At 48.3% G+C, this 57,671-nt stretch carries 38 protein-coding genes, 5 pseudogenes and 1 other annotated feature (2 of these 44 only partly in view); of the genes and pseudogenes, 25 read left to right on the top strand and 18 right to left on the bottom strand.

Annotated elements, in window-relative coordinates; all coding sequences use genetic code 11:
* Both C1H71_RS02335 and C1H71_RS02330 read right to left on the bottom strand, forming a co-directional pair.
* A protein-coding gene (locus C1H71_RS02335) for a PilT/PilU family type 4a pilus ATPase (RefSeq protein WP_130105135.1) crosses the window boundary here: on the bottom strand, positions 1-1,106 show its 5' portion. 34 nt of this gene lie to the left of the window's left edge; 1,106 of the gene's 1,140 nt are visible here — the first part of the coding sequence; it begins with the start codon at positions 1,104-1,106; the stop codon falls past the left edge of the window.
* 11 nt (positions 1,107-1,117) lie between these two features.
* A complete protein-coding gene (locus tag C1H71_RS02330; RefSeq protein WP_130105134.1) occupies positions 1,118-2,779 on the bottom strand; it encodes an AMP-binding protein in 1,662 nt (553 codons plus the stop codon).
* 266 nt (positions 2,780-3,045) lie between these two features.
* Between C1H71_RS02330 and rimP the strand changes: the two genes are divergently transcribed.
* The 7 genes from rimP (at position 3,046) to pnp (ending at position 12,051) form a co-directional block, all read left to right on the top strand.
* Positions 3,046-3,480 (top strand): ribosome maturation factor RimP, encoded by a 435-nt coding sequence (gene rimP, locus C1H71_RS02325; protein WP_130105133.1) that lies wholly within the window; start codon positions 3,046-3,048, stop codon positions 3,478-3,480.
* Positions 3,481-3,529: 49 nt separating this feature from the next.
* Positions 3,530-5,002 carry a transcription termination factor NusA gene (nusA, locus tag C1H71_RS02320; protein ID WP_130105132.1) on the top strand — a complete coding sequence of 491 codons (1,473 nt, stop codon included), beginning with the start codon at positions 3,530-3,532 and terminating at the stop codon, positions 5,000-5,002.
* A gap of 18 nt (positions 5,003-5,020) precedes the next feature.
* Positions 5,021-7,861, top strand: coding sequence for a translation initiation factor IF-2 (gene infB / locus C1H71_RS02315; protein ID WP_130105131.1), 2,841 nt, complete (start codon positions 5,021-5,023; stop codon positions 7,859-7,861).
* 77 nt (positions 7,862-7,938) lie between these two features.
* On the top strand, positions 7,939-8,346 hold the full coding sequence (rbfA, locus tag C1H71_RS02310) for a 30S ribosome-binding factor RbfA (protein WP_130105130.1): 408 nt from the start codon (positions 7,939-7,941) through the stop codon (positions 8,344-8,346).
* The gene (gene truB / locus C1H71_RS02305) at positions 8,339-9,256 is read left to right on the top strand and encodes a tRNA pseudouridine(55) synthase TruB (protein ID WP_130105129.1); all 918 of its coding nucleotides are present in this window, start codon (positions 8,339-8,341) and stop codon (positions 9,254-9,256) included. The genes rbfA and truB overlap by 8 nt, the downstream gene beginning before the upstream one ends.
* A 115-nt stretch (positions 9,257-9,371) precedes the next feature.
* Positions 9,372-9,641: a 30S ribosomal protein S15 gene (rpsO, locus tag C1H71_RS02300; protein ID WP_046349858.1), complete on the top strand. Its 270-nt coding sequence runs from the start codon at positions 9,372-9,374 to the stop codon at positions 9,639-9,641.
* A gap of 259 nt (positions 9,642-9,900) precedes the next feature.
* Positions 9,901-12,051, top strand: a complete 2,151-nt coding sequence (gene pnp / locus C1H71_RS02295) for a polyribonucleotide nucleotidyltransferase (protein ID WP_130105128.1) — start codon at positions 9,901-9,903, stop codon at positions 12,049-12,051.
* Between the two features lie 372 nt (positions 12,052-12,423).
* On the opposite strand, the gene C1H71_RS02285 is transcribed toward pnp, so the two are convergent.
* On the bottom strand, positions 12,424-13,065 hold the full coding sequence (locus tag C1H71_RS02285) for a ParA family protein (RefSeq protein WP_188053533.1): 642 nt from the start codon (positions 13,063-13,065) through the stop codon (positions 12,424-12,426).
* A 298-nt stretch (positions 13,066-13,363) separates the two neighbouring features.
* Here C1H71_RS02285 and C1H71_RS21885 point away from each other — a divergent pair.
* Both C1H71_RS21885 and C1H71_RS02280 read left to right on the top strand, forming a co-directional pair.
* Positions 13,364-13,459 (top strand): annotated as a pseudogene (locus C1H71_RS21885) (IS5/IS1182 family transposase); the annotation flags it as partial.
* Between the two features lie 77 nt (positions 13,460-13,536).
* A pseudogene (locus C1H71_RS02280) lies at positions 13,537-14,044 on the top strand (IS5 family transposase); the annotation flags it as partial.
* A gap of 128 nt (positions 14,045-14,172) precedes the next feature.
* Here the strand turns inward: C1H71_RS02280 and C1H71_RS02275 are convergent.
* The gene (locus C1H71_RS02275; RefSeq protein WP_130105125.1) at positions 14,173-14,586 is read right to left on the bottom strand and encodes a hypothetical protein; all 414 of its coding nucleotides are present in this window, start codon (positions 14,584-14,586) and stop codon (positions 14,173-14,175) included.
* Positions 14,583-15,029, bottom strand: a complete 447-nt coding sequence (locus tag C1H71_RS02270; protein ID WP_130105124.1) for an acyl-CoA thioesterase — start codon at positions 15,027-15,029, stop codon at positions 14,583-14,585. The genes C1H71_RS02275 and C1H71_RS02270 overlap by 4 nt, the downstream gene beginning before the upstream one ends.
* Before the next feature lie 118 nt (positions 15,030-15,147).
* On the opposite strand from C1H71_RS02270, the gene C1H71_RS02265 reads away from it, so the two are divergent.
* Both C1H71_RS02265 and C1H71_RS02260 read left to right on the top strand, forming a co-directional pair.
* A complete protein-coding gene (locus C1H71_RS02265) occupies positions 15,148-15,603 on the top strand; it encodes a universal stress protein (protein WP_130105123.1) in 456 nt (151 codons plus the stop codon).
* Between the two features lie 68 nt (positions 15,604-15,671).
* Positions 15,672-16,505 (top strand): radical SAM protein, encoded by an 834-nt coding sequence (locus C1H71_RS02260; protein ID WP_223145968.1) that lies wholly within the window; start codon positions 15,672-15,674, stop codon positions 16,503-16,505.
* On the opposite strand, the gene C1H71_RS02255 is transcribed toward C1H71_RS02260, so the two are convergent.
* Positions 16,494-16,823 carry a helix-turn-helix domain-containing protein gene (locus C1H71_RS02255; protein WP_130105121.1) on the bottom strand — a complete coding sequence of 110 codons (330 nt, stop codon included), beginning with the start codon at positions 16,821-16,823 and terminating at the stop codon, positions 16,494-16,496. The two genes, C1H71_RS02260 and C1H71_RS02255, sit on opposite strands and share 12 nt — an antisense overlap.
* A 326-nt stretch (positions 16,824-17,149) precedes the next feature.
* Here C1H71_RS02255 and C1H71_RS02250 point away from each other — a divergent pair, with 326 nt between their 5' ends.
* Complete coding sequence (locus C1H71_RS02250; protein WP_130105120.1) at positions 17,150-18,967, top strand: zinc ribbon domain-containing protein; 1,818 nt, start codon at positions 17,150-17,152, stop codon at positions 18,965-18,967.
* Between the two features lie 173 nt (positions 18,968-19,140).
* On the opposite strand, the gene C1H71_RS02245 is transcribed toward C1H71_RS02250, so the two are convergent.
* Entirely contained in the window at positions 19,141-19,827 is a 687-nt protein-coding gene (locus tag C1H71_RS02245) for a ComF family protein (RefSeq protein ID WP_188053531.1), read from the bottom strand.
* Positions 19,828-19,920: 93 nt separating this feature from the next.
* Here C1H71_RS02245 and bioB point away from each other — a divergent pair, with 93 nt between their 5' ends.
* Both bioB and C1H71_RS02235 read left to right on the top strand, forming a co-directional pair.
* Positions 19,921-20,904: a biotin synthase BioB gene (bioB, locus tag C1H71_RS02240; RefSeq protein ID WP_130105118.1), complete on the top strand. Its 984-nt coding sequence runs from the start codon at positions 19,921-19,923 to the stop codon at positions 20,902-20,904.
* Positions 20,905-21,009: 105 nt separating this feature from the next.
* Positions 21,010-21,524 (top strand): annotated as a pseudogene (locus C1H71_RS02235) (IS630 family transposase); the annotation flags it as partial.
* A gap of 144 nt (positions 21,525-21,668) precedes the next feature.
* Here C1H71_RS02235 and C1H71_RS02230 read toward each other — a convergent pair.
* The 3 genes from C1H71_RS02230 to C1H71_RS02220 all read right to left on the bottom strand — a co-directional run bounded on the left by C1H71_RS02230 (position 21,669) and on the right by C1H71_RS02220 (position 23,664).
* Positions 21,669-22,073 carry a hypothetical protein gene (locus tag C1H71_RS02230; protein ID WP_130105116.1) on the bottom strand — a complete coding sequence of 135 codons (405 nt, stop codon included), beginning with the start codon at positions 22,071-22,073 and terminating at the stop codon, positions 21,669-21,671.
* A gap of 343 nt (positions 22,074-22,416) precedes the next feature.
* A complete protein-coding gene (locus C1H71_RS02225) occupies positions 22,417-22,914 on the bottom strand; it encodes an AAA family ATPase (protein WP_130105115.1) in 498 nt (165 codons plus the stop codon).
* A gap of 294 nt (positions 22,915-23,208) precedes the next feature.
* Positions 23,209-23,664: a hypothetical protein gene (locus tag C1H71_RS02220; protein WP_130105114.1), complete on the bottom strand. Its 456-nt coding sequence runs from the start codon at positions 23,662-23,664 to the stop codon at positions 23,209-23,211.
* A gap of 442 nt (positions 23,665-24,106) precedes the next feature.
* Here C1H71_RS02220 and C1H71_RS02215 point away from each other — a divergent pair, with 442 nt between their 5' ends.
* Complete coding sequence (locus C1H71_RS02215) at positions 24,107-24,919, top strand: arylamine N-acetyltransferase family protein (protein WP_130105113.1); 813 nt, start codon at positions 24,107-24,109, stop codon at positions 24,917-24,919.
* A 155-nt stretch (positions 24,920-25,074) separates the two neighbouring features.
* Here the strand turns inward: C1H71_RS02215 and C1H71_RS02210 are convergent.
* The 3 genes and pseudogenes from C1H71_RS02210 to C1H71_RS02200 form a co-directional block, all read right to left on the bottom strand.
* Positions 25,075-25,586 (bottom strand): annotated as a pseudogene (locus C1H71_RS02210) (REP-associated tyrosine transposase).
* Between the two features lie 125 nt (positions 25,587-25,711).
* The gene (locus C1H71_RS02205) at positions 25,712-25,966 is read right to left on the bottom strand and encodes a hypothetical protein (RefSeq protein WP_130105112.1); all 255 of its coding nucleotides are present in this window, start codon (positions 25,964-25,966) and stop codon (positions 25,712-25,714) included.
* Positions 25,967-26,334: 368 nt separating this feature from the next.
* Positions 26,335-26,553: a hypothetical protein gene (locus tag C1H71_RS02200; RefSeq protein WP_130105111.1), complete on the bottom strand. Its 219-nt coding sequence runs from the start codon at positions 26,551-26,553 to the stop codon at positions 26,335-26,337.
* A 401-nt stretch (positions 26,554-26,954) separates the two neighbouring features.
* Between C1H71_RS02200 and C1H71_RS02195 the strand changes: the two genes are divergently transcribed.
* The 9 genes and pseudogenes from C1H71_RS02195 to C1H71_RS02160 all read left to right on the top strand — a co-directional run bounded on the left by C1H71_RS02195 (position 26,955) and on the right by C1H71_RS02160 (position 51,938).
* Complete coding sequence (locus C1H71_RS02195) at positions 26,955-28,706, top strand: ShlB/FhaC/HecB family hemolysin secretion/activation protein (RefSeq protein WP_130105110.1); 1,752 nt, start codon at positions 26,955-26,957, stop codon at positions 28,704-28,706.
* Positions 28,707-28,804: 98 nt separating this feature from the next.
* Positions 28,805-39,643, top strand: a complete 10,839-nt coding sequence (locus C1H71_RS02190; protein ID WP_130105109.1) for a two-partner secretion domain-containing protein — start codon at positions 28,805-28,807, stop codon at positions 39,641-39,643.
* Positions 39,643-45,954, top strand: a complete 6,312-nt coding sequence (locus C1H71_RS02185; RefSeq protein WP_130105108.1) for a hemagglutinin repeat-containing protein — start codon at positions 39,643-39,645, stop codon at positions 45,952-45,954. Before C1H71_RS02190 ends, C1H71_RS02185 begins: the two co-directional genes overlap by 1 nt.
* A 10-nt stretch (positions 45,955-45,964) precedes the next feature.
* The gene (locus C1H71_RS02180) at positions 45,965-46,735 is read left to right on the top strand and encodes a hypothetical protein (protein ID WP_130105107.1); all 771 of its coding nucleotides are present in this window, start codon (positions 45,965-45,967) and stop codon (positions 46,733-46,735) included.
* 42 nt (positions 46,736-46,777) lie between these two features.
* Positions 46,778-47,407: pseudogene (locus C1H71_RS21755) on the top strand (hemagglutinin repeat-containing protein); the annotation flags it as partial.
* 75 nt (positions 47,408-47,482) lie between these two features.
* Positions 47,483-49,711 (top strand): HNH endonuclease, encoded by a 2,229-nt coding sequence (locus C1H71_RS02175; protein WP_308418307.1) that lies wholly within the window; start codon positions 47,483-47,485, stop codon positions 49,709-49,711.
* Positions 49,712-49,714: 3 nt separating this feature from the next.
* Positions 49,715-50,089 (top strand): hypothetical protein, encoded by a 375-nt coding sequence (locus C1H71_RS02170; protein WP_130105105.1) that lies wholly within the window; start codon positions 49,715-49,717, stop codon positions 50,087-50,089.
* Between the two features lie 85 nt (positions 50,090-50,174).
* Positions 50,175-51,394 (top strand): IS3 family transposase gene (locus C1H71_RS02165; protein WP_374704445.1). Its coding sequence is split into 2 segments (ribosomal slippage): positions 50,175-50,454 and positions 50,454-51,394, totalling 1,221 coding nucleotides; the frame shifts between segments, so codons are not numbered across the junction.
* Positions 50,450-50,566: a sequence feature (AL1L pseudoknot), on the top strand. It overlaps the preceding gene by 117 nt.
* A gap of 118 nt (positions 51,395-51,512) precedes the next feature.
* Positions 51,513-51,938 (top strand): hypothetical protein, encoded by a 426-nt coding sequence (locus C1H71_RS02160; RefSeq protein ID WP_130105104.1) that lies wholly within the window; start codon positions 51,513-51,515, stop codon positions 51,936-51,938.
* Between the two features lie 307 nt (positions 51,939-52,245).
* On the opposite strand, the gene glmS is transcribed toward C1H71_RS02160, so the two are convergent.
* Positions 52,246-54,063 carry a glutamine--fructose-6-phosphate transaminase (isomerizing) gene (gene glmS, locus C1H71_RS02155; protein WP_130105103.1) on the bottom strand — a complete coding sequence of 606 codons (1,818 nt, stop codon included), beginning with the start codon at positions 54,061-54,063 and terminating at the stop codon, positions 52,246-52,248.
* Between the two features lie 152 nt (positions 54,064-54,215).
* Between glmS and C1H71_RS02150 the strand changes: the two genes are divergently transcribed.
* A complete protein-coding gene (locus tag C1H71_RS02150; RefSeq protein WP_130105102.1) occupies positions 54,216-54,686 on the top strand; it encodes an Lrp/AsnC family transcriptional regulator in 471 nt (156 codons plus the stop codon).
* 252 nt (positions 54,687-54,938) lie between these two features.
* Here C1H71_RS02150 and C1H71_RS02145 read toward each other — a convergent pair whose 3' ends face one another.
* The 4 genes in view from C1H71_RS02145 to C1H71_RS20885 are tightly spaced (at most 41 nt apart) and all read right to left on the bottom strand, a layout consistent with a single transcriptional unit that may run on beyond the window.
* Positions 54,939-55,238 (bottom strand): hypothetical protein, encoded by a 300-nt coding sequence (locus C1H71_RS02145; protein ID WP_130105101.1) that lies wholly within the window; start codon positions 55,236-55,238, stop codon positions 54,939-54,941.
* The gene (locus C1H71_RS02140) at positions 55,196-56,317 is read right to left on the bottom strand and encodes a hypothetical protein (protein ID WP_130105100.1); all 1,122 of its coding nucleotides are present in this window, start codon (positions 56,315-56,317) and stop codon (positions 55,196-55,198) included. The genes C1H71_RS02145 and C1H71_RS02140 overlap by 43 nt, the downstream gene beginning before the upstream one ends.
* A 9-nt stretch (positions 56,318-56,326) precedes the next feature.
* Positions 56,327-57,307, bottom strand: a complete 981-nt coding sequence (locus tag C1H71_RS20890; RefSeq protein ID WP_223145967.1) for an adenylate/guanylate cyclase domain-containing protein — start codon at positions 57,305-57,307, stop codon at positions 56,327-56,329.
* A 41-nt stretch (positions 57,308-57,348) separates the two neighbouring features.
* Positions 57,349-57,671, bottom strand: the final stretch of a protein-coding gene (locus C1H71_RS20885; protein ID WP_223145966.1) for a CHASE2 domain-containing protein. Its footprint extends 781 nt past the window's final position; only the last 323 of its 1,104 coding nucleotides appear in the window; the start codon falls outside the window, past its right edge; the stop codon is at positions 57,349-57,351.

Here is a 57,671-nt window from a genome sequence, read left to right as displayed (position 1 = left end):
TCGTCATTCGCACCTTTGTTTTCCGTGCTGACTTCGTGCTCAACAAGGGGTTGCGCGTTATTGACCAGCCAAGATAGATTGGTGGCCGAATCGGCGCTTTTAAGTGCTTCGTCTAGCTCGATTTCGCCACTACGGTAGAGTTTATATAGCGCTTGTTCAAAGGTTTGTGAGCCTTCAGAAAGGCTTTGCTCCATCGCCTGTTTGATGTCGCTTAGTTCGCCAGCGCGAATCAGCTCGGCAATGCGCGGGGTGTTGAGTAGAACTTCTACTGCCGCAACCAGCTTGCCTTCTTTGTTTTTAACGAGGCGCTGGGAAACAATGGCTTTCAGAGATGAAGACAAGTCATAGAGCAGTGCATCACGCGATTCTTGCGGATAAAAATTAACCACACGTGAAAGGGAGTGGTAACTATTATTGGCGTGCAGAGTAGAAATACAGAGGTGACCTGCTTGCGCGTATTGCATGGCATGCGTCATCGTTTCGCGGTCACGAATTTCACCAATCATCAGCACATTGGGTGCTTCGCGCATCGCATTGCGTAGTGCTTCATGGTAGCTCTTGGTATCGATCCCAATTTCGCGTTGATTAACTAAGGATTTCTTGTGTTTGTGTAAAAATTCGATAGGGTCTTCCATCGTCAAAATATGGCCCGCATGATTCTCATTGCGGTGGTTGAGCATGGCGGCCATAGTTGATGACTTACCTGAGCCGGTCGCCCCAACCACAAGAATAATACCGTGCTTTTCCATGATCAGATCTTTGAGCACAGGGGGCACGCGTAATTCGTCAAAAGAGGGAATATTGCTGCGGATGTAACGTGCCACCATCGATACAGAGCCGCGGGCTTTAAAGATATTGATACGGAAACTACCTACCCCAACCACAGGGTAGGCAAAATTCATTTCCAAAGTGTTTTCAAATTCTGCAGTCCGCTCAGGCGTCATCAATTGATAGGCGAGTTGCTTAACGTGCTCAGGAGCAAGGACCTGATTATTCACCGGATAACACAGGCCATCGATTTTAATTACGATGGGTGATTGAGCGGCAAGAAACAAGTCGGAAGCATTGCGTTCCGCCATCAATTTAAAAAACGGCAAAAGGTTCATGAAAAACTCGATTAAGTAGGACGCAATTCGCGTCTCAGTATTTTACCTACATTTGACTTGGGTAGGCTGTCGCGAAACTCCACTTGTCGTGGAATTTTATAATTGGTGAGGTTTTTACGGCAGTGGGCAATGATGTCTTCTTGAGTTAGTTTTGGATCTTTTTTAACCACAAAGATTTTTACCGCTTCGCCAGATTTGTCATCGTTGACACCAATGCAGGCCACCTCTAAAACGCCCTCAAGGCTGGCCACTACGTCTTCAATCTCATTAGGATAGACGTTAAAGCCTGAAACTAAAATCATATCTTTCTTGCGATCAACTAGGCGGAAAAACCCCGTTGCCGACATGATGGCAATATCGCCCGTACTTACAAAGCCATCTTTACCCAGCACTTTTGCCGTTTCATCTGGACGCTGCCAGTAGCCCGCCATCACTTGAGGGCCATGAATAAATAACTCACCCGCTTCGCCAGGAGGTAGGGCTTGGCCTTCATCATTGCGTACTTCACCAATGGTGGAGGGGATAGGTAGGCCAATCATGCCGTTAAATTCTGGTAAATTCATTGGATTCATCATGGCTGCTGGCGATGTTTCGGTTAAGCCGTAAGCTTCAATTAAACGCACGCCGGTTGATTTTACCCAGCGTTCTGCTACCGCATGTTGTACCGCCATGCCGCCGCCTAGGGCGAGTTTCCATTTGCTAAAGTCTAGTTTTGCAAAACTGGGATTATTTAATAATGCATTAAATAGTGTGTTGACGCCGGTGATGCAGGTAACGGGATATTTACCCATTTCTTTGATAAAGCCCGGAATGTCGCGCGGATTGGTAATCAGTAGATTGGTTGCACCAATTTTAGAGAAAACCATACAGTTCGCAGTGAGCGAAAAGATATGATAAAGCGGTAGCGCTGTTACAATCATTTCGCTGCCTTCATTCACTACAGGGGCAATCCATGCGTGCGCTTGTTGCATGTTTGCAACAATATTGCCGTGAGTAAGGATGGCGCCTTTAGAAACGCCCGTGGTGCCGCCGGTGTATTGCAAAAATGCAATATCACTGTGGTTAAGATTCACTGGTGTGGCCGTGAGCGTGTTGCCGCGTTCAATGGCGTCATTAAAGGTGGTATGGCCAGGTAGATTAAACGCTGGAACCATTTTTTTGATGTGTTTGACGACGGCATTCACGATCAAACGCTTAGGGAAACTCAGCCTGTCACCAATTTCGGTCAGCAAAACATGCTTTACATCGGTTTCTTTTATAACTTCTTCAAGCGTATGGGCAAAGTTGGCCAAGATTACGATGGCAACTGAGCCGGAGTCTTTTAATTGGTGGCTTAGCTCGCGTGGTGTATAGAGTGGGTTGACGTTAACCACCACCATGCCCGCTCGCAAAATGCCGAAAATGGCGATGGGGTATTGCAATAAATTAGGCAACATCACCGCAACGCGTGATCCACGAGGAAGTTTTAGCTCTTGCTGCAAATAGGCGGCAAACGCAGAGGATTGTTGATCAAGCTCTTTATAGGTAATCGCCTTGCCCATATTAAGAAAAGCGGGCCGCTCGCTAAAACGCTCTACTGAGCGAGCAAGTACTGCAGGTATTGCTGCGAATTCATTCATATCAATGGTCTGGGGAACCCCAGGTTGATAGCTTGCCCACCATGCTTGTTCCATCTAACTGTCCTCTGTTTAATTACAGGTAATCATAGAACTCTATTGTGTTGCTGTCAGGTGAACAAGTATCTATGTTCCCTGTTTCGCCAAGTGATTGTTTCTGTTACAATCCCGCCTTCTTCGGTAAAAGGCCGGAGAGGTGGTAAAGAAATGGGCGCAGTTTTGCAGCCCATTTTTTGTTTGTGGCGATAGCGTGCCGTATTCGATGTGCAGCTTTTACGATGGATGCAGCGGCGGGATTAGCCAGATAAGTGATGAAGGAATGTATGGCGGCAAATTTACAAGATGTACTGGAAACTACCCTGCCAGGGCTCGGGTATGAACTCGTAGATCTGGAGCTGGCGCGTAATGGCTTAGTGCGTGTCTTTATAGATAAAGAGGGTGGTATTAATGTGACTGACTGCGTAACTGTAAGTCATCACCTTGAACGACTTTTTATTGTTGAAGGCGTGAATTACGAGCGCTTAGAGGTTTCATCCCCAGGTCTGGATCGTCCGATCGCGAAGGCGGCAGATTTTGCTCGCTTTGCTGGGCAGATGGTAAAAGTGAAATTGCGCTTACCGTTGCCGGATAAACGTAAAAAGCTCGTCGGTATTTTGATTGGGCTAGAAAATGATGTGGTGCGCGTAGAAGTCGATGGACAAGAGCTATCCCTGCCGCAATCACAAATTGACAAGGTGCGGTTAGAGCCGCAGTTTTAAGAACTAATCAGCCTAGAATGTTCGGGTTGTTTGCCGGAGGGGTAGTGAGATGAGCCGGGAAATTCTGTTGCTGGTCGACGCGCTGGCGCGTGAAAAGAACGTAGAAAAAGATGTCGTATTTAGTGCACTAGAAATGGCACTGGCTTCGGCGACCAAAAAACGTTACGAAGAAGATGTCGATATCCAAGTGGATATCGACCGAGACAGCGGCGATTACAGAAGTTTTCGCTGTTGGACGGTGGTTGAAGACAATGATCATGAAGAGCCATCTCGTCAGATCGCCATGACTGATGTGCCGGATTACGATCCAGAGCTCAAGGTTGGCGAAACTTGGATGGTTGAGCTTGAAGCGATTGAATTTGGTCGCATTGGCGCGCAAACCGCTAAGCAAGTGATTTTGCAAAAAATCCGTGATGCAGAGCGCGAGCAAAACCTGAATGACTTCCTGCAACGCAGCGAATTCATTGTTTCTGGCAATATCAAACGTATTGAGCGTGGCAGTGCCATTCTTGAGCTGGGTAAGTTAGAAGCCGTATTGCCACGTGATCAAATGATCCCTAAGGAAAACTTACGGGTTGGCGATCGCGTTAAAGCATTTTTATTGCGTGTTGATCGCATGGGACGTGGGCCACAGTTGGTGTTGTCACGAATTTCAAATGAATTCATGACCAAGCTCTTTGAAATGGAAGTGCCTGAGATTGAAAATCAGCTGATCGAGATCAAAGCCGTAGCCCGTGATGCGGGTGCACGTGCCAAGGTGGCGGTTAAGTCGAACGACGCACGTGTCGACCCACAAGGCACATGTATCGGTGTGCGCGGAACTCGCGTGAATGCCGTGACGAATGAATTGGCTGGTGAGCGTGTTGATATTGTGTTGTGGTCGCAAGATCCAGCGCAATTCGTGATTAACGCCCTGTCTCCTGCTGAAGTGAACTCCATCATGCTTGATGAAGAAACGCACAGTATGGATGTTGTGGTAGATGAAGATAATCTAGCCATGGCCATTGGCCGCGGTGGCCAGAATGTGAAACTAGCCGCTGAATTAACTGGTTGGAAGATCAATATCATGACCGTTGACCAAGCTCAGCAAAAACACCAAGAAGAGTTCGCCAATGTGCGTCAGCTCTTTATTGATGTGTTGGGTGTCGACGAAGAAGTAGCGGACGTTCTTGTAGAAGAAGGCTTTACCACGCTAGAAGAAGTGGCTTATGTGCCGATTGCTGAGATGCTAGAAATTGAAGCTTTCGATGAAGACGCCGTCAATGAGCTGCGTACTCGCGCACGGGATGCCTTGTTAACACAAGCCATCGCTCGCGAAGAAAAGCTTGAGCATCAAGCAGAAGACCTTAAAAACCTTCAGGGAATGACACCAGAATTAGCAGCCCTTCTGGCTGATAAAGAGGTGCATACCCGAGACGATCTCGCCGACTTAGCCGTCGACGAATTAATAGAAATGACCGGAATTGATGAAGAAGCTGCCAAGCAACTGATCATGAAGGCGCGCGAGCACTTGTTCGCCTAACGCTCGGGAGAGAAATGCATGAGTGACCTCAATGTCAACCAATATGCGGTAGAGCTGAAAATGCCATCGCAAGAGCTGCTAGCGAAATTGCGCGCAGCTGGCGTCAATAAATCGAGTGAAGTCGATGTGATTACTACTGAAGATAAAGCAAGCTTACGTGCTTATCTTGAGAAAAAACATGATGGCGACGGTGATAAAAAAATCACAATTCATCGTAAACAAAGCAATGAAATTCGTAAGACAGATGCAACAGGTAAAGCGAAATCTATTCCGGTTGAAGTGCGTAAAAAGCGTGTAGTAGAAGCCAGTGCTGTGGCAGAAGTTGCTGCGCCACGCTCCGCTGAAGTGGCTGTGGCCACAACTGCCGCTGGTCAAGTGATTGATGATGCAGAGCGCTTGTCTCGCGAAGCGCAAGCGCGCCGCCAGAATGAATTATTTGCGCGTCAGGCTGCAGAAATGCGTGCCAAGCAAGGTGGTAAAGCGGTTGCTGAAGTGCCTGCTGTTGTGACTGTTGCTGCACCTGCACCTGCAGCAGCGCAAAAGCCAGCTCCGGTTGCTGCCCCAGCTAAGCCTGCTCAACCTTCGCCAGCTCCGGTTGTAGCGAAGCCTGCTGCTCCTGTTACTCAGGTTGCAAAACCAGCCGCTCCAGTGGCAAAAGCGGTTGTTCCGCCAGTTGCAGCACGCCCTTCACCAGGCGCATCGCAATCTAGCCATCCAGATCGCCCACGTGTTGGGATGCGTGTTGAATTGCGTAAGCCACGCAATGAGCCAATGAAAGCACCTGAGCCTGTTGCACCAGTTCCGGTTGCTGCACCTGCGCCGGTTGCTGCACCTGCTCCAGTGGCCGCACCTGCGCCAGCTAGTCGACCAAAACCAGCAGCTACCCCAAGTAGCGCTTCACCTGCGGCAAAACCTGGTGATAAAAAGCCAGCAGCAGCCCCAGGCAAGAAAGAGCCTTGGAGTGATGGTCGTGGTAAAAAAGGTATTCGTAGTCGTGGTGGCGATGCCGGTAATGATTGGAAGAGCAAAAAGGGTGGCAAAGGCCGCCAGGCTGCAGTTAATCCGGACAATGCACACGGCTTCCAAGCGCCAACTGATAAAGTTGTGCATGAAGTTATGGTTCCAGAAACAATTTCCGTAACTGATCTTGCCCATAAGATGGCAGTGAAGGGCGTGGAAGTTGTTAAAGCCCTGATGAAGATGGGCATGATGGTAACCATTAACCAAGTACTGGATCAAGAAACCGCGATGATTATCGTCGAGGATATGGGCCATACCCCAATGGCCGCTAAGCTTGATGATCCAGAAATCTATCTGGGTGAAGGCGAAGTTGCAGTTGAGCATGTGATGTTGCCACGTGCACCGGTGGTCACCGTTATGGGTCACGTTGACCACGGTAAAACATCGTTGCTGGATTACATCCGTACCGCCAAAGTGGCGTCTGGTGAAGCCGGTGGGATTACTCAGCATATCGGCGCGTACCACGTACAAACCGAAAAAGGCATGATCACCTTCCTTGATACCCCAGGTCACGAAGCGTTTACCGCAATGCGTGCTCGTGGTGCCAAGCTGACTGATATCGTGGTCTTGGTGGTTGCTGCTGATGACGGCGTGATGCCACAAACCATCGAAGCGATTGCTCACGCAAAAGCTGCGGGTGTGCCAATTGTCGTTGCCGTCAATAAGATTGATAAGCCTGAAGCAAATCCAGAGCGCATCCGTCAAGAGTTGGTAACGCATGAAGTGGTGCCTGAAGATTGGGGTGGTGACGCGATGTTTGTTGATGTCTCGGCTAAGAAAGGCTTGGGTATCGATGAATTGCTGACAGCGATCTTGCTGCAAGCCGAAGTGCTTGAGCTGACTGCGGCGACCGATGCGCCAGCGAAAGGGATTATCATTGAAGCGCGTTTGGATAAGGGTCGTGGTCCAGTTGCTTCTATGCTGATTCAATCAGGTACTTTGCGTAAGGGTGATGTGATTCTTGCGGGGCAAGTATCTGGTCGCGTCCGTGCGATTCTTGATGAGCACGGCAAATCGATCTTGGAAGCCGGTCCTTCGATTCCAGTAGAAATTCTGGGTCTGTCTGAAGTGCCAGCCGCTGGTGAAGATGCCATGGTGCTGACTGACGAGAAGAAAGCGCGTGAAATTGCCCTGTTCCGTCAAGGTAAGTTCCGTGATGTGAAGTTGGCTCGTCAACAAGCGTCCAAGCTAGAAAATATGATGGCGCAAATGACAGAAGGCGAAGTTCGCAATCTGCCTATCATCATCAAGGCTGACGTACAAGGTTCTGCCGAAGCGTTGTCACAAAGCTTGCAGAAATTGTCTACCGACGAAGTACGCGTGCAAATCTTGCACAGTGCCGTGGGTGGTATTAGCGAGTCTGACATCAACTTGGCACTGGCATCGAAAGCCGTTGTGGTTGGTTTCAATTCGCGTGCAGATGCAGCAGCACGTAAGCTTGCAGAGTCTGAAGGCGTGGACATTCGTTACTACAACATCATTTACGATGTAGTGGATGATGTGAAGCTGGCGCTATCAGGTATGTTGGCCCCAGAAAAACGTGAACAAATCATTGGTATGGTTGAGATCCGTCAGGTCTTTACTGTTTCCAAGGTGGGTACAATTGCGGGTTGCTTGGTAATGGAGGGCTTGATCCGCAGTCATGCGGGTGTTCGCTTACTGCGTAATAATGTGGTTGTGCACCAAGGTACGCTTGATAGCCTGAAACGCTATAAAGACGATGCAAAAGAAGTGAAGGCTGGTTTTGAGTGTGGTCTAAGCTTGAAGAACTACAATGATCTACAGCTTGGCGATCAGTTGGAAATCTTCGAAATCGTTGAAATCGCTCGTACACTGTAATTAATTAAACGGTGAATCGATGGGGGAAGAGGGCGTTGTCCCGCTTCCCCTTTTGCGCTTTACCAAAAGGTTTAAAAATGGCCAAACAATTTACGCGTGCTGATCGTGTAGCACAACAAATTCAGCGTGATTTAGCCACCGTGATTCGTGCGGAGCTGGATCATCCCCAGGCATCTTTAATTACGATTACTGACGTAGAAGTCACACGTGATTATTCGCATGCCAATGTGTTTTATACTTTTCTTGGAACGCCAGAGCAGGGGGCTGAGGTGGCTTCTTTAATGGAGCGGGCTAAGGGCTTTTTGCGTAGCCAATTAGCGCGTGGTATCTCGCTGTATAAAATGCCGGAATTGCATTTTGAATATGATCATTCGGTTGAGCATGGTATGACTTTATCTCGCCTGATCGATCAAGCTAGCAGCTTGTCTAAGGCTCCTGAAGAAGATGGCGATGATGAATCTACCGGCAAGCCACTAAATGGCTAAACGTAAGATTGATGGCGTTTTGTTGCTCGATAAGCCTTTTGGTATCTCTAGTAATAATGCCCTACAAAAAGCGCGCTGGTTATTGCAAGCAGAAAAAGGCGGTCATACCGGGGTGTTAGACCCATTTGCCACTGGTTTGCTGCCGCTTTGTTTTGGTGAAGCAACTAAATTTGCCCAGCGTATGCTGGAGGCCGATAAAGGTTATCGCGCCACCATTAAGCTGGGTGAAATCTCCACAACGCTTGATGGCGAGGGTGAGATTACTAAAAGTGGCGATGCGCCTAGCGATCACATATTAATTCGTGCGGCAATTAACACTTTTGTTGGGCCGGTAATACAAACTCCTCCGATGTATTCTGCGCTAAAGTTTCAAGGCAAGGCCTTGTATGAGTACGCCAGAGAAGGCGTAGTGATTGAACGTCAATCGCGTCAAATCACCATCTATCGCATTGATATTATTTCTATAGAAGGCGATGTGATTGTCATTGATGTGAGTTGCTCAAAAGGCACTTATATTCGTGTTTTGGCGGAAGATATCGGCAAGGCGTTAGGTTGTGGCGCTTATCTTACTGGCTTGCGTCGTACCCGCACGGCGGGATTTTTGCTGGAAAACTCGATTAATTTAGACGATTACAACCATGTGCCAGTTGAAGCGCGTGATGGCTATTTATTGCCGGCAGATTGCCTATTGCTTGACTTACCCGCATTGTTTTTTAATGCGGCAGAGTTTGAAAGAATCCGCGTTGGCATGACGATTGAGCGCGCTGGTTTAATCCCTAGCGAGTATCGTCTTTACGCCGAGGGTGAAACTAGGGATAATGCACGGTTCATCGGTTTGGGCGAAGTGGCCACTGCGGCTGAGAATCCGCATGCATGGCTGCGGCCTAAACGACTTTTGTCTGGTTTGTAAAAGCGAGGCAGATTAAAGGGAGCTTGATTGGGTTGACATCCTTAGGGATAGACGCTCGGCCTAGCTCGACGGTGCTTTATATGTGTAAAGCGCCTTATCTCAATGGAGCAGTAAAATGTCAGTAACAGTTACTCAAAAAGCAGACATCGTTAAGAAATTCCAACGCGCTGAAGGCGATACTGGTAGTCCTGAAGTGCAAGTTGCACTGCTGACTGCACGTATCAATGACTTAACACCTCACTTCAAAGCCAACAAGAAAGATCACCACTCACGTCGTGGTCTGCTCAAGATGGTAAGCACACGTCGTCGTCTGCTTGATTACTTCAAGCGTGTTAACTCTGAAGGTTACCGCGCTCTGATCGCTGAACTCGGTCTGCGTAAGTAATAAAAAAAGTCGCAGTCGCTAAGACTGCGGCTTTTTTGTTGGCTAAGTCAGTTTAAAGAAGTGACACTCAAACTTGTCAAAATTACGCAAGATATTGTGGCACTTTTTTAAGTAAGTCCCTTCATGCCTGTCAAATAGCGGTTTCGGCGGCGGGTTGGAGTAGTGGTTGTGCCGGAGCCGGCAGCGCCTCAGTCGAGCTGCAGCGGAAAATCAATCACGCCTTGGACTGGAGGCGTTAGTGTGAAAAAAGGATCAGTCAGTGTTCAATAAAATTGTGAAATCATTCCAGTACGGTAAGCATAATGTCACCATGGAAACGGGTGAAATTGCCCGCCAAGCGAGTGGTGCAGTCCTGATTAATATGGACGATACCGTTGTTCTTGTGACTGTTGTAGCCGCTCGTGACGTTAAGCCTGGTCAGGATTTCTTTCCGCTGACCGTTGACTATCAAGAACGTACCTATGCTGCGGGTCGCATCCCAGGTGGTTTCTTTAAACGTGAAGGTCGCCCTTCTGAAAAAGAAATCTTAACCTGCCGTTTGATCGATCGCCCAATTCGTCCCCTGTTTCCTGAAGGTTTTTATAACGACATCCAGATCATTGCGACGGTGATGTCGGTTAATCCAGAAGTAGATCCAGATATCGTTGCGATGCTGGGTGCTTCTGCTGCATTGTCTATCTCTGGTGTGCCTTTTGATGGTCCAATTGGTGCCGCACGCGTGGCTTACATCAATGGCGAATACGTACTATGCCCAACCTTATCTGAGCTGAAAGCTAGCCAGATGGATCTGGTGGTTGCCGGTACATCACAAGCGGTATTGATGGTTGAGTCTGAAGCAGACGAGTTATCTGAAACCATCATGCTGGGTGCGGTTGTGTTCGGTCATGAGCAAATGCAAGTGGCTATCAATGCCATCAATGAATTAGCTGACGAAGCTAATCCAGAATTGTTTGCTTGGGATGCTCCAGTTGCAAATGAAGCTTTAGTTGCACAAGTACGTGCAGTAGCGGCTGCTGGCCTGTCTGAAGCATTCAAATTGCGTCAGAAGCAATTACGCACCATCAAAATTAATGAAACTTGGGCGCTGGTTAAGGCTGCACTGATTACTGAAGAAACCGGTACGCTGGCAGCTAATGAAATCAAGGGTATTTTCAAAGGCCTTGAAGCTGAAATCGTGCGCGGCCAAATTCTTGATGGCTACCCACGTATTGACGGTCGTGATACACGCACTGTGCGTCCAATCACGATCCGTACTGGCGTATTGCCACGCACTCACGGCTCGGTACTGTTTACTCGTGGTGAAACCCAAGCGATTGCAGTAGCTACGCTGGGTACTAAGCTTGATGAGCAAAAAATTGATGCATTGGCCGGTGCTTACACAGATCGCTTTATGCTGCATTACAACTTTCCTCCGTACTCGACCGGTGAAACGGGCCGTGTAGGTACGCCGAAACGCCGTGAAATTGGCCACGGTCGTTTGGCTAAGCGCGCACTGGCTGCGATGCTGCCGTCGGTTGAAGACTTTGGCTACTCAATGCGCGTTGTTTCGGAAATCACCGAATCAAACGGTTCAAGCTCAATGGCTTCAGTTTGTGGTGGTTGTTTGGCCTTGATGGATGCGGGCGTTCCGATGAAAAACCACGTGGCCGGTATTGCCATGGGCTTGATCAAGGAAGGCAATCGCTTTGCAGTATTGTCCGATATCTTGGGTGATGAAGATCATCTGGGCGATATGGACTTTAAAGTGGCAGGTACTGAAAACGGTATCACCGCACTGCAAATGGACATCAAGATCAACGGTATCACTAAAGAGATCATGAAAGTGGCTCTGGATCAGGCACAAGAAGGCCGTGTGCATATCCTTGCTATCATGAAAGGCACAATGGAAGGCGCGCGCACTGAAGTGAGCGAGCATGCTCCACGTCTTTACATGATGAAGATTAATCCGGAAAAAATCCGCGATGTAATCGGTAAGGGTGGCTCGGTGATTCGTGCGCTGACCGAAGAAACGGGTACACAGATTGATATCCAAGAAGATGGCACCATCACCATCGCTTCGATCTCAGCTGAAGGCGCGGATGAAGCGAAACGCCGCATTGCAGATATTACTGCTGAAGTTGAAATCGGCAAGATCTACGAAGGTCCAGTGGTTAAGATTCTGGATAACAACGTTGGCGCGATTGTATCGATCATGCCAGGTAAAGATGGCCTGGTTCACATCAGCCAAATCGCTAACGAGCGCATCAAAAACGTTGGCGATTATCTGAAAGAAGGCCAAGTGGTTCGCGTTAAAGTGATCGAGCAAGACGAGCGTGGCCGTATTCGCTTGTCAATTAAAGCGGTTACAAACGAAGAAACACCTGTCGTAGCTGCTGAAGTAGTTGCTGCGCCAGTGGAAGTTGCAGAATAAGTTTTAGCTAAAAAAATACCGACCTTAAAGGGTCGGTATTTTTTTGCCTGTTATTTGAGGTGGTTTTAAAACGACATCGATTTTCGATTGCTGTGTTCAACGGTAGCTAAAAATATTCATTTACTTGATTATGACTCTTGCTCCGGAACCATTGATTTATTGACCTGTATGGCGTTGCTAACTTCAGGCGATTTAATTGGTTTTGACGTGGAGCGCTCTTATTCCACACATACCTTGTTCAAGCCGGATCATGCGTGGATTCGTGGCTGAGTAAGAGACATAATCAGGTTCATTTATGATTTGTAAACTACAGTTTTTGTCGTCTTTTAGAATTCATGCTACGTTTTACAGCTGCCACATTTGTATAGTCGTTTAGCGGTGTTGGCGCTTATTGCTGACTAGCCAGTCGAGCAAGGGTTGCCATTGTAAGCGATCTTGTTTAGTACGTGAAACGGGTAGATCAAGTAGGGTGAGTCCGCGCTGAATGCTTTGTACATAGAGCTGGGTATCTCTAATGCAAGTCAGTAATGGTAATTCAAACTTTTGTAAAAATTCGGTAAGTTGAGCGGCGGATTGGGTACGCGGGTTAACGCGCATTCCCACTACTGCAACCGAAATCTGTTCACGCCGTACCGCTTTTACTTCGGCGAGTGTGTTAAAAAAATCAGCACTGGCCCACATATCGAAAGCAGATGGCAATACGGGTATCACCACATGATCAACGCGCATCAAGGCTTGTTTTAGCTGTTTGCCATGTAAGCCTGCTGGTGAATCCAGCACCGCAATGCCTGTTCCCTTAGGTGTGTGTGCTTTTTCTTCATCATTGATATTCCAGCTACGAATTTGCGGCGAGCTTGCAGGACGCATCGCCAGCCAGTGGCGGCTAGATTGCTGAACATCAATATCACCTAGCATCACGGCCTCTTCTTGCCATGCAAACCAAGCTGCCAAATGAGTTGAGAGGGTGGATTTTCCACTGCCACCTTTGGGATTTGCAATAAGAATGCTGCGCATAATAACCTGAGAAGTGAATTTAACGGTTTATACTATTTAGATAGTTTATACTTTTTTTACCTTTTATGGCGGGGCGTGATACTTTCAAGTAAAGATAATGTAATAATTATAAGAGGCTTTTGTTATTTTTAAGAAACTTATGGCATGGAGTGGACAAAGTAAGTCTGTAATTAAACTTGAAGAAGCATGACTATTAATGTCACGCCTGTTGCCGCGCTAGATATACCCGAAATGATTGCAGTTGGGAGAGGCGTTGTTGCACAAATCGGCCAAGCCTTACTGCTGTTAGAATGAACGCATGAGCAAATGGGAACCGAGCAAGTACAAAACCACCCATTGGAACGCTTATCACGCAGCTCTGAAATCGCGCGGTTCACTGTCAGTTTTGCTTAACCATCAAGTGCCTGACGCCAGTATGATCTGCCGATGAAAAAAAACGCTTTAAGGTCGTCATCTTGGTACGAAAAAGCATATCGTCGAAAATGGTGCAAAGCGCACATCGGTATTGACGCTGAAACCCTTGAAATACGTGCCATTTGAGGTGACGAGTAACGTCGAGGGAGACGCACAAATTTTGCCTGATTTGATTGAGCAGATACCAGAGGATGAAGTACTGGTTTTCGTGCATGATAATGGCACATACGATACAAAAGCTTGCTACGCTGCGATTGCTAAACGTAACGCAGCCACCATCATTCCGACGAAAAAAACGAGCAACCGTGGCAAGAAAATAAGTCAGATGCAGGCGAGAAACGAGACGGTGCGCGCCACGAAGTACTTAGGCAGAAGGCGATGGAAAAACGGGAGTGGCTATCATCGGCGGAGCTTGGCTGAAACCAACATGCGCTGTTTCAAATTGTTGGGTGAACGGGTAATAGACAGGGATTTTGATCGGCAAGTGGCAAAACTACAAATGCGTGTTGCGATCTTAAATCGCTTCACGCAATTGGGTACACCAGTGACGGTGCGCGTGGCGTAAATCCGTATGGGGTTTGGGGCGGTTTGTTCTTAAACTGATTTGTGCAACAAAGCCGCTACAGCCTAAAAGAGTATGTGCTCTTTTAGGCCCAAATAGGGGCTGCCGTGTGGGGAATGGTCTATCTGTGCTTAGGATTCAAATGCAGATTGCAGTGAGTCCAAGGTGATGTGCCAGTGGCTAAGCATATGGCTAAATACAGCCAGTTCGGCATCGTTAATAACTTGATCTGATTTTGATAAATCCAGTGCCATTGCCGCGACTTGTAGTCGTTTTTTAGGCTCACTGACACTATCTAATATATAGTCTATACGCTCACGATTAATCAGGCTAATTCGGCCTTCTTCATCGGCTTCGTCGGAAATATCATTGCAATAATCATGTAATACTTGAATAAAGCCTTTGCGGCTAATCCCGATGGCTTCATAAACATGTAGATGTTCTAATTCTTCTAGCTCTTCTGGGTTGAAATTACCATCACAGACCATTTGCATGACTAGGATTCGAGCCATTGCTTCAGGGCTATTGATTGCATACTTTTTCATTGTGTATCCCTTATTGCCGCGAGTGCCTGCTCAAAAGAGACAGGGGTCTTCGCAGGCTTGTGTGTATGATAATAATCAAAAAAAACAATCGATGTTTTAGCTAGAGCTATTTCGGTATGATCGCTAATCCGATCTACGCGGTAATATAAATCAAAACCAATACTGTTTAAATCACTCACAAACACGGTAATTTTGAGCTGATCACCTAAAAAGGCTTCGTGTCTGAATTGAATTTCAGCGTCCGCCAATATAATGCCAGGTGTCTCTGCATTGCCAATTTCGTCGTGCTTTAAATGGTGTAGAAAGCGTACTCTAGCCTCGTGGAGCATTCCAAGCAATGCCTGATTAGCAAGATGGTTGCCGTAGTTCAGATCCGTCACCCGTACTTCAAGTTGCGTGCTGAAATCTGCGCCTGGTGGACATAATAATTTAAGGCGCTGCATAGGCTAATCATTCGTTATTTATATCGCAACGAGTGTATGCTGAAGCTTTATACAAGGCAACACCGCTTGCTGTTAAACTAATCTTATTATATCTATGCTTTTAATAAAGAGGACGATTATGTATAAGCGTATTTTAGTACCTGTTGATAATAGTGAAACGAGTGCTGCAGCTATTGTTGAGGGCCGCCGTTTTGCAGGTGAGCAACGTGCCAAAGTTAAATTAGTACATGTGGTTGATTTGGCTCAGTTTGCTTGGAGTGCTAATGAGTTTTTAGATGTGCCTCAATTGCAAAACGCTTTACGCCAATCAGGCGAAAAACTATTGGCTGAATTGGCGGAGGGCCTTCGGGCGGATGGTATTGAGGTGGAAACTAATTTACTAGAATCGTGGGGGGGTAATTTAGCGCAGGCGATTGTAAAAGAGGCAGAAAGTTGGTCGGCAGAATTAATTGTGATGGGAACACACGGTTATGGTGGATTAACTCATTTATTAATGGGTAGTGTTGCTGAAGGGGTAGTGCATTGCACCCCCGTACCAGTGTTATTGGTGAGAGCCACGCCTGCTGAAAAGTAGTCTGAGACTTATGCCCGAGTTTGAGTGAGTGATGTTGAATGGCAAGTAATATAAGTAAGGTTTTACAGGTGATTGATCACAGCCGGGATAGTGCCGGCTGTGTTTACGTTTACCCAGTGGTTTCACGCCGAGCTGGCGGTGTGTCGGTGGGCGTTAATTTAAACCCGAATAATGCCTGTAATTGGCGCTGCGTCTATTGTCAGGTTCCTGACTTAATCCGTGGTGGAGCGCCGCAAATAGATTTGGATTTGCTTGAGTCTGAATTACGCGGCTTGCTGAACGATATTGTGCATGGCGATTTTATGCAAACGCGAGTACCTGCTGAAGCGCGCCGCTTAAACGATGTTGCTTTTTCAGGTAATGGTGAGCCAACGAGTAGCTTGCAGTTTTTATCCTGCGTAGAGCGGGTGGGGAGTGTGCTAAAGGCGTTTGATTTAATCGGCAAAATTAAGCTGGTGTTGATTAGCAATGGCAGCCAGCTAGATCGTCAGCAAGTTCAAGCGGGCATTGCGCTGATGCGTGATTTGGGTGGTGAGGTGTGGTTTAAGCTGGATCGTGCACCTGTAGATGGCTTTGCTCCTGTTAACCAAGTGCAGCTTAAGCGTGCGCAAGTGGCGCGGCGTTTACAGCTGGCTGCTAAGCATTGCCCAACGTGGATTCAAACCTGCATGTTTGAGATGGATGGTGCCTTGCCGGATGAGCAAGCAATCAGTGCATATTTGGATTTTTTGCAAAGCAATATTCAGGCTGGGGTGAGGCTGGAAGGGGTGTTGTTGTATGGCTTAGCTAGGCCGTCGATGCAGCCAGAGGCGGATAGATTGAAGGCAGCGCCAATAGAATGGATGCAAAAATTAGCCCAGCGAATCACTGGGCTTGGGCTGGAGGTAAAATTAAGCCTGTAAATGGCTGTGGGCATGCTTAGGGCGTACAGGTGCGTCTTCTTCATGCGCTGCGGCAGCGGCCCGCAATGTGTCGTACAGCTCAGTGCGTTCTTCACGCAAATGCTGAATGACTTGGTAGTCTTCGCGGTTGATTCGCGCTAAATCAATTTGCTCTACATGTACCACGCGCAAGAGTTCACGAACGGGGCGTGGCATATTGCGGCCACTTTCGTAGCGTGAGCCACCACTTTGCGTGACACCAATGCGGCTCCAAAACTCTTGTTGATTTAATCCGAGTTGTTGACGAATTTCGCGTGGGTTGATGGTTGTGCTGGTCATGAAGCTTCCTCTTTGTGACGCATGAGGCTTTGTGCAGCCCCATGTCATTATCAATGTTATCGTCATCTTATCTAGCTAAAGCCTAATATACACGTCACTATTTCACGATTATTCCCGTGATAATTTACGTTATTTTGTTGGAACTTATTTTTGCGATTAAAAATCGCAAGATATTGGCTTATTAATATTTTGGAATTGACTAAGTATAATGAGTGATTGATGTGGTTTTTTTGGATTGTATGGCCGGAATCAATTTATGTCCTCTACGAACAATCTTGTTAGAATCGCCGCAGAAAAATAAACAGTAATATGGGGGGTAAGGCGCTATGTCGTTTGATTATGGTAGTGACAGTAATAAATTTAATCTTCCTAATCCAATGCGATTAGAAAATATTTTCTTGCTGCTATGTGGTTCAGCGTTACTGATCGCAGGTTTGCTGCTGTTGTTGATGGTCAAGCAAGCCATTGCCGCTGAAACCATCTACTACAAACTTGCTGCGGTACTGCTGGCGGTGGCCATGCTGGGGGCAGGTGTGTCTTTATTGGGCTGGGCCATGCGGCAATTGCGGTTTTTCTTTGGCCGTGGACGCCCCGTCAGCCTTGCCGATGAGGTGCCCAATGGCATGCAGGGCAAATCTCCATCTTCTGATAGTTTGCGGGAAGTATTACGCCAGCAGGCTTTGGTTTATCAGGAGCCGCAGGGGGCGTTAAGTACTTTATTGCACTCTATTGTGCCCAATTTGACCTTTGCGCCTGAGCGCATTCGTAATTTAGCCCTACTGCACTTTAAGAAAGGCATCACTCTGCTGATGGTGCTTGCCGTGCTGGTTTTAAGCTTGGTGGGTGGCAAAGCGCATGGGCCAGAATGGCAGCATATTGCTAATTGGATTGGCGTGGCTTTTATGGGCTACGTGGTTTGGCTGCTGTTAGCACCAGTTAATAACGCACTTGGCTTATCTTTGCGTGATGCGGAGCAAACGCTTAGCTCATCTCGGCTGGTGATGATGTTGGTGTTGGCTATTCTTGGCCCCGTAATATTGCTAAAGCTGGCTCCTAAGCTACCTGATGTGGCGTGGCTTGATCCCTTTCCCCAAGTTTTTGTGTTGATTGTGCTGGCCTTAGCGGTATATAGCGTGTTTTATTTAGCGTTGCTGCGTAATGTAAAACAACCGCCCAATACGGTGGTGAGCAATAAGCAAGACACATGGAGCATCAATTGCCACCCTGGTTTGGCATTAGAAGAATTTGTACGTGAGATGCAAAACAACTGGCAAGAAAGTATTCCAAATCGCACTTATTCTCGGCTGGAGCCGCATATCGATTTAAATGAAAAATCAGGTCGATTTTATGCCGAAGCGTTAGAAGAAACCCAGCCTTTGCCTATTGATGGGGCACCCGTTTCATTTGCTAGCGCATTTGCCTCGCCACGGCTACAGCCCTTACTTCTTCTGGATTTAATTGGCACCTCTTTTGTCTTGCTAGCAACTGTTTTGTTTACCTTAAGTGGCATGCAAATACTGAGCGTTGTGGCTAGCACATTTAATGCAAATTTACTGACATACGGTGCGGTGTTTTTTGCTTTGGGTGTGTATGCGATTAGCTCGGCTCATCAACTTTGGCAGCGTTTTGAATTTAAATCTCAATTAATTAGTATTGAAATGAGTGGTCATTATGTAACTGCTCAATTGGATCATGGCAATGTGTTAAAAGATTCCATTAAAACCAATAGCCATGTGGTGCAAATTGAATCAATGACCTTTCGTTTGTGGCTTACCGAGCTAACAAGTGTGACTTTCCAAAATGGTAGCCAACGCTATGCCTTGTCATTGATGGGTAATGCCGAACGGGCTGAGCAATTATTACGCCATTTTAAGAAATTTGCTCACGATCAGGCGATTATATTGGCTCCTAAGGCTCAGGCAGATCAGCAGCGTCATGCAGTATTAGGTCAATTTAATCAGGCGGCGGCATTGCCAGATGCGCCAGAGGTGATGGCGATTTCGCTGGGGGAGGGTATTTTGATTGATGCGGCAGTTGTTGATGTCGCTCCTGTATTAAAGCGGCCTAAATTTTGCAGTAAATGCGGCACCGCAACTATGTCCGATGCATTGTTTTGTAGTGAGTGTGGCGAGAAAATCACATAGGCATAAGTGGCCGAGATTGATAGGTTAGTACTTCTTATTTAGGCCAAGTTATTTTTTGTATGGCGGCTGGAGCCCACTATATTTAGTTTTTAAACTGGTTTAACTTGCTGCGCAAAAATCTTACGAGCAGGGACAGCAAGCAGCGTCCCTGTTTTTTTGTGGGCAAACTAGCCTTACAACGCCCTTGCCAGAACCCATGCATCGACCCGTGCCGCGCCCGCCTGCTTTAAGCACTTGGCGGCGGCGTGCAGGCTGGAGCCTGAGGTCATGACGTCATCCACAATCGCAATGTGTTTACCCGCTAAATTGTGCTGGGTATAAAACGCGAGCCGCATATTTTTATGTCGCTCGGTTTGAGATAAACGCGCTTGGTGTTCGGTATTGATTTTGCGCTCTAAACAAAACTGAATAGGGCGCTGTAATTGCAGTGCAATAGGCTTGGCTAATTCAAAAGCTTGGTTATAGCCGCGCTCTGCTAAGCGGGAGGGGTGTAATGGCATGGGCAAGATAAAGTCTGGCTTAGGTGCAGCTTGTACCCGCTGCAAGAGCAATTGTCCTAGCGTAGGCAGCAATGACCATTGCCCTGAAAACTTGGCTGCAATAATCAGCTCGGTTATCGGTGGGGCATAGATCAGTGCTGCGTAGCTAAAATCAAAAGCGGGTGGGTGGCTTAAGCAGGCACCGCATAGGCCGCTATCGTTGGAGGGAAGGGCGCATTGCGGGCAAAGCTCGGCGTTTAAAAAAGGTAGTTTTTCAAGGCAGGCGGGGCAAAGTGCGCTACTTTTACAGCTGGCAGCACACAGCACACAGCTACAGGGTGGTGCACAGTTGTTCAAAAAATTTAAGATAAAATTTGACAACTTCGTCTCCGCTTTAGACAATCGCTCTTTGATTATGCCTTTTGCTTTGAAAATTGCTGCAATTTCAATGCCACTTTCTGGATGTCTATGCTCATGACTTCGCATCAACCCATTGAATTTAAACGTGCTACACCTCATCCAGAAAGCGGTGCTTACTCGCTGGATGCGGTAGCGGCCCTATTTGAGCTGCCTTTTAATGATTTGGTGTTTCAGGCGCAGACCATACACCGCCAGCATTTTGACGCCAATAAAGTACAGCTTTCTACCCTGTTATCGGTAAAAACCGGTGGATGTTCAGAAGACTGTGGCTACTGCTCGCAATCGGCCCGCTACGATACGGGCTTAGAAAAAGAAGTGCTGATGAACGCCGATGAGGTGATCGACGTAGCCCGCATCGCCAAAGAAAACGGCGCATCGCGCTTCTGTATGGGTGCAGCATGGCGTGGCCCTAAGACCAAAGATTTGCTTGAAGTTAAGAAAATGATCGCTGGCGTGAAAGCGCTAGGCTTAGAAACTTGCGCCACTTTTGGTATGTTGAAAGAAGGCCAAGCCGAAGAGCTACGCGATTCTGGCCTTGATTATTACAACCACAACCTAGATACCTCGCCAGAAAACTACGCCAATGTAGTGACGAGCCACAGCTATCAAGATCGGCTGGATACCTTGGGTAAGGTGCGCAAGGCGGGGTTGAATGTCTGTAGTGGCGGCATTGTGGGCTTAGGTGAAACAAGGCTAGACCGCGTGGGCTTAATTGCTCAACTGGCCAATTTAGAGCCGCAGCCTGATTCTGTACCCATTAATAATTTGGTGAAGATTGAAGGCACGCCGTTGGAAGAGGGTGAAGCCATCGACTGGACTGAGTTCGTCCGCATGATCGCCGTGGCGCGCATCACCATGCCAAAATCCTTTGTACGCCTTTCTGCTGGCCGCCAACAAATGCCCGAAGCCATGCAAGCGTTGTGCTTTATGGCCGGTGCCAATTCTATTTTCTATGGCGATAAATTACTTACCACGGGCAACCCAGATGTAAGCCGTGATAAAAATCTATTTGCTAAGTTAAATATCAAGCCTTTATAAGGGGTTAATAAAGCGCGAAGCGCAGGCTTCCCGTTTTTTATTTGGCTAGAAATCACAATGAGTAAGTGGCTGAGTGATTTGTTATTGAATGCCGAATGATTGCAATGGCAGGCCGAAACCTACCCAGCAATCAAGCGGGAAGCCAAGCAAACTGGGGCTACCATCTACTTTGGCGATGAGTCAGGGTTACGCTCGGATGACCACACAGGAACAACTTGGGCCCCTTGCGGGCAGACGCCCGTGGTGAATGTAACAGGCAGCCGTTTTTCACTCAATATGCTCTCTGCGGTAGGCGTTCGTGGCGAATTTAGTTTTATGGTGCATGAAGGGTCAGTTAATTCGGAAGTCTTTCTGAGTTTTCTAAAACGACTCATGCAGGACGCCACCACGCCCGTTATTTTAATTGTGGATGGTCATTCCATCCACAAGACAAAAATAGTGAAAGACTATGTTAATGAATTGGCAGGTAAATTGAAGATCTATTATTTACCACCCTATTCGCCACAACTGAATTCAGACGAGCAAGTTTGGGCGCATGTGAAGCGTGAAGATTAAAGTTGACACCCTATTTGGTCGCCTCATTTTTTCGGCATCCGGACTGCGAATATTTAGTCACGTGATATGACTTTCTAAAAGTTTAGTAATGGCCGATCGCGCCAATTATCTAAATGAGTTGCCGCGTCCCAGGCAGTCCGGTTGAATGACTTGTTAGGGCTGGTGAAAAGATAGCTAAATTGTGCGGTATAAATTTAAGAATATTGGGTTTAGTTATCGGTTTTTTGTTTTCTAATTTCAGCAAAGCGAACGATGACGAAGGCAATTAATGCAAAAATAAAAAAAACAAGTAGAAGCCAAGCAATGCCTTGTAAGCTTTCTATAATAGTTCGATAAATCTCTAAAACCCAACGTTCTTGGGTTAGTTCAATAACTTTTGAATCTTTATCCCAGCGCGCTGGAGTGATGTATTTCTCAAGCTCATAAATACGCACTCCTGCAGAAACGCCAACGACAAAAATTGCAAATTTCAGATATTTTAACCAAGCGGTGCTGATTTCATCGGCAATGATCCTTTTTAAAATTTGATCTATTGGAATTGAAAAAATACGTACCACAATGGCCGATACTGAAAAAGATAAGACAAAAGTAACAAGTAGTAATGTGAAGAACATTTTTACTCCAAAGCGCTAAGGTAAAAGTAAGGGGCTATAGCCTCTGAGATGGTTAAAAATCGCTGCAAGATACAAATTAGTACCGCTTTATAACCGAAGTAACTTTCGCTCGGTTTGTGCTCTCGTGTTTCGATCATGAACGTGACATTTGTATTAAAAGCAGGCAGCAAGAGCGATACAAAAAAGAAAATTAACGAATCGTAAAACAAAATGTAATGGCTCTGTTTTTCATCCGGTTGTGTAGCCTCTAGCGTTTGCGATGCGATGCGTAATCTAGCTTGCTGGGGCGTTCTCTCGATTGGAATGGTTAACCCTTTGTGTGCCTATCGTGCAAAAAGACTGGTTACTGCGTATCGAAAACGATACATTTCGCTGACTCACTATTCGTAGGGGCCTGGAACTGAGCTTCCATGAAGTCGAACATTTCAGGCGTGACCTCAAAGGAAAATGTTTCACTTTTATTGACATTTCTGGAAAGGACACGATCTCTGCGAAGCGCAAGAGGTGCGGTTACGTAATGAGTGCGCACAGGAAGCCGTCTTGCCTCCGCAAGCGTGATGAACCTCGACCTATCTTCGATTTTCATGAAGCCAAGATCGAGGATGACGTTTCCGCCGCGTTGCGCCACATCAGCAGCAACTGCCCAAATTCGTTTTTCGCAGCGTTGAACACGCTCCATGATCCAAGGGAAGCTGATTGGTTTCGGAATATCTGGCCCGTATAGTTCGCCCATCCATTCATCAATCGAGAAGCGAGTGCCTTGCTCGCGGTCAGCGAGCTCCCGAGCGTATGTCGTCTTGCCTGCGCCTTGCTGGCCAAAGACTATGTGAACTGTTGCCATGACTTGCCTTTGCGTTGTTGTGTGAAGTGTATAACGGTTTATTGTAATGCCTAGCAGCCTGTCGGACTTAAGACTGATCTACTACGGAAAAGCCAGATTTGGCCATATTTCACGCATTTTCTCGTTGAATAGCCAGCTATTCGCCTCAAAAAACCGCAAAATCTGTCTCAAACCGGTCTTTCCCTCGCTACGATCGCTTAAGTCCGACAGGCTGCTAGCGTTTGGTGAAGGGGCGGGCTTTAGCCCGTCCCAGTGAGCGCAGCGAACGGTTTGAACCGCTTGTTAGCCAACACATTACCTAGCTGCGCTAATAAGTGAGCGTGTATCTGGGTAACGAAGGGTAAACGCCGCTTCGGATTCCGGTGGTAGCCCTACCAAAATTATTGCACTGCTGTCCCAGCAAGCGATTTCGAAAAGTGCATCGCTGAGCTGCGGCAATAACTCTTTGCCGCACCAATAATCTGGATTCCCTTCTATATATGGGCTGCATTGTATTTGGGAGCGGTAGTTTCTGGGGAATGCACTGAAAACAGCCCAGATAAACTGAATATCATTAACCTCAAGAAATTTGCTCAGGTTCTCACCTGAAATCCAATTGTCATCTTGTGATAATTCATTAGTGCTGTAGTTCGTTTCAATGTCACTCACATACCAGTCGTAGTCAGCGGCAGATATGCTAAGCGCTGAAAATACCAGTTTCATATTGGTGAAATATGGTACTTGATTGGTGTTTTCTAGGATGAGGTTCACCGTAATTCTCTGTGGTGGCTAACGTTAAAATTAAGCAGCTGGCCTACGCTGCAATTGGATAAAAAACCGTACCTTCCGGCCAGTCTGCTTGAATGCCGTGTTAGGCGTATTACCACTGCACAATAAATAAAACTCCGTTTTTCGTAATAGAAACACACCACGAAAATAGTAACTAGGAGAAGTAATTAGGGGTAGAGCAAGCTTAAATCCTGCTATGTTTCACAGACTCAAAGCCGAAGTAAGCAGATTTAACTTTACTCTGACCCCAGTTATTACACGGTGAAATATAGGCCGATCAGGTGATTTTGCCGCTGACTGATGCTAAGTCCGACAGGCTGCTAGGCTTGATTGCGGCGCTTATGGCGAGGGCTAATCTATTTAATTACAAAATACTAACGCATAAGTACAATCCTTCGCCTCTACCGCCTAAAAAGAGATTGCTATGACTTGGCTTGATCATTATTTAAAGCGTCTTTCACTCACCAGCTGGCCAACGCTCGATCAAGCAGGGCTCGCCCTTTTGCAACGGCGGCACGTCGAATCGATTGCATTTGGCAATGTTGATATATTGCTGGGAAATATCCCAAAACTAAATCATGACGCTTTAGTTGAAAAACTATTAGTACAAGGCCGCCCAGGATATTGCTACGAGATTAATACGCTATTTGCATCGCTGCTAAATCATTTAGGTTTAATGGCTAAACTGCATATGGCGCGAGTTTTACTCAATAAAGAGCCTGTGCATGAACGGCCCAGATCGCATTTAATTATTACCATAGAGCAAGAAGGGCAAACGTGGCTATTAGATGCGGGCTTTGGTGGAGGCGGTATTTGCGAGCATATCCCATTGCAAGCAGGCGTAGTTTTTGATCAGGACATTGATCGATATCGCTTATTGCCAGAGCAAACATCTAGCGGCTGGTATTTGCAGCGCGAAATAAATGGTGAGTGGAATCATTTATATTGGTTTGATTTAAGCACGGCTTATCTGGCAGATTGCCATGTGGGTAATCATTATGCTGCAACAGCAAGTGAATCCATATTTTTGCGTGATTTGATGGTCACGCGTATTGACGGCTTGCAACGCTTAGTGCTGCATAACAAGCGATTTAGTATTCGTAGTAAAACGGAAAGCAATTTAAAAATAATATCGACTGTAGATGAGCTGCACAATATTCTTGATCATTATTTTGGTTTTGCTGTGCAGCTTGAGCAGGCAGAGTTGCTTTTTAAGATGGGTGATTATAAAACCTAATAAGGAAGGGCTGATTAAATAGCCCAGTCGCACGGGTTAGCCGCAGGCGTAACTCGTGGCTCAGGCAGAGTAAGCTCTGCGGTAATCGATAAATGTGCTTTGCTATTGGCTGATCAGCTTAGGTTATAAACAAACCGTCTTGCTTTTGCATTGAATCACCATCCCCCCCAATCCTGCGGATAAACCCCAGAAGCTACAAAACGGTGAAATGAGGAAAACGGCCAGTCGGCAACGTGCAACTACCATGCCGTGGCGAACGGGGTTGAAGTGGATGTAATCCAAGTGATGACGAAAATCATCTTCATCTTGCAGCAGATGTTCCCAATAGCGATGTTGCCAAACCTTACTGCATTGCTTGTTAGCGCGTCGTTGTGTTTGCCATTCAGCTCGAAAATATGATGCGCCAATTACACACGTCACCGCTGATTTAATCAAGCGTCAGCACGTTGCATAATCAGCATCGCCAGCCGGTAAAGTCCAGACTGTGTGTAAATGATCGGGTAACAATACCCATGCATCAATTTGGAATGGCCTATCCCGCCGCACTTTGATAATGGCTTCTCGCAGTGCCATGCGAACACACAGTAAAAATTCTTTGCCGTTGTTCCGTGACGACGGTAAAAAAGTACGATCCACTCGCCACATTCGCTTGTCGATAAAAAGACATACGCAAACCCAGTAAAAACACTCAAAGCCGAAGCAAGCAGATTTAACTTTACTCTGACCCCAGTTATTTTTACTCTGACCCCAGTTATTTCAGTTATTTCAGTTATTTCAGTTATTTCAGTTATTTCAGTTATTTGCTTTGGCGATGCCTTGCTGTGAGCCGCTGCGCTGTAAGCCCCATGCCCCGATCAGTGCAAAACCGAGGTTGGATAATACATCGCGTAGATTCGCGATGCCTAAGCCCGCACGTTGATCCGCAAAATCATGATAATGCGCCTGCTGAGCAATCGGGCCGTACCACAGCATGAGCAGAGCGAGAATGATAAAAAGGTAGAGTGCAGGCTTTAGAGCGGGCCAGCCAGTGTAAGAAGTGTGGGGCATATGGTTTCTTGTGAAAAATATAAAAGAGTACAAGGCCAACTACCCGCCTTGTTTTGACTTGTACGCCAGTTGGGCAATAAAACGTGCTCGCAATGCACCGAGTATCAGGAGGGTTTTCCAACGCTTTGAAAGCTTATTGTTAGCATGGCGATGGAAATTAAGCGTTGCTAGCTCCGTCATTGATAAAGTGGGCTAGCAGCCTGTCGGACTTAAGACTGATCTACTACGGAAAAGCCGGATTTGGCCATATTTCACGCATTTTCTCGTTGAATAGCCAGCTATTCGCCTCAAAAACCCGCGAAATCTGTCTCAAACCGGTCTTTCCCTCGCTACGATCGCTTAAGTCCGACAGGCTGCTAGGCGCAGATTTAAGGGTAAACAAAGCTCCCCACGAGTGTTAAATCCCCTGTTTTACGCATGGGCACATTGAATAGTAGCTGTTTTTCGTGCGGGGTATTTTCGTTATTAATAATGCTGAGTTGGGCGGGCAGGGATTCCTGCAGCGGCTTCAAAGCCCAAAAAGCGCCCGCCACATTCAGCCCCCTAAAGCTCCCGCAAGAAGCCATTTTGTTTGGATTTTTTTTCATAAAAAGTCGCTGGAAAGAAGGCGGGCTAGATTTTTTTGTAAGCTTTTTTAGGTTGAATATTATAGGGTGAAATATGTGCGTCAGCATTTTTGTTTGCAATGCCCAATGCCCAATGCCCAATGCCCAATGCCCAATGCCCAATGCGAAATGTGTTATTCACGTTTAAATGGCGAGTTTTTATTTGAACGTCATTGACCTGCATTGATCTTGGCTACGTTGGCTTGTTTTTAGTGTTGGTTAGATTTGCAACGTATTTACAATGTAAATAATTTTTTCTGCCTTCTTGTTGTTTCTTCTGTAAGTTAGTTTACGGCACTAGCAAGGCTGGAATATAATTAAATAATTATGCTTATGCACTAAATTGCTGAGCGTGTGTTTACAATAACTTACTAGTGCCTCTTATGCTCCCCTTCGCTCGTGTTTTATGCCTGTCTACTAGTTTACTTTCCCCCTTTATTCTTGCTGATAACTTCTCGGAGAGGTCTGCTGGTCAGCGCTTTCAGGATACGCTGCGTCGGCAAGAGGACAGAATCCGCGATCTAAATCAAACACTTAAACCTAGTGCGGATGAATTAAAAGCAACAGTGCTGCCTACCATGTCTGCTGTTTTACCAGTAGAGCAGCCTTGTTTTGTACTTAAGAGGATTAATGTTTTCGCGCCTGCCACACGGCAGCCTTTACCAGACTGGTTGTTACGGTCACTTAATCAGCAGGTCTTCAGTATTTTTACGGGGCAGTGCGCGGGTGTGCGTGGCTTAAGCCAAATTGCGGCTGCGGCTGATGCAGAATTACTACGCCTTGGTTTGGCCACGTCCCGCGTCGTGGTGCCTCCCCAAAACATGGGAAGTGGTGAGCTGAATTTGCAATTGCATCTGGGGAAAATTGCTGGGGTGCGGATGCAGAATGAGGGTAAAGATGATACGCAGTGGGGCACTTGGGCGAATGCGTTTCCAAGCTGGCCGCTAATGAGTGCAGGTGATGTATTAAATGTGCACGATCTGGAGCAGGGCGTAGAGCAAATGAACCGCCTGCCTAGCCAGCATGTTGTCACTCGCCTAGAGCCGGGCACAGAGCCAGACACCAGCGTCGTCTTTATCGATCGCCAGAGTGGCGATTTATTGCAGCGCTTGCGCGGGGGCATCACGTTGGATAATAGCGGCTCGCCATCACTAGGCCGTACACAGTTATCCAGCTATTTAGCTTTTGACAATGCGCTGGGGCTGAATGATATTTTGAATCTGTCGTTCAATAGCAATGCTGAAAATCCAGATAACAATCATCAAAGCCAATCTGTTTCGGCGAGCTACAGCATTCCATGGGGTAACCATACTTTTTCCAGCTCATACAGCAGCAGCAAATTCGCACAATGGGTGGCGGGTACAACGGTGCGCTTTTTATCCAGCGGTGAAAGCGAAAGTGCGGATTTACGCTGGCAATATCAGTTGCTGCGTACTAGTTCAGCACGGTTTTCTGTTTCGACGGCACTCAGCTCGCGCCGCTCTAATAGCTATTTAGATGATGTGGAGCTGCTGGTACAGCGCCGCCGTACTACTCAGCAAGAGTTTGGGATAAATTATCGCCAGCTTGTGGGCTCTGCCAGTTTTGATCTGGGCCTGAATTATAAAAGTGGCCGTGGTTGGTACGATGCAGAGGATGATTATCCAGCTGACATGCCTAGCGGTTTAACGCTACGCCCAAGCATTACTACGCTAGATTTGGGCGTGGCGGTACCTTTTCAAATTGCGGCCCAAGCCGTGCAATACAATTTTAATTTTCATGGGCAATCTACCCCAAACACCACACTATCAAATGAGCAAATCGCCATTGGTGGGCGCAGCAGTGTGCGTGGTTTTGATGGCGACACCGTGCTGATGGCAGAAAATGGCTATTACCTGCGAAATGAAATAAGCACCTCGCTGCCTGTGCCTGATGGCTTGGGTTTACAAGCTTACTGGGGGCTGGATTATGGCCGTGTATGGGGTCCAAGTGATGCAGTGCTGCTTGGGCATCAATTAGCAGGTACGGTTTTAGGCTTACGTGGGCAGTGGAAAAAAGCGCAGTTTGATTTAAGCGCGGCCTCGCCCCTGCATCAGCCCGAAGGGATGAATGGCGACCCATATATTTGGTACGGCTCCGTCACCTTATCGTTTTAATTTCCTTTGTTTGAATACAGGCCCGTGAATACCGGGCTTGTTATTGCCACGCCTGTTGCCTGTGGCGTTTAAAGCATTTTAATTTTGAGCCCTACACCATGAACCAGAATCGTTACCGCCTTGTTTTTAATGCTCACCGTGGCTTATTAATGGCCGTTGCTGAAACCTCGCACCGTCAGGGGAAATGCGCCAGTGGTGAAGGTGGGGCGGGCAATGTTTCGGTGCCGCTTATACAAGGCAGAGGATTGCTTAAGGGCTGGCGTACGAGTTTGGCGCTTGCTTTGGCGCTGATGGGTGGGGTGCAGGCTCAAGATTTACCCATCACACCTGCAGGCCCAGCCGGTGTTAGGCCGATTCTAGATGCAGCAGCCAATGGCGTGCCGATTGTGCATATAGCGCCGCCATCGGTGGGCGGTGTTTCACGCAATCAATTTAAAGATTTTAATGTTAATAAAAATGGTCTGATTTTAAATAACAGCAATAGCAATGTTCAAACGCAATTAGGTGGCTGGATTACGGCGAATCCACAGCTGGGGATTACGCCTGCCCGAATTATTTTAAATGAAGTGGTAGGAACAAATGCCTCGCAACTGCGCGGCACAATGGAAGTGGCCGGGCGGCGTGCAGGTATTGTGATCGCCAACCCAAATGGTTTGCTTTGCGATGCTTGCGGATTTATCAATACCAACCGCGTAACACTCACAACCGGCACACCGCAGTTTGAGCAAGGGCGATTGCACTCTTTGAATGTAAGCCAAGGCGTCATTACCATTGGCCAGTCTGGCCTAAATGGCAGCCAATTAAGCCAACTGGATTTATTGGCACGCGGCTTGGTCTTAGAGGGTGAAGTTTGGGCGCAAAGCTTAAATAGTATTACCGGTGCTAATCAGGTTTTATATGGCACTTTGCAAAGCACTTCCTTAGGTGGATCAGGCGAAGCTCCGCGTTTTGCGGTGGATATCAAAAGCCTAGGGGGCATGTATGCTAATCAAGTGTATTTAATCGCCACCGAGCAGGGGCTGGGGGTAAACAGCATAGGGCGGATAGCCGCACTGACAGGCACTTTGCAGCTCAGCAGCAATGGCGATATCACCTTAAAAGACAGCTATGCCAAGCAAGATTTATCCATTACGGGTAGCAAGCAGGTTTCACTAACAGGGCAAACACAATCTGAAGCAGCACTTACTGTGCAGGCTGCTGGTAAGCTCGATCAGTCTGGCACGCTGAGCACGATAGGTACGGGCGCTTTGCTGCTAAATGCTGCCAGCTTAAATAATACCGGCTCGATTATTCAACAGGGGCTTGGACAGCTTACCTTGGATATTGCCGGGGAGGCCTTAAATAATGGCTCCGTATATAGCGCCGCGAATGTGAGCTTTACGGCAGGGCAATGGCAGGATCAGGGTGGCGTATGGCAAGCACAGGGTAAGCTGGATCTAAAAGCGGGCAAGACGAATCTTGCGGATACCCATTTAAGCAGTGGCGCAGACACGGTATTGAATATCGCTAGTTTGAATGCAGATCGCACAGTGCTGAATAGTCTGAGTAAGCTGGATGCCAATATCACTGGGCTTTTGAGCGTAGCGAACAGCCAATGGCAAAGCCAGCAGGTAAGCAAAGTAAGCGCTAGCGATATCTCCCTCAATCTTAGTCAGCTGATTAGTCAGGATATTTTAAGTATTCAGGCTAATAGCTTGACTACGAGCCAAAGCAACATAGCCAGCAAGGGCCTATTAAGCGCAGAAGTTGGTGATTTAATTAGCAGCACGGGCGGGGATTGGCTGAGCGAGCAAAAGCTGCAGCTTGGTGCGGGCCGTATTATTAATAGTGGTAATATGCAGTCGCTGGATGTCAGCTTGCAATCAAAAGGGCTGCTGGATAATAGCGGCGGCACGGTGCAAAGCCAGCAGCAATTGCAAATAAATAGCCAAGCGTTAGTAAATAAGCAGGGAAGTTTGCTTGCGGGTAAATACCTGACTTTGCACAGCTCATCTCTAAATAATGAGCAGGGCAAAATCGCCAGTATTGCGGCAAAAACAACGATAGACACGGGTGTTTTAAGCAATACATCCGGCTTGATCAGTGCTGCAACGGGTTTGCAAATTCAAAGCCTTGCCTTAAGTAATCAGGCTGGCGAAATCAGCAGTGCCGCCAACTTAAATATTGACGCTCAGGATCTCAGCAATCTGGGCGGTGCCATCCTTGCTCAAGACAAAATGCAGCTCAAAACGGCGGCTTTAGATAATGTGCAGGGCCGCATCATTGCGCAGCACGATCTGCAATTAAATACACAAGCACTGACCAATACCCAAGGTATGCTGGCCGCAGTAGAGGGCGCGCTAACTGTTGATACCCACGGCCAAGCCTTAAGCAATACCGGCCTATTGCAAGCCAAACAAGCCCTCACTTTAAGCAGCGGTAAGCTGGATAACCACGGCCTGTTGGCAGGGCAAACGCTGGATATTATTGCGGCTAATATCGATAACAGCCAAGGCAAGCTGATTGCACAAGATGGCTTGCAGATTAAAGCAAAAGATTTAGTTAGCGATGCAGGCTTAATTCAAGCGGGTGGCAATGCACAGCTTGATCTGGCTAAACTTCAAAATACCCATAGCGCAAAAGACGGTGGCTTGATCGTGGGTGGCAGCTTGCTTGTTAATGCCAGCGAGCTGAACAATAGCAGCGGCTTTATCCATAGCAATCAAGCGCAGAGCTTGAATGTACAGCAGCTAAATAATCAGGATGGGCAGCTACAAAGCCAAGCGGATTTGATGATTGCTGCCGATGCAGTCGTCAATCAAGGCGGGCGAATTCAAGCTTCAGCGCTTACTCTGCGCGCCAAAAACACCATTGATAACAGCAGCGGCTTGATTCAAAGCCAGCAGCGATTAGACATTGCCAGCACCGATTTAAACAATCAAAAAGGCAGTCTGCTGGCTGGGCAAGCGCTGCAATTAAAAACGGCTGCTTTGGATAATAGCCAAGGAAAAATCGCCAGCACCGCCGCTAAAACAACGCTTAATACCGCCGCAATCAATAATGAGCAAGGCTTAATTGCTAGCGCTACAGGCACAGAAGTGAGCAGCCAGGCGCTGAGCAATCAGGGCGGGGAAATCAGCAGCACGGCCGATCTAAATATTGATACGCACGGCCAAAAGTTAAGCAACTTGGGCGGCAGCGTGTTGGCACAGGGCAAGATGCAGCTGGCAACGGGCGCAATAGATAACGCACAGGGCCGCGTGCTTGCTCAGCAAAATTTGCAGATTGATAGCGCCGCACTAAGCAATGCACAGGGCACGATTGCATCGGTAGAAGGGGCATTAAGCCTTGATACGCATGGCCAATTTTTAAGTAATAGTGGCAAGTTGCAAGCCAAGCAATCACTGGATGTGCGTGCCGTCAAATTGCTAAATCAGGGGCTGCTGGCGGGCTCTAGCATCACCATAGATAGCCTTGCCGTGGATAACAGCCACGGCCAGTTAATCGCCCAAGATGCTTTAAAAATTAAAGCGGGTGATGTGCTCAGTGATGCTGGCCTGATTCAAGCGGGCGGCCATGCGCAGCTGGATGTGCAACGGTTCACCAATACCCACAGCGGCAAAGATGGCGGCGTATTGGTGGGCGGCCAGCTGACGCTGAATGCGAGCGATCTGGATAATCGCAGCGGCCTTATCCATAGCAATTTGGCGCAAGTCTTAAATGTGCAGCAGCTGAATAATCAGGATGGCCAGCTACAAAGCCAATCATCCCTAAGCTTATCTGCACAAAAAATAGATAACCAAGCGGGCCATGTTCAGGCCGCTGATCTGACGATTAAAACACCCAACCAGCTGGATAATCGCCTTGGCACTTTGCAAGGCGTGCAAAAGCTGCAAATTGAAAGCCAGCAACTGCTCAATCAGGGAGGCAGCGTTTTATCAGGGCAGGACCTGCTATTAAACACGACCGCGTTTGATAACAGCCAAGGAAAAATCGCCAGTACCGCAGGCAAAGTCACGCTGAATACCGATGCGCTAAGTAATGATAAGGGACTGATTAGCAGCGCCACCGGCACGATTATCAGCAGCCAAGCTTTGAGCAATAAGGGTGGGGAAATCAGCAGCGCCGCCGACGTCAGCCTGAATACTCATGGGCAAGCACTGAGCAATATGGCAGGCAGTATTTTGGCGCAAGGAAAAATGCAGCTCGATATCGCCGCTCTGGATAATGCACAGGGCCGCATTCAGTCGCAGCAAAACCTGCAGCTTAATAGCCAAGAGATCAGCAATACCCAAGGCACAATTGCGTCGGTAGAAGGCGCAATGCGCATTGATACGCACGGCAATTCTTTAAGTAATCAAGATGGCAAGTTGCAAGCCAAACAAGCTTTAGATTTAGCAAGTGGCAAGCTGGATAACCACGGCCTGCTGGCTGGCCAAATATTGACCATCAATAGCCAAAACATCGACAACAGCCAGGGCCAGTTGATTGCGCTTGATGCACTAAAAATCAACGCTGGTGAATTATTGAGCGATGCTGGCTTGATTCAGGCTGGTGGCCATGCTCAGCTGGATGTTGGCAAGTTACAAAACAACCATAGCAGTAAAGAAGGCGGCGTGATCGTTGGCGGCACGCTCACGGTAAATACCGGCGAGCTGGACAATAGCAGCGGGCAGATTTATAGCAAGGCAGCGCAAACGCTGAATGCCAGCCTGCTGAATAACCAATCCGGCCAGCTGCAAAGCCAGGGCGCACTGACGATTAATGCCGATAATGTGCAAAATCAATCTGGCCAGATGCAAGCCGCAGCGCTGGAATTAAGAGTAAAAAGCAACCTCGACAACAACAAGGGCAGCATCCAAAGCCAGCAACAACTGGATGTCGCTAGCCAAAGCCTGAGCAATCAAGGCGGCAGCGTGTTGGCAGGGCAAAACCTTAATCTGCAAACCGGCGTACTGGATAACAGCCAGGGCAAGATCGCCAGCACCGCAGGCCAAACTACGCTCAGCAGCGCTGCATTAAACAACGATGCAGGTTTAATCAGCAGCGCCACCGGCACACAAATCAGCAGCCAGGCACTGAGCAATAAAGCGGGTGAAATCAATAGCGCGGCCGATCTGAATATCGACACGCACGGCCAAGCATTTAGCAACGGCGGCGCGGTGCTCACCAACGGCAAAATGCAGCTGGCAACAGGTGAGCTTGCCAATGCCGATGGCCGTATTCTTGCGCAGCAAGATTTACACATCAGCAGCCAAGCGATTAGCAGCAACGGCACGATCGCCTCGGTAGAAGGCAATGCCAGTGTGGATACCCACGGCCAAGCTTTAAGTAACACCGGCAAGTTGCAAGCCAAGCTGGCGCTGGATATTCAGAGTGGGCAGCTGGATAACCACGGTTTACTCGTAGGGAAAAATATCGGCTTGAATACGGCCAATATCGACAACAGCCGAGGCCAGCTGATTGCGCAAGACACGCTCAAGATTAAAGCAGGCAACTTAATCAGCGATGCAGGCTTGATTCAAGCAGGCAAAGCCGCCCAGCTAGATGTGGCAAAACTTCAGAACACCCATAGCTCAGCCGATGGTGGATTAATCTCTGGCGGCACGCTGACGGTAAACACCGGCGAGCTGGACAATAGCAGCGGGCAGATTTACAGCAAGGCAGCGCAAACGCTGAATGCCAGCCTGCTGAATAACCAATCCGGCCAGCTGCAAAGCCAGGGCGCACTGACGATTAATGCCGATAATGTGCAAAATCAATCCGGCCAGTTGCAAGCCGCAGTGCTGGAATTAAAAGCAAAAAATAGCCTTGATAACAACAAAGGCAACATCCAAAGCCAGCAGCAGCTGGATATCAGCAGCCAAAGCTTGAGTAACCAAGGCGGCAGCTTATTAGCTGGGCAAAACATCAATTTGCAAACCGGTGAGCTGGATAATAGCCAAGGCAAGATCGCCAGCACCGCAGGCCAAACTACGCTCAGCAGCGCTGCATTAAACAACGATGCAGGTTTAATCAGCAGCGCCACCGGCACACAAATCAGTAGCCAGGCGCTGAGCAATAAAGCAGGTGAAATCAACAGCGCTGCGGATCTAGCTCTAGATACGCACGGCCAAGCATTTAGCAACGGCGGTGCGGTGCTCTCCAACGGCAAAATGCAGCTGGCAATCGGCGCATTAGATAACGCCGATGGCCGTATTCTGGCGCAGCAAGATTTACACATCAGCAGCCAGGCCATCAGCAGCAGTGGTACGATCGCCTCGGTAGAAGGCAATGCCAGCGTGGATACCCACGGCCAGGCATTAAACAACACAGGCAAGCTGCAAGCCAAGCTGGCACTGGATATTCAGAGCGGGGCACTAGATAACCACGGCTTACTTGCAGGGCAAAATATCGGCGTAAACGCGGCTAATATCAACAACAGCCGAGGCCAGCTGATTGCGCAAGACACGCTCAAGATTAAAGCAGGCAACTTAATCAGCGATGCAGGCTTGATTCAAGCAGGCAAAGCCGCCCAGCTGGATGTAGCAAAGCTCCAGAATACCCATAGCTCAGCCGATGGTGGATTAATCTCTGGCGGCACGCTGACGGTAAACACCGGCGAGCTGGACAATAGCAGCGGGCAGATTTACAGCAAAGCGGCGCAAACGCTGAATGCCAGCCTGCTGAATAACCAGGCAGGCCAGCTGCAAAGCCAAGGCGCACTGACGATTAATGCCGATAATGTGCAAAATCAATCTGGCCAGATGCAAGCCGCAGCGCTGGAATTAAGAGTAAAAAGCAACCTCGACAACAACAAGGGCAGCATCCAAAGCCAGCAACAACTGGATGTCGCTAGCCAAAGCCTGAGCAATCAAGGCGGCAGCGTGTTGGCAGGGCAAAACCTTAATCTGCAAACCGGCGTACTGGATAACAGCCAGGGCAAGATCGCCAGCACCGCAGGCCAAACTACGCTCAGCAGCGCTGCATTAAACAACGATGCAGGTTTAATCAGCAGCGCCACCGGCACACAAATCAGCAGCCAGGCACTGAGCAATAAAGCGGGTGAAATCAATAGCGCGGCCGATCTGAATATCGACACGCACGGCCAAGCATTTAGCAACGGCGGCGCGGTGCTCTCCAACGGCAAAATGCAGCTGGCAACAGGTGAGCTTGCCAATGCCGATGGCCGTATTCTTGCGCAGCAAGATTTACACATCAGCAGCCAAGCGATTAGCAGCAACGGCACGATCGCCTCGGTAGAAGGCAATGCCAGCGTGGATACCCACGGCCAAGCTTTAAGTAACACCGGCAAGTTGCAAGCCAAGCTGGCGCTGGATATTCAGAGTGGGCAGCTAGATAACCACGGCTTACTTGCAGGGCAAAATATCGGCGTAAACGCGGCCAATATTAATAACAGCCGAGGCCAGCTGATTGCGCAAGACTCACTTGCCATTAAAGCGGGTTTGCTGATTGGCGATGCAGGCTTGATTCAAGCAGGCAAAGCCGCCCAGCTAGATGTGGCAAAACTTCAGAACACCCATAGCTCAGCCGATGGTGGATTAATCTCTGGCGGCACGCTGACGGTAAACACCGGCGAGCTGGACAATAGCAGTGGGCAGATTTACAGCAAAGCGGCGCAAACGCTGAATGCCACTCTGCTGAATAACCAGGCTGGCCAGCTACAAAGCCAAGGCGCACTGACGATTAATGCCGATAATGTGCAAAATCAATCTGGCCAGATCCAAGCCGCAGCGCTTGCGCTTGCCGCAAAAAATAGCATTGATAACAACAAAGGCAACATCCAAAGCCAGCAGCAGCTGGATATTTCTAGCCAAAGCCTGAGTAACCAAGGCGGCAGCGTGTTGGCAGGGCAAAACCTTAATCTGCAAACCGGCGTACTGGATAACAGCCAGGGCAAGATCGCCAGCACCGCAGGCCAAACTACGCTCAGCAGCGCTGCATTAAACAACGATGCAGGTTTAATCAGCAGCGCCACCGGCACACAAATCAGCAGCCAGGCACTGAGCAATAAAGCGGGTGAAATCAATAGCGCGGCCGATCTGAATATCGACACGCACGGCCAAGTATTTAGCAACGGCGGTGTTGTGCTCTCCAATGGCAAGATGCAGCTGGCAACCGGCGCATTAGATAACGCCGATGGCCGCATTCTGGCGCAGCAAGATTTACACATCAGCAGCCAAGCGATTAGCAGCAATGGCACGATCGCCTCGGTAGAAGGCAATGCCAGCGTGGATACCCACGGCCAGGCATTAAACAACACAGGCAAGCTGCAAGCCAAGCTGGCGCTGGATATTCAGAGCGGGGCACTAGATAACTACGGCTTACTTGCAGGGCAAAATATCGGCGTAAACGCGGCTAATATCGACAACAGCCGAGGCCAGCTGATTGCGCAAGACACGCTCAAGATTAAAGCAGGCAACTTAATCAGCGATGCAGGCTTGATTCAAGCAGGCAAAACCGCCCAGCTGGATGTAGCAAAACTCCAGAATACCCATAGTGCAGCTGATGGAGGCTTAATCTCTGGCGGCACGCTTACGGTGAATGCTGGCGAGCTGGACAATAGCAGCGGGCAAATTTACAGCAAAGCAGCGCAAACGCTGAATGCCACTCTGCTGAATAATCAGGCTGGCCAGTTACAAAGCCAAGGCGCACTGACGATTATTGCCGATAATGTGCAAAATCAATCCGGCCAGATTCAAGCCGCAGCGCTGGAATTAAAAGCAAAAAATAGCATTGATAACAACAAGGGCAGCATCCAAAGCCAGCAGCAGCTGGATATCAGCAGCCAAAGCTTGAGTAACCAAGGCGGCAGCTTATTGGCTGGGCAAAATGTAAACCTGCAAACTGGTGCGCTAGATAACAGCCAAGGGAAAATCGCCAGCACCGCAGGCCGCACTGCGATTACAAGTGCAGATTTAAATAATCAAGGTGGGCTGGTTAGCAGTGCAGCAGGTACTACGCTCGCGTCCCAAGCCATTAAAAATGATGGGGGCGAGATTAGTAGTGAGGAATCATTAGTAATCAATACCCAAGGCCATGCGCTGAGTAATACAGGTGGATCGCTATTAGCTAAAAATGGCGCGCTCAATTTAAACAGCGCTGCACTGGATAATAACAATGGCCGTATTCTTGCTAAAGATCAGCTGGCGCTTATTGCGCACGGCTTATTAAACAGTGGCGGTGTGATTGCCTCTACCACGGGTGATATTGATTTAAGTAGCCATAATTTAAATAATCAGAATGGCAAGATTCAAGCAGATACGGGCTGGCTAAAAATTAAGACCGGCACGGTGAATAATAGCCAGGCTGGCGTATTGGCGGCAAAAAATATTCAACTCAATATTGCTGACTTGGATAATAGCCAAGGCCAGATTATTGCCGTGGAGAGTATCAGCGCAAACACTGGTCGCGTATTAAACCAAAGTGGGCTGATTCAGGCTGGATCGAACATCAATTTCAATACTCAGGGCCATGATTTTATCAACACTCAAAGTCATTTTGATCAAGCCGATTTGCGTGGAAAGCAAGGGCTTATTGCTGGGGGTAATCTGCAATTGGATGCCGCCAGCTTAGTGAATACCGCAGGTTATATATTTAGCGGCCAAAGCCAGAATATCAATCTGAGCGGAGACTTTAATAATTCATCAGGTTTGCTGGAAAGTAAATCGGCACTTAATATCAAGGCACAAAGCCTGAATAACACTCAAGGCGCTTTAACAGCTTTGGGGGATGCTGATATTAATCTCTCTGGGGCTTTTGAAAATAAGGGTAAGTTAAATTTTGGTGGTACAGCAACAATTAAGGCCTCTGCATTAGATAATAAAAATGGCCGGATTGATGCCGCTAATATGGTATTGGCTGTTACGCAATTTAATAATGGCAAAGGCATCGTTGAAACCAGTGCAGGCGCAAATATCAATAGCAATCGCTTGGATAATCTGGATGGCAGTATTGCAGTGGGCGCTGATTTAGTGCTGACGATTAATGGTGATTACACGCATCAGGGCGTATTGCAAGCCAAGGGTGATTTATCCTTAGCCAGCACTCATTTAGTGAATCAGGGTAAATTAATTAGTAATCACCAAACAACGATTACCACGGGCAATCTGGATAATCGTGGCGAAATCAGTAGTTTGGAAACCACCCACATTAATGCAAGTGGACAGCTTGATAATAGTGGTGAAGGCCTAATTGATGGGTCTGCGGTGCGTATTGATGCGGGCACAATCAATAACACCAGCCGAATTTATGGCGACAAGTTATCTATTGGCGCAAACACCATTAATAACCGCGATACTGGCGTTATTGCTGCTCGTGCAGATCTGCAGCTGGGCGCGGCAAACTTAAATAACCTTAATACCACAGGTAATCAGGACGGCGCGCTGATTTTTAGTTTGGGTAATGCATCGATTGGGGGCGGTTTAGATTCTCTTGGTTATAAAACTGGGAGTATGGAATCTTTAGTAAATTCATCTAGTAAAATTGAAGTTGATGGTCTGTTGAGTATTGAATCTAGCCACATAAATAATAAAAATGAGTATATAAAAACAGTGGTGGAGAGTAAAGATGAAGCGTGTGATGGGTCTCCTTATTGTAATCCTGCACATGAAATAAGTTTGCAAGAATATGTGATGGGTGATCTTCACATTTATTTCGTCAATAAGGAAACTATTCGCAGGATAAGTAATTTGAAAGTCGCCTTTAGTTCACCAGCTCAGATTGTTGCAGGTGGAGATATAGCAATAAAAGGTAGTGTTGAAAATAGGGATAGCCTTATTGCTGCAGGCAACCTAATTAATGTTACAAATGGGGAAATAAAAAATATAAGTAACCCTGGATGGCGCAAAGTGGATTATGTTACAGAGTATAAATTGGCCTATATTCGGGGGCTATATCAACGCATCGCATTCCATTGGAGCATAGCAAGTTCCCTGTGTTATATGAGTCTTCTTTAATGGGGGACTTGAGTGGATACAATGGGTTAACATCTGCTCCGCTTAATACTGTTACATTTAGAGGTGAAAGTGGTAGTGGTTTAATTGTCGAAGGCAATAAAAAATCAAACGCTGGCTATCAAGTAAATAAATTAGCAACCAAAGTATCAAGTAATCAGGTGTCTGAGAGCTTAAATTCAAATATTGCTATACAAGTAGCTAATGCAGAAATGACTGATGTTGCCAAAGCTCAGTTAGAAAAACAAAAAGTGACAGCATCAACGGTGGCTGACACTTCTGAAATGACCAACCTTAGTAAGAGTGATTTACAGGATGGTTATGGTGCACCAAAAGTGCAGCACGCCGCTGCCACGGAGATGGAACAAGCTCATGCAATAGCGCTTTTGGCAGAAAGACAGGCCAATCAGAGTGTCGTTAATCAACAGATGATGGGACAGTTGAGTCAGCAGCAACTAACCAACCAACAGGCTGCACATTTAGCTACCACCAACTTAGTCGGGTTAGAGGCTCTGACTCATGCGGGATGGGTAAACGAAACAGATGGCCCTATTGCACAAAAAGTATCCGCTACAAAAACGCACTCGAGCCAAAGTGTTGGGTTGGTTGAAAATCAGCAAGCTAATCAAGTAACGGCCTCTCAAGCACAAATGAGCGATACGGCCAAAGTGCAGCTTAAAGACGCGCAAGCCGCCAAAATGGCGCAAACCAGCCAGCAGGCCGCGCCTAAAGTGCAAAGTATGCAATTGGGCCTGCAGGGGCGGGTATTCACCATGCTGCCTAATTTAGTTGCTCCAAATAACAGCCTGTTTAAACTACATGCAGCACCAAATCAGCGCTATTTAGTTGAAACCGATCCGCGTTTTACTAATCAGCGCAGCTTTTTAAGCTCTGATTACTTTACCCAGAATCTGGCTAAAGATCCTTCGCAGCAATTAAAGCGCTATGGCGATGGTTTCTTTGAGCAAAAGCTGATTAATGATCAGATTTTAGCGCTCACCGGCCGACGCTTCCTCAGCGACTACCGTGATACCGAAAGCGAATTTAAAGCGCTGATGGATGCAGGGATTAGCTTTGCCAAGCAATATCAGCTCACCCCTGGTGTGGCGCTGAGTGCTGAGCAAATGGCGCTGTTAAGCACGGATATGGTTTGGCTGACCACGCAAACAGTCACTTTGGCAGACGGCAGCAAGCAGGATGTGCTGGTGCCGCAGGTGTATCTGCGCCGCTTAGAGCAAGGCGATTTGCAGGCAGGCGGGGCGGTAATCTCTGCACGCGAAGTGCATTTAAGCAGCAGCGAAGATCTGGTAAACCGCAATTCCAGCATTGTGGGCAACAAACTCACCCTGAATGCAGGCCGTGATGTATTAAATGATCACGGGCAAATTGGCGGCCAGCAAATCTTTATCCATGCCAATAATGATTTGCAAAATCAATCCGGCCAGATTGTGGGTATGGGCGAGGGCAGCAAACTTAGCCTAAGTGCGGGCCGCGATATCGTCTTGCAAACGTTGGCGATGGGCGAAACCAAAAACGCCGCAGGCACCGCCAAGCAATCCAATCTGGACCGGCAAGCCATTGTGCAAGGCGGCGAAATCAGCCTAAGCGCAGGCCGCGATCTGCTGCTTAAAGCCGCCAGCGTGCAGGCCGAGCAAGATCTAAGCATGCAAGCCAAGGGCAAGATTGATAGCCAGAGCATCGCCACCAACAGCAGCCTACATTTAGCCACAGATGGCGATTGGGCAGGTGGGCGCACGGGCTATCTGGATAAGCAATCCACCCAGCAAAATATCAGCAGCATCAGCGCAGGCGGCAAGGCTCTGGTGGTGGCGGGTGATCGCCTTAGCCTCGTCGGCACCAATGTACACGCCGTGCAAGATTTAACCCTACAAGGTGCCAGCGTACAGATCGAAGCCGTAAAAGAGCGCCTGGCCGGGGACGACCAGCGCGCAGGCAATGATCGCTACGACAGACATGCCTTTAGCAAGGAAAGCTTACAGGGCGGCAGCATCACGGCTGGGCAAAATCTAAGCATTAAAGCGACCGGCCCGGATGGCAATATCACCTTGAAAGGCGCAGACCTGCTGGCTGAAAAAGGCCAACTGAGCTTATCGGCTAAAAAAGATATCGAGCTGGCCTCGATCGACCTAACGCAAACCGATACGCAAGAAACCTACCGCCATAGCCGTGGTTGGTTCTCTAGCAAAACCACCACCACCAGTGATTTCAGCCGTAATACGCAGGCGGTTGGGAATAGCCTGTCTGGCAATAGTATTGATCTGAAGGCAGGCAAGGATATTAATGTGAACGGCAGTGCCATTGCCGCTACCCAAGATGTGCTATTGCAAGCCGGTAACAACGTTAAGATTATTGCGGGCACCAATAGCAGTAAGGACATCCACGATAGAAAAGAAAGCAAATCCGGCTTCTTTAGTGGTGGTGGGTTTGGCTTTACTTACGGTAAGCAAGAACAGCAAACCCATACCGATGCCGATGGCAGCATTCAAAGCCAAAACCGCAGTCTGGTGGGCAGCGAGCAGGGCAAGCTGACCATTCAGGCGGGCAATGCAATCCAGGTCACCGGCAGCGATCTATCAGCACTGGCTGGGGATATTGCACTTAAAGGCAAGCAAGTCACGGTAGACCCGGGCCAAGATCGCCATCAAAGCACCGAAACCCAAACCTTTAAACAAAGCGGCATTACCGTTGCGTTCAGTGCGCCGGTACTGAGTGCGCTGCAAGCCGCGCAAACGGTGGCGGAGTCAGCTAAAACCGCGGGCGAATCCAAAGATAGTCGCGTAAAAGCGCTATCGGTAGGCACGGCTGCGCTGGCTGCTAAAAACGGCATCGATGCAGCTAAAGCTGCTGCCGCAGATCCTAAATCGGTGAGCGTGAGCATTACGTATGGCGAGTCGAAATCGGAGAGCACCACCAAAACCAGCAGCATCAGCCATAGCGGCAGCACTTTAAACGCCGGTGGCGATATTCAAATCTCGGCGGTGGGCGATAAAGCCAGCCAGCTGAATGTGCTGGGCAGCGAGATCAATGCCAAAGGCAATATCAGGCTGAAATCGGATGGTGATATCAACTTGCAATCGGCGCTGGATGAGAGCGAGCAGCACAGCAAAAACAGCAGCTCCAGCTGGGGTGCGGGAGTTGCGATCACCGTGGGGCAAGGCGGCGCAAGCTTTGGTGTGACTGCCAATGGTAGCCTGAGCCGCGGCCATGCCGATGGCAAAGACACCGCTCAGCAAAACAGCCATATCAACGCAGGTAAAACCCTGACGCTGGAATCCGGCAACGACACCCGTATCGAAGGGGCCGTAGCCAGCGGCAGTAAAATCGTTGCCGACATCGGCGGTGATTTAAAACTCGCCAGCCGCCAAGACACCAGCCAGTTTGATAGCAAGCAAAGCAGCGCCAGTGCTAGCGTCACGGCAGGGGCGGGTGTATCGGGCAGTGCCAGCATCAGTCAGGATAAAATGAAATCTGACTACGCAGCGGTGCAAGAGCAAAGCGGCTTGTTTGCAGGCAAAGATGGCTTTGAGATTAAGGTTAAAAACAATACCGATCTAAACGGCGCGGTGATCGCCAGCAAATCGGACGACAACACCCTTAGCACCGGCACGCTCACCCAAAAAGATATCAACAACCACGCCGAATACAGCGCCAGCAGCATTGGTATTGGTGGTGGCTTTAGCCTAGGCGGCACGGAGAAAAAACCGGATGACGGCAAAGCCCCAAGTGGCGATCAGGCCGCAGCCCCTTCTGGTAGCAAACTCTACGACGCAGGCCCAAGCGGCGTTACGCCCACCATGCCGGTTGCGCTTAGCGCTGGGGACAATGGCACGAGCACCACCAAAAGCGCCATTGCCACAGCCAAAATCACCATCACCGACGAAGCCAAACAAAAAGAGCTGACCGGCAAAACCGCCGCCGAGACCATCGCCAGCCTGAACCGCGATACCGATGGCGCACAGCAAAAACTCGCCAACGATTTTAAGCCGGAAAAAATCAACGAGCTATTCAGCGCCACCAAAACCTTCCTGCAAGAAGGCAATACCTTTATGGCCAACCGCACGGCCGAGGCGGATGCGGCGAAAAAAGCGCTGGACGGCACATCGGCCAGCTTAAGTGCAGAACAAGCCAAGCCACAAGATCAGCAAAATCAGGCACTGATCAGTCAGCTGAAAGATCAGGTCATTAGTCTGGACGGGCAAAAAACCGAAGCAGATAAATGGACGCCCGGCGGAGACTACGGCCGCGCCATGACCGCACTGCAAGCCGCAGTGGGCGGTAATGTCAGCGGCGGCGTAACGGGTTTGGTGCAAAATGCCTCTGTAGCTTACGTGCAAAGCTTGGGCGCTGAAAAGATCAAAGAGATAGCAAACACGTTCCAAAAAGAGGGCAAAGAAACTGCCACAAGTGAAAACGTCCGCGCCGCCCTACACGCCATCGCCTCCTGCGCCGGAGCCGCAGCATCGAGCAGCAACTGCAGCAGCGCCGCCGTGGGCGCGGCTTCCAGCGTTGTTATTAACAACGTCCTATCTGAAATTGAAAACACCAACGCAGATAAGATGACCGCCAGTGAAAAGGAGAAACGCAAGAATCTGGTCGGCTCCATCATCACCGGCATTGTGGCGGCTACGGATGGTAATGCAGCGGCTGCGAATAATGCGGCGCAGATTGAGATGGAGAATAATTATCTGAATCTGTCTGATGCTGAAAAAAAGAATCGGGCCAAGTCAGTACTTGCGACTAGTAAAGATAAAAAAGCTTTGGAGCTGGCGAAGAGAACCGTTGATGATTTGGCGGCAAAAGATGTAGCGAATGACCTTAAGGTACTTCAAGCATGCGAAGGGGCTCAGTCATCCAGTACGGCATGTCATTCAGCACGCTCCGAGGTAGAAAATGCTAAGAAGGAATATGAAAACACTGGCCCTTATAATTCTAAGGCTAGCCAGCAATTTGGTGGAGAGTATGCAAAATTAGTCGATTTATTGGGGAATACGTCTTCGAGCGCGCAACATCAGGCGCAAATTAATGAAGCAGTGATTTCTTATATCATGACAAGCTCAGGTGTTGATCGTCGGACCGCACAAAGTTATTTGGAGACCAAACAAGGTATAGAAATTATTGCAGGCTCTCTGGCAGGGTTGTCTGGCGGTAAGTTAGAGCAAAAAATTAGCCAATATTTAAGCTCGGCCAAAGCGAATGTTACGGTTGAAACTGCGGTGGCTGTTGCAAGTACTAAGAAAGTGGCTACTGAAGTCAAACCTGCCGTTACTACATGTGTAGATGCTTGCTTTGTTGCAGGCACTTTGGTCGAAACCAGCGCAGGCTTAAAACCCATCGAAACATTTGTCGGTGGTGAGTTGGTTTGGTCTAGGAGTGATGAAACAGGTGAGTATGGTTTCCGTCCTGTATTAGCGACAAGGGCGACTGCAGATCAAACGATTTACCACTTACAAGTGCGTAATAGTGCAGGAGTAGAAGAAAGCTTCCGTACAACGGCAGAGCATCCGTTCTGGATTCAGGATCAAGGCTGGCTGAAAGCATCCTTACTTGCAGCCGATATGATTTTACTGGACAGGCATAACCAGCCGCTTACGGTGACCAGCCTGAGCGTAGAGTCAGCTGTAGAAACCGTATTTAATATTCAGGTCGCCGAGTTCCAGACTTACCATATTGGTGAGTTTGGGGTATGGGTGCACAATGCTGATTGCTGCCCGAACATTGGTAATAAAACGCCAGAGATATCTAAGCTAATTCGCCCCGATTCAAATGGTCCATATGTTGATGCCTCAACGGGTAAGCGGGTGTTTTTGGGTAATGAATTAAATGATAGTTTGCCACCCCCTGTTGCCGGTTGGGAATATACACCTAAGATGATTCGCCCAGGGACGGAAAATAATGTTTGGTCACATCACACAGGATTTCAGTCTGAAATTAAACTTGCAAATGAAGTTGCAAGTACGGGGCAGGCTGTTGTGAAATGGGGGGATTCAATTGGACGTAATGGTAGTGATATTATTTCAGTAAATCCTAAAACGGGAGCTGTGACGTTATGGGATAGTAAATATCGTACTACGGATACTAATATTCCTCAGTCTCCCACTTTTAGTATTATTGAAAGAAGAAAATCTGCTGTTGCAGAGGCAAAAGCAAGTATTAAAGATTCAAATTTATCTCTTGATGCTAAGAATAAAGCTTTAATGAATTTAGAGAGAAATAATTTTTCAACGAAAACCGTAGGAGATGGTGGAGTGAAAAATTCTGTTGTTGTTAAGTACTGTAATGGCAAGCCTTGTTAAGGGGGTAATTATGTTTTTTAATCCAGAGAAATCGAGGGTTAATGGTTATAATGTTGAAATGCTCAATTTTTATCTTAAAGATAAAGCGGAGGATCATGATCCGATTGGTAACTTTTCATGTAGTGATGTGTATACGTATATATATGCATGCCTTATTGGATTACATAAGGAGCTGCTTCCTCTTATACCTAGGGCGATTAATCGCCTGAATACTGCCATTTTAAATCATGAAGAACAATGGTTTGGCTCTTCTCCAGCGTCACATGCAATGGATATGCATATTGGGTTGGCTATGGCTATATGGTTAAATAATGGGATTAATTCATTAAATAGCTGGAATGAAGCCCGAACATTTTATGAGACAGCTGTTTGTAATGAAGATTACTGCACTAAATCAATGAGGGCGAAAGAATGTTTGGATGATTATATGGCACTGTGTTTTCAGTCTGAGCAATATGAGTTGGGCATTGCTGAGTTTGAGAAATATCATGGGGTTAAAAAAATATCATTAAATCGTAAATTGCCACCACGTGATTTTGGATATGCTTTATGCCTTCATTATTCGCGCGGTGAGTTTGATGCAGGTGAGCTTTTTGCTGCAGGCAGGAAAATGCTACAAAGTAAAATAGAGGATGATTGGTTGGGATATGGTCAATCAATACGTGCGGCAATTTGGCTAAAGATTGTTTATTGGCACAGTGAGAACACGCTCACTCCATTGGAAGTCATATTAAAAGCTTATGAGAATATGCCAAATGTTCCTCGGCCTGATTTTGTTTAAATTAAATAGAGAAATGTGAGAGGTTAAATATTTCAATATTGTATGTTTGGCCTTGCCGTGCTGCAGGCCGCGCTATCGGTAGGCGCCGCAGCACTGGCCGTTAAAAACGGTATCGATGCCGCCAAGGCCGCTGCCGCAGATCCTAAATCGGTAAGCGTGAGCATTACTTATGGCGAATCCAAATCTGAAAGCACCACCAAAACCAGCAGCATCAGCCATAGCGGCAGCACTTTAAATGCCGGTGGCGATATTCAAATCTCGGCGGTGGGCGATAAAGCCAGCCAGCTGAATGTGCTGGGCAGCGAGATCAATGCCAAAGGCAATATCAAGCTGAAATCGGATGGTGATATCAACTTGCAATCGGCGCTGGATGAGAGCGAGCAGCACAGCAAAAACAGCAGCTCCAGCTGGGGTGCGGGAGTTGCGATCACCGTGGGGCAAGGTGGCGCAAGCTTTGGTGTGACGGCCAACGGTAGCCTGAGCCGCGGCCATGCCGATGGCAAAGATACTGCCCAGCAAAACAGCCATATCAACGCAGGTAAAACCCTGACGCTGGAATCGGGCAACGACACCCGCGTAGAAGGTGCCGTGGTCAGCGGCAGCAAAATCATTGCCGACATCGGTGGTGATTTAAAACTCGCCAGCCGCCAAGACACTAGCCAGTTTGACAGCAAGCAAAGCAGCGTAAGCGCTAGCGTCACGGCAGGGGCGGGTGTATCGGGCAGCGCCAGCATCAGTCAGGACAAAATGAAATCTGACTACGCCGCCGTCACCGAGCAAAGCGGCTTGTTTGCAGGCAAAGATGGCTTTGAGATTAAGGTTAAAAACAATACCGACCTGAACGGCGCAGTAATCGCCAGCAAATCGGACGACAACACCCTCAGCACCGGCACGCTCACCCAAAAAGACATCAATAATCGCGCCGAATACAGCGCCAGCAGCATCGGCATTGGCGGTGGCTTTAGCATGGGCGGCACTGAGAAAAAACCGGATGACGGCAAAGCCCCAAGTGGCGATCAAGCCGCCACCCCTGCTGGAGGCAAACTCTACGACGCAGGCCCAAGCGGCGTTACGCCCACCATGCCGGTTGCGCTTAGCGCTGGGGACAATGGCACGAGCACCACCAAAAGCGCCATTGCCACTGCCAAAATCACCATCACCGACGAAGCCAAGCAAAAAGAGCTGACCGGCAAAACTGCCGCTGCTTCCATCGCCAGCCTGAGCCGCGATACCGATGGCGCACAGCAAAAACTCGCCAACGATTTTAAGCCGGAAAAAATCAACGAGCTATTCAGCGCCACCAAAACCTTCCTGCAAGAAGGCAATACCTTTATGGCCAACCGCACGGCCGAGGCGGATGCGGCGAAAGCAGAGTATGAGCAAGCGAAGAAACAAGGGGCCAATGATAGCGTTCTGAAACAATTGGAAGTAGCCAAAACCGAAGCAGATAAATGGATGCCCGGCGGAGACTACGGCCGCGCCATGACTGCATTGCAAGCCGCAGTGGGCGGTAATGTCAGCGGTGGCGTAACGGGTTTGGTGCAAAATGGCGCGGTGGCTTACGTACAAAGCCTAGGCGCTGAAAAGATCAAAGAGATAGCAAACACGTTCCAAGAAGAGGGTAAAGAAACTGCCACAAGTGAAAACGTCCGCGCCGCCCTACACGCCATCGCCTCCTGCGCCGGAGCGGCAGTCTCCGCCAGCAACTGCAGCAGCGCTGCTGTGGGGGCCGCTTCTAGCGTCGTCATCAACAACGTCTTGTCTGAAATCGAAAACACCAACGCAGATAAGATGACGGCCAGTGAAAAGGAAAAACGCAAGAATCTGGTGGGTTCCATCATCACCGGTATCGTGGCGGCCACGGATGGCAATGCAGCGGCAGCGAATAATGCGGCGCAGATTGAGATGGAGAATAATTGGCTTTCGCCAAGCCAAGAGGCTAAGCGTAGGGATGAGTTAGCCAATGCAAAAAATGGGCTTGAAAAAGCAGTTATTGAGACAAAGTGGTTCATTCAAAGTGCAAAACAAGATGCAGCATTTGCTATTGGGGTGGCAGGTGGTGTGTATATCAGTGCAGATGACCTAGCGAGAGGTGTTGCACAGGTTGTTACTCACTTGCCAGAGACAATTAATAGCCTTCAGCAACTAGTAAATGATCCGCAAGCGCGTAAGCAAATGGGAGAGGTTGTTTATTCTGAATATAAGGGGCGGCTTAATCTTATCAATCAGGCGTATCGCGATGGCGGTGTAGATGCGTCTATTACACTTGGCGTGGAAGTTACACGTTTAGTTGTTGATGTTGCTGGTGTTGTTGGTGGGGTAAAAGCGGGGGCGGAGCTGGCTGCAAAGTTACCTGCAGCTACTGCAAAGGCCTTGGGTGAATTTATGAGTCATCCCTCTGGTAGTATGTCTGCTCAGCTAGGTGCGGTAGGTGATGTAGCTAGGGCGAGGGCTGTCGGTACTGAGGTTAAGAGTGCTAGCGTTATTGAAAGCACAACGGAGAAACATGCTCAAAGCCCGTATAGCCCAAGTACGTCTCGTCAGGATCAGGTATTACAGCATGGGGCGGATAATGTAACGTCTACAACTGTGCCTCCAATGACCGCTAAGAATGTTCAGTTAGCGGGACAAAGACACCCGATTACAGGGGTGGTCTTTGATAAGAGGGGGTATCCTATATTTGATGATGTCTCACGTTTTGACACAAAATTTACTACGGATTCATTTAAAAAAGCTAGTTATACAGATCAAATGAAAATGGCATCCAATGATTTATGGTCATCTATTCAAAAAAAACAAGTCAATGCTAATATGTTTACTGAAGCACAGTTAAGGCAAATACAGGGTGGGGCTAGTAAAATAGATGGATATACTTGGCATCATCATCAGGATAGTGGCCGCATGCAATTGGTACCTCAAGTCATTCATTCAAAAACTGGTCATATTGGCGGAGATGCCATGAGTAAAGGACAATAAATTTTGGACATAACAAAAGAAAAAAATAAAGACATTGGCTTCGTTATTCAGTGTTTGTTTACCTCTGCAATTAGCGTTGATGAGCTTAAGCAGTGGGCTGCATATGTTGTAGAAATATTACCTGACAATGAAAGGCCCGATTATATTTTTGATTTGTTGGATTATGATCAACCAATCATGAATGTCTTCAATGTTTTGGGCTTTGTTCCATCTTGGGAGTGTTCGGATAAAGAGGATTTGGCGTTGTATGGGATTGCTATTGAGAGAGGTCGTCCCGTTTATGATCCGCCAGGAACTATTGCTGATGCAAAAGAAGCGTTGTTAGCGTTGCCTAACGTAAGAATATTGTATGAAAAAACTTTTCCTTTTATAAATTAATTTCGTTATTAGGTTTGAAATTAAATAGAGGGGAGTGAATTGCACCGGGTTTCGCGGAGGCTCCAATTCTTGAGAGAATGGCACCATGAAGAAATCAACTCACTTTTCCCCCGAAGTCCGTGAACGAGCAGTTCGCATGGTCATTGAACACCTTGCTGAATACCCATCCGAATGGGCTACCCTCGTTTCAATTGCCAGCAAAATAGGCTGCACGCCCGAAACACTGCGCACATGGTGCCGTCGACAAGGCGGCGATACCGTTCAAGCCAACAAAAATTCAGCAGAGAACGAACGAATCAAAGCGCTGGAACGAGAAGTACGCGAACTTAAAAAGGCCAATGAAATTCTGCGCCTAGCCAGCGCGTATTTCGCACAGGCGGAGCTCGACCGCCGCTTGAAATCGTAAGGTCATTCATCGATTCCCATCGTGGTCAGCACGGGGTCGAGCCGATCTGCAAACTGTTACAGGTCGCTCCGTCTGCCTATCGACGTTATGTCGCTCGACAGCGCAATCCCGCGTTACGTTGCCAACGTGCCATTCGTGACGAGCAACTGAGCGGTGAAGTTACGCGCGTCTGGCAAGAGAATCATCAGGTGTATGGTGCCGTCAAAGTCTGGCGGCAACTCAAGCGCGATGGGCATCTTGTGGCGCGGTGTACCGTTGAGCGTTTGATGCGCAGCCTAGGTTTGCGCGGAATATCGCGTGGTAAAGCGGTGCGCACGACACGCCCAGACCCTGCCGTTGCTTGCCCACTCGATCATGTGAACCGACAATTTGTCGCCGAACGACCGAATCAGCTCTGGGTTTCGGATTTTACCTACGTATCGACTTGGCAAGGCTTCGTGTATGTGGCGTTTGTGATTGATGTATTCGCTCGGTATATCGTGGGCTGGCGAGTGAGTCGCAATATGCAAACCGAGTTTGTGCTGGATGCGTTAGAGCAAGCCCTTTGGGCGCGGCAACCGGAGCGAGAAGCGCTGATTCATCACAGCGACCGTGGATCGCAGTATGTATCGATTAGATATACCGAGCGATTGACTGAAGCAGGCATCGAGCCATCGGTTGGTACGACCGGCGACAGTTACGACAATGCACTCGCTGAGACGATTAACGGACTCTACAAAGCGGAAGTGATTCATCGTTTGGGGCCTTGGAAAAGCCTAGAATCTGTGGAGCTAGCGACATTAGAATGGGTTTCGTGGTTCAATCACCATCGTTTGCTTGGGTCGATTGGTCATATCCCACCTGCGGAAGCAGAAGCAAATTATTATCGTAATCAAAGCGAGCAGGCCATGTTGGTCTGACTCAAACCAAACAGCCTCCGCGAAACCCGGTGCGATTCAGTACTGCCAGACTAATTCATCTAATACGGTAGCTTACTTAATCGCTGCTAGTGTCTTGTTCGAAACATTTGATCAAGCTATGTTCGCACTCGAAAACAACAGTGAAGCAGAGCTGATGGTAAGCCACCGAAAATCCGTCAACATTAGCAAAAACGAATTGATCAAACGTTATGCTGCGACGGGAGGCGATTATCGAGCTACAGCAGAACAGTTTCCGCAGATCAATGACTTTGTTGTACGACAACGTCTGCAAACTCTTGGTTTGCCAAACTTTAGTGGCCGGAGTCATCTCAATTTGCAGCAAGCTGCGATCGCATTTTATCTGGAAGAAAAATCACTGATTGAATCCGCAATGGTATTCGGTGTTCCGTTGCAACAGCTTGAAAGTTTAGTGCGCAATGCGGGCTGCGGCTTTGCCAAGGTGCTTGCGATAATGGCGCAGGATGGTGAGCGGCGTTATTTTAATAAAACACAGCAAAATTTGCCGACAGTTTGCTTGGGATAATCCTCCTCACTGGCGCAACTATAAAAGCCAAAACCCAGTTGAAAGGTACTCGTTCTAGTTTGACACTTGAGCAGCATCTATAGCACTGATTAGTGCTGATCTGTTCTCGCCGCGAAAGTGCCAATTTAGATCAATGCAACCCCAGAGCAGCTTTTGTAAGCTATTTTTACGACTTATAAAATGCCCCTTCTTTGCAAGGGGCATTTTTGCTGGATTCTATTTCACGACTATATTAGACAATTCACGACTTTAATTGCCAAGTTACGACTTTAATAGGTCGGAATAAAAAAATTAACTAACTACCCCCTCACTCCACCGTCACGCTCTTCGCTAAATTCCTCGGCTTATCTACATCCGTCCCACGCGCCAGTGCCGTGTGATAGGCCAGTAGTTGTAAGGGCACGGTATGCAGGATGGGGGAGAGTAGGCCGTAGTGTTCGGGCAGGCGGATGACGTGGACGCCTTCGCTGGCGGTGATGCGCGAATCGGCGTCGGCAAATACGTATAGCTCGCCGCCGCGGGCGCGTACTTCTTGCATATTGGATTTTAGTTTTTCGATCAGGGTGTCGTTAGGGGCTACGGTAACGACGGGCATTTCTTTGGTCACCAGCGCCAGCGGGCCGTGTTTTAGCTCGCCTGCGGGGTAGGCTTCGGCGTGGATATAGGAAATTTCTTTTAGCTTTAACGCGCCTTCTAGGGCGATCGGGTAGTGCAGGCCACGGCCTAGGAAGAGGGCGTTTTCTTTTACTGCAAATTGCTCGGCCCATGCAATGATTTGCGGCTCTAGTGCGAGCACAGCGCTGATGGCAACTGGCAGGTGGCGCATGGCTTTGATGTGTTCGGCTTCTTGCTCGTCGCTGAGCCTGCCTTTGATTTGCGCTAAAGATAGTGCCAGTAAGAATAGCGCGGCCAATTGGGTGGTAAAGGCTTTGGTGGAGGCCACGCCGACTTCTACCCCTGCATGGGTGATATAGGCCAGCTCGCATTCGCGCACCATGGCGCTGGTGGCCACATTGCAGATGGTAAGCGTGTGCAGCATGCCTAGATTACGGGCGTGTTTTAGTGCGGCAAGGGTGTCGGCGGTTTCGCCGCTTTGGCTGATGGTGACGACCAAGCTTTTAGGATTAGGCACGCTATCGCGATAGCGGTATTCGCTGGCGATTTCTACATTTACCGTAATTTTGGCGATGGATTCAATCCAGTATTTGGCGGTGAGCCCTGCGTAGTAGCTGGTGCCGCAGGCCAGAATCAGTACCGAATCAATGTCTTTAAAAATACCGTAGGCTTTGTCGCCAAATAGCTCTGGCATGATATTGGTGACATTTTCTAAGGTGTCGGCAATGGCGCGTGGCTGCTCAAAAATCTCTTTTTGCATGTAATGGCGGTAAGGGCCCAGCTCGGCACCGCCGCTATGGGCGTGCACGGTGCGAATCTCGCGCTGCACCGAAGTGCCTTGGCTGTCTACAATCCAACATTTTTGTAATTGCAGATCAACCACATCGCCTTCTTCCAGATAAATAATCTGGTCGGTAGTGCCCGATAAAGCCATCGCATCAGAGGCAATAAAGTTTTCGCCTTTGCCCACACCCACAATCAGGGGTGAACCTAAACGTGCGCCCACCACGCGGTGTGGCTCGTCGCGGCAGAATACGGCGATGGCAAAAGCGCCAGTTAAGCGTTTGACCGCTTGCTGTACGGTTTCAAATAAATCGCCTTGATAAAGATGATCGATCAGATGCGCGATCACTTCTGTATCGGTTTGGCTTTCAAATACATAGCCAGCGACGGTCAGCTCGGCGCGCAGCTCTTCATGGTTTTCGATAATGCCGTTGTGCACCAGTGCAATCCGCTCACGCGAGAAATGCGGGTGAGCGTTGGCGGAAGAAGGCACGCCGTGGGTGGCCCAGCGGGTGTGGGCAATGCCGGTAAAGCCTGCTAAACCAGTTTGATCGATTTGCGCTTGCAGCTCGGTCACGCGGGAGGTGCTGCGCGAGCGTTGCAGCTTGCCATCCACATGCAAGGCCACGCCGCAGGAATCGTAGCCACGGTATTCAAGCCGTTTAAGCCCTTCAAGCAAAATAGGGGTGATATTACGCTGGGCAACTGCACCGACAATACCGCACATAGCAACCTCGGAAGGAATATTTATAGGAATGCAGCCATGCTAAAGGGTTTGGTGTGAATATATCTTTCAAAATTTAATGTATTATGAAATAAATAGGTAACTATTCATTTGTGTGAATTTTTATTTCATATTTACAATAATTATGAATTTTTATGACATCAATAACGGTATTAGATGAGCTGGATAAGCGCATCTTGCAACAATTACAGCAAGACTCTTCTTTAAGTAATCAAGACTTGGCCGCCAAGGTACACGCCTCGCCGCCCACGTGCTTGCGCCGCGTAAAACGCTTAATGGATACAGGCGTGATTGCCAAGCAAGTGGCGATTTTAGCGCCAGAAAAAGTCGGCGCAGGCTTAACCGCCATCGTTGAAATTACGCTGGATGTGCAAACATCAGAAAAGATGCAGGAGTTTGAGCAGCTTGCCGCAGCAGAAAAAACCGTGCAGCAATGCTATCGCGTTTCGCCAGGGCCGGATTTTGTGCTGATTATTCAGGTGGCGGATATGACCGCCTACCACCAGCTAGCCCACCGCCTGTTTGCCACCCAATCGAATATCCGCAATGTAAGAAGCTTCTTTTCGATGTTTAGAAGCAAGTTCGAGACGTATTTGGCGTTGTGAGTGGGCAGAATAAACCCGCTTTAACAGCCAAATGATCTGTAGACACAGAGCTAAAAAATACACGGAGCACATGGAGAAAAACAAGGTTTTTTAATTACTGATATTTCTCTGTAAATAAAAAGCAGATGAAAATAACTTAGGGTGCTGCTCGCTGCTTCCCATTGAGAGCAGAGCGCAGCAAGCCGCGCCCCTATGTTTACTTTGATAATTATTTTTGACGGGTGAGCCTTGCTGTTTAAAGTAATAACTCCCTTATGCTCTACCAAGCGGGATGGCTTGAGGGGGGAGTAGGTGGTTTTGTAATGCCTCTAGGGCCGCTTGCCTTGATAAAGCAATTTGCATACAGGCAGTGATCATGGATGTGACGAGCACTGGGTCTAGGTTTTTAAGAAACATTTGAGGCGATAGTTCACCATTAAACATTTTTTGCGCTTCACACCACGCTTGCAAGGTGCCCTGATGGCCTAGGCTGCGGTAAAGGAAGGCCGTAACTGGAGAGGCGTTTAGGTCTAGCGCGGTTTCTTCTGATCGGCCTTGATCAAAAACGTGCAATAGCTCGGGATGAATATCCGCAGCGGTGTTGGCTTTTGGCAGGTAGTCTTCGGCACGTACGGGCTTGCCACTGCTGTGGTGTATATCCCCAGAAACATCGATATTGGCCCATCGCCGCCGGTTGCTATTGCAATTGCTTCAAGCATGGCAATGGTGGTGAGTTTGATGGCTAGAAAATCGCAAGCAAAGCAGATATTGCTGCGGGCTGCAGTTTGTAAAAGCTTTAGAGTTTCGTCTGAGGGCTGCTGCTTATACTGATGGAAGACAGCTTCACCTTTTAGCCTCTGCAAAAAGGTTTCCATGCGCAGCAGGGCCGCACGATAGTCTTGAAGGGTGTAGGCCCCGACGGCATTCAGTGGGATATTTGATTCTTCTATTAGTAGCCAAGTCGAGGATAAAAACACACTTGGCCGGCTCTGGGCAAATCCCATGACGTCTTGGTTACTAAGGTTAATGGCATCTTGCATGACTTCATTAACGTAGGGGCCGTAGATTTCTATATCGTGCATTCCAAGTAGCTGGCGGCTTTGTTGGTGGACTTGCTCTGCTAACTGTTGGGTGGCGGCCTTGCCCCTAAATGGGATGGTGGCTTCAATACAGGCGGCAATAGCGATAAGATCGCTAAGTGGTAGCCAAGGTTTAAGTAAGGTAACGGCCACTACAGCGCTTAAAAATTCGTTCATTCCGCCATGAGGGGGGAGTACGCCACTAGGCGTAAAGCTAAATAGCGCCGCACACATGCTGACCAGTTGATTGGGGAGCGGATCTGGCAGGGTGAATTCATTGTTTTTCAGTTGGCAGACATGATTTAAAATTGCGCCAGTGTGCTGAGGGAAGCCCCAGTCAAGCTGGTAGTAAACCAAGTCATGAAACAGCGCGGCAAGTTGTGCCCTTGGCTGTAGACCTTCGCAAACCTGAAACACATGGTCGGCAGTGTGGTATTTGCGGGTGGTGTTTTCCATTGCGCGGTGTACTAAGATGGCCAGTCGTTCAATATCTGGCATCGGTACATCAACTGACATTTGCTTAAATGATTCGCTGAAGATATGAACAATTCGGTTGATTCTTGAATGACTCATTTTGCCTCATTATTTTTGCGTCATGACAATTAAATCACCCTGTTCACCCTTGCTGAGTCTTTCTAGGTGCAAGGCGAGCAGTGGATCCAGAGGATATTGCAGTGCTAGCTGATTAAAATCTTCTGCGCTAGCGGTCTGATTGACCATCGCTTGATACAGCATGCAGTATTGATCTAGTGGCGCATAGTTGGCTGCTCGCTGGCTAGTGATAGGCTCAAACACCTGCAGTGGTTGGCTTTTTCCTTTAAGCATGAGCTGGCCAATGGGGCGAACTTCTGCATGAGGGCAGCCGCTTAAGGTGGCTTGCGAAAGGCAGATGGTGGTGCCAAGGTGCTTATTTACGCTTTCAAGACGAGCTGCTGTGTTGACGGCGTCGCCCAGTGCTCGGTAGTCAAATAAAGTGCGTCCACCAAAATTACCCACAATCACTTCACCAGAATGGATGCCGATGCGTGTTAGGCCAAAGGGTGTACCTTTGGCGTTGAGCGCGGCAGAGTAATCGCTGGCAAAACGATCCATTTCTAGTGCGCAATTTAAGGCTCGGCTCCGGTGATCGGTCTGTGTTATGGGGGCAGAAAACATAATCGCCAAGGCATCGCCCACAATCCGATCTAGTGTACCCTCGTATTTAAAAGCAATGGCGATCATTTGATCAAGGTAATCATTAAGCAGAACCACAGCATCGGCTGGGTCGAGTTTTTCCATTAATGTGGTGAAATTGGCGAGGTCGGTAAATATAAAGCTGCATTCTTGTCGCCGCCCGCCCAGTGCCATTGAATCGGGGTTGGCGATCAGGTGGCTGACTCGGTTAGGGGATACGTAGCGAGAAAAAGCTTGTTTAATCCAGCGCTGCTTGCGCTCGCTTTGCCAGTGGTGCATCAAGCTGCCTAGGGTGAATGTTGCAATAAAGATCAAGGTTGGGGTGACCATATCCAGCAGTAAAGCGTGTTGGCGAAAAGCATACCAGCCGAGTAGTTGCAGGATCAGCAAGCAAACCAGTGTGGTGCTTGCCGCTAATAGTGCTCGAAACCTTATCGTGAGTAAGGTAATGGAGAGGGCCCCAATAAGGTGATGATGCTCTCTGCTGCTCTGGCCCAGCCAGGCCGCTGTAAAACAGTGCCGCTGTTGATTTGTTCTAGCATTTGGGCATGTACTTCAACGCCAGGAATGATTTGCCCCAGCGGGCTAAATCGCAGGTCCATCAACCCCTGAGCCGAGCTGCCGATTAAAATCATTTTTCCTTTGAGCGTTGAAGCAGGTATGTGCCCTGCTAGCAGCTTCCATGCACTCAGGTAGCGGGTAGGGTCTGGCTTGGCAAAATGAACCCAAGCCTCGCCATGTTCTGTTAGTGGAA

Source organism: Iodobacter fluviatilis (genome assembly GCF_004194535.1).
In the GTDB taxonomy this organism is placed as follows: domain Bacteria; phylum Pseudomonadota; class Gammaproteobacteria; order Burkholderiales; family Chitinibacteraceae; genus Iodobacter; species Iodobacter fluviatilis_A.
This window is presented reverse-complemented; position numbering and strand designations above follow the sequence as displayed.

Excerpts from the sequence above, each read along its gene's own strand:
- C1H71_RS02330 (WP_130105134.1), bottom strand. The coding sequence starts at position 2,779 with ATGGAACAAGCATGGTGGGCAAGCTATCAACCTGGGGTTCCCCAGACC.
- rimP (WP_130105133.1), top strand. The coding sequence starts at position 3,046 with ATGGCGGCAAATTTACAAGATGTACTGGAAACTACCCTGCCAGGGCTC.
- nusA (WP_130105132.1), top strand. The coding sequence starts at position 3,530 with ATGAGCCGGGAAATTCTGTTGCTGGTCGACGCGCTGGCGCGTGAAAAG.
- infB (WP_130105131.1), top strand. The coding sequence starts at position 5,021 with ATGAGTGACCTCAATGTCAACCAATATGCGGTAGAGCTGAAAATGCCA.
- rbfA (WP_130105130.1), top strand. The coding sequence starts at position 7,939 with ATGGCCAAACAATTTACGCGTGCTGATCGTGTAGCACAACAAATTCAG.
- truB (WP_130105129.1), top strand. The coding sequence starts at position 8,339 with ATGGCTAAACGTAAGATTGATGGCGTTTTGTTGCTCGATAAGCCTTTT.
- rpsO (WP_046349858.1), top strand. The coding sequence starts at position 9,372 with ATGTCAGTAACAGTTACTCAAAAAGCAGACATCGTTAAGAAATTCCAA.
- C1H71_RS02285 (WP_188053533.1), bottom strand. The coding sequence starts at position 13,065 with ATGCGCAGCATTCTTATTGCAAATCCCAAAGGTGGCAGTGGAAAATCC.
- C1H71_RS02275 (WP_130105125.1), bottom strand. The coding sequence starts at position 14,586 with ATGAAAAAGTATGCAATCAATAGCCCTGAAGCAATGGCTCGAATCCTA.
- C1H71_RS02270 (WP_130105124.1), bottom strand. The coding sequence starts at position 15,029 with ATGCAGCGCCTTAAATTATTATGTCCACCAGGCGCAGATTTCAGCACG.
- C1H71_RS02265 (WP_130105123.1), top strand. The coding sequence starts at position 15,148 with ATGTATAAGCGTATTTTAGTACCTGTTGATAATAGTGAAACGAGTGCT.
- C1H71_RS02255 (WP_130105121.1), bottom strand. The coding sequence starts at position 16,823 with ATGACCAGCACAACCATCAACCCACGCGAAATTCGTCAACAACTCGGA.
- C1H71_RS02250 (WP_130105120.1), top strand. The coding sequence starts at position 17,150 with ATGTCGTTTGATTATGGTAGTGACAGTAATAAATTTAATCTTCCTAAT.
- bioB (WP_130105118.1), top strand. The coding sequence starts at position 19,921 with ATGACTTCGCATCAACCCATTGAATTTAAACGTGCTACACCTCATCCA.
- C1H71_RS02230 (WP_130105116.1), bottom strand. The coding sequence starts at position 22,073 with ATGTTCTTCACATTACTACTTGTTACTTTTGTCTTATCTTTTTCAGTA.
- C1H71_RS02225 (WP_130105115.1), bottom strand. The coding sequence starts at position 22,914 with ATGGCAACAGTTCACATAGTCTTTGGCCAGCAAGGCGCAGGCAAGACG.
- C1H71_RS02215 (WP_130105113.1), top strand. The coding sequence starts at position 24,107 with ATGACTTGGCTTGATCATTATTTAAAGCGTCTTTCACTCACCAGCTGG.
- C1H71_RS02205 (WP_130105112.1), bottom strand. The coding sequence starts at position 25,966 with ATGCCCCACACTTCTTACACTGGCTGGCCCGCTCTAAAGCCTGCACTC.
- C1H71_RS02200 (WP_130105111.1), bottom strand. The coding sequence starts at position 26,553 with ATGAAAAAAAATCCAAACAAAATGGCTTCTTGCGGGAGCTTTAGGGGG.
- C1H71_RS02195 (WP_130105110.1), top strand. The coding sequence starts at position 26,955 with ATGCTCCCCTTCGCTCGTGTTTTATGCCTGTCTACTAGTTTACTTTCC.
- C1H71_RS02190 (WP_130105109.1), top strand. The coding sequence starts at position 28,805 with ATGAACCAGAATCGTTACCGCCTTGTTTTTAATGCTCACCGTGGCTTA.
- C1H71_RS02185 (WP_130105108.1), top strand. The coding sequence starts at position 39,643 with ATGGGGGACTTGAGTGGATACAATGGGTTAACATCTGCTCCGCTTAAT.
- C1H71_RS02180 (WP_130105107.1), top strand. The coding sequence starts at position 45,965 with ATGTTTTTTAATCCAGAGAAATCGAGGGTTAATGGTTATAATGTTGAA.
- C1H71_RS02175 (WP_308418307.1), top strand. The coding sequence starts at position 47,483 with ATGAAATCTGACTACGCCGCCGTCACCGAGCAAAGCGGCTTGTTTGCA.
- C1H71_RS02160 (WP_130105104.1), top strand. The coding sequence starts at position 51,513 with ATGTTCGCACTCGAAAACAACAGTGAAGCAGAGCTGATGGTAAGCCAC.
- glmS (WP_130105103.1), bottom strand. The coding sequence starts at position 54,063 with ATGTGCGGTATTGTCGGTGCAGTTGCCCAGCGTAATATCACCCCTATT.
- C1H71_RS02150 (WP_130105102.1), top strand. The coding sequence starts at position 54,216 with ATGACATCAATAACGGTATTAGATGAGCTGGATAAGCGCATCTTGCAA.
- C1H71_RS02140 (WP_130105100.1), bottom strand. The coding sequence starts at position 56,317 with ATGAGTCATTCAAGAATCAACCGAATTGTTCATATCTTCAGCGAATCA.